Source organism: Streptomyces sp. NPDC001868 (assembly GCF_040297125.1).
In the GTDB taxonomy this organism is placed as follows: Bacteria; Actinomycetota; Actinomycetes; order Streptomycetales; family Streptomycetaceae; genus Streptomyces.
This window is the reverse complement of sequence record NZ_JBEOYO010000040.1, coordinates 1-56,729: the sequence shown is the minus strand read 5'-3', so window position 1 is coordinate 56,729 and position 56,729 is coordinate 1. Positions and strand designations below refer to the sequence as shown.

Here is a 56,729-nt window from a genome sequence, read left to right as displayed (position 1 = left end):
CTACGCGATACGGCGGCGGAACCGCCTCTTCTCCAGCCTCACACCGGTCTGAAATATGTCAACCGGCCACCTCGGATGGCGGCACTGACCGACCGGCGGAGAGTCGCGGGGGCGAACGCCCTGGTCGAGGCCTGGGAGGTATCCGAGCAGGACTGGCCGGGCTGGCGATTCCGTGGCTGTCCAGACCAACGGGCAGCAGCAGGGTGTTAGTCGATCGTGAGCCGGCGGAAGGCGTCGATCGTGTCCCGTACCGCCGGTGCCTGCGGCCACTCTGCCTGGAACTCGACGAACCGACAGTCGCCCAGCGGCCCGGCGGTGAGGTGAACGCCAGGAGAAACTGGGTCAAGTGCCCGAAAGTACGGTGAAGAAACCGGGGAAATCGAGCGTGTGTCCTTGCATTCACCGGGCACGAGGAGCGACGGAGGTTGATAACTATGGTTCCCCTGCTTCTCGTTCTTCTGTTGGCTCTGATCCTCTTCGGCGCGGGTTTCGCGCTGAAGGCACTGTGGTGGATCGCCGTCATCGTGCTGGTCGTCTGGCTGCTGGGTTTCGTCATGCGCTCCGCGGACACAGGCGGCCGCAGGGGCCGCTGGTATCGCTGGTAATCCGCCAAGCAGCAGCATGTCTGTGGGCTCCGGATACGTCCGGGGCCCACAGGCATGTCCCGGATCAGGACATCTCTTTCGGGCAAACGGTGCAACTACCGCCTTCCCGGGAGCCGGCCACATAGCCGGGGCCCGGTGAAGCAGTGGAACCTGCACCTCCAAACCACCGGACCCCAGCCACCCCGACATCCCGCACCGCGCGCTCGCCAGACGACAGGTCACCCGCAAGTCAGGGCGCAGCCGTGAGGACCCAGATCTGCCTACGGCCGTCGCCCTGCACCCAGGAAGGAACCGCGCGGGAACCGGAAGGTCACGGCCACCCTCCTCCCAGCGCCCATCGTCCGGGGGCGTGGCACGGGTTGCGGTCAGGAGCCGACGATGCGGCGCACGTTGTCAACAGAACCGCAGCCTGCCTTCAGCCGGCGCTCGCGCTCGTCCACAAATGCCCCGCCCAGCTCCTCGCGGCGCTCCATGGCCACGTTCTCGCGCGCTCCGTTGAGGATGGTGCGCTCCTCCTCGTCGGCGTGGTGGGTGACGGCCTGCACGAGTTCTTCCAGCTTCTCGTCCCACTCCTGCGAGCCGACCTCGTCGACTTCCAGGAGCGCCAGGAGTGCCTTGTTGCCCTCCTCGTGCTCCTCCTCGCCGTGTTCCACCTCTTCGTCGTCGATCTTCTTGTAGCGCTTGAGTGCGGGATAGACCTTCGCCTCTTCCGCCAGTGCGTGCGCGATCAGCAGATCGGAGAATTCCCGCAGAGCGGCAGCCCTGTCGGCTTCGACGCTTCGCATCAGGCGAAAGAGATCCTCCATCTTCCGGTGGTCCTGGAGAATGAGTTCAACGACGTCTCGTGTCTCTGCCATGGGAATAGGCATCACTTTCGTGTGGGGGACCTTGCCGAAATCCTGCTACCCCATCCACTGGTGTTCAGCAGGACGGCCTGACCGCACAACGAGAAGAACCCTCGGACACCGGCCTGCACAGCCTCACCGAGACAGCCGTTTCTCGTCCGGCCCGCGTAACACTGCGGCCAACCGCTCCTGATCAGTACCAAGGATGGCCCCCTCTTCAACACCTGCCCGGCCGGCGTGCTCACGTTCGGCTTCCTCGGCCTAGCGGGCGTTCACGCGCACGCCGGGGGCGCGGTAATCGTCGCGGTTGTCGAGGCTGCCAGCTCTAGAGGTTGTCCCGTAACCGGTGGGGCAGCCGGTGCGTCGGCTGGGCATGGGTGGGGTGATCTCAGCGGATGATCCGAAGTGGATCGAGCCGTTCTCCGGGCTGACTGAGGTGCAGTTCGCCAGGCTGGTGGCTCTGGTGCGGCGTCGTGGTGGTGACGTTCAGCGGGGCCGGCCCTGGCGGCTGCCGTTGGCCGACCGGGTGTTGCTGGTAGCCACGTACTGGCGGACCAACCTCACGTTACGGCAGGTGGCGCCGCTGTTCGGCGTCTCGAAGTCCGCAGCCGATCGCATCCTCGATCACCTGATGCCCCTGTTGGCCATCTCGCCAGCCCGCCGGCCGCGCAGGGACACCGTCTACATCGTCGACGGCACCCTGGTGCCCACGCGCGACCGCAGCGTCGCCGCGTCCAGCAAGAACTACCGGTACTCGACGAACCTGCAGGTCGTCATCGACGCCAATAGCCGCTTGGTCGTGGCGGTCGGCCTCCCGCCGCCCGGCAGCCGCAACGACTGCCGGGCATTCACGGAGTCCGGTGTCGACAGGACCTGCCGCGGCGCCCCAACCATCGCCGACGGCGGCTATCAGGGAACCGGCTGGAAGATCCTCCGTGCCTGCCGACTCAAGGGCAACGGCATTCACCAGACCATGCTCGGCATCGCCCGCTTGCACAACCTCGCATTGGCCGGTCTGCAGTTCAACATCGACCAGCCAATCGGTGACGCCGTGGCGATCGTCCGCCACGCAATGGCGGACCGGCTCGGCCTCACCCTCGCCGACGAGGATGCCCTCGACCAGCTCGATGACGCGGCCCGCGCACTTAGCTTGTCCTACCTTCCAAGCGTGGGTCAGAGCTGGTCATTCGTAAGATCGGCGGACCCAGGGGTTCTGGGTATGGCTGCGAGCTTGTCGCCGTTCGATGGCTCAAAGAACTTGGCCGCCCGGAGCCCTGCGACGACTCGACCGCTAATTGGGATACGCGACTCGATCGCTGTGTAGGACAACGTCGGCGGCCTTGACCATCCGTTCCGGTTGTGAGGGCTGGGACGTTTCCCGGTTGTGGGAGCGGAGGGGTGGATAGCGTGCCCAGGGTCACTGTTCATGTGAGCGTGCACCACGTGCACAGGGGGGAAGTCACACATGCGAAGCATGCGCAGAGCGCTGGGGCGGCTGTCCACGGCGTTACTGGCGGGGGCCCTGCTCGTCCTGGTCGGTACAGGAACCGCCCAGGCCACCACCACGGTCGAGATCCCGGCGGCCACCGACGGCGGTATCTCCGCGACCGTCAAGTTCTACGGCGCTGTGGTGCCCCAGCCCTACAACCCGGATCCCACCGCCTACTTCGGCGACCGCAAGTGCCAGCTCATCTACCACGACTACGACCCGACGCCAGGCTGCGGCGGCTTCAAGCTGAGCGTCACACTGCACAACGTACGCAACCAGCCCGGCTACATCGCGGGCCTGAGCAGCACTGGCGGCTACTTCCAGGCATACGCCGACACGGCCCGCAAGTTCGGCTGTCTGCGCGCGGACGGCACGTTCGACCACAGCACCAGTTTCGTGGTCCGTACCCAGCAGCAGCCCCTGTCGGCGACGTACTACGAGCCCGACAGCAACTACATCCTCTACGCGCACCGGAACTACTCCGGCGAGCACGGGCCGCATTTCTACGTCAACTTCGCGCCCGTGCAGGTGAATTGCCCCGACGGCACGACACCCGCCCAGTACGGCCTCAAGGTCACGAACGTCAGCGTCACCATCGACGACGCGAACGTCTTCGGCAACACGACCTGGAGTACGCCGGGGCCGTTCTACGCGTAACGGCACCCAGGACACATACGCGGACGAGGGCCCCGGCAGTGAGCCCGGGCCCTCGTTCCGTATGCGCCTCAGCTTGTTCCTTATGGTCCGACCTCGAACGATGCCCCGAACGTGATCGCTCGTACGGGGATCCCTGGGACGTGAACACGGCCTCCGTCTGATCCTGTGCTCCGACCAAACTGTGCACCGACGGGCCGGTGACCACACCGGTGGACCTCACCCTGACGGCCGAGCACCGACGCGGGCACGGCGCGATGTACGACGCGCTCAACTGCGGGAACGTGGATGTGCCCCGGTTGCGGCAGGTGCTGGCCGGGCTGCCGCAGCCCAAGGTCGCCTACGGGCGCCTGGTCCTGGCCGTCGACGTCACCCACTGGCTCCGCCCCGACGCGCAGACCAGCGCGGACCGCTTGTTCTGCCACGTCTACGGCCGCAGCGGACGCTCGTCGGACCAGTTCGTGCCCGGCTGGCCCTACTCGTTCGTCGCCGCGCTGGAGTCGGGCCGGACCTCGTGGTGCCAGATCCTGAAAGTGCTGCGGCTGGGGCCGGCCGACGATGTCGCCGAGGCCACCGCGGCCCAGGTCCGCCGGGTGGTCGAGGACCTGATCGGCATCGGGCGGTGGCAGCCGGGCGACCGCGACATCCTGGTCGTCTTCGACGCCGGCTACGACGCCCCGCGCATGGCCTATCTGCTGGAAGGACTGCCGGTGGAGGTCCTCGGGCGGATGCGCACTGAGCGCGTGATGCGCAAGCCCGTCCCGGTGCCGTGGATCTCACCGCCGCAGGGCGGGCGCCCGCCGAAGCACGGCAGGGAGTTCCGCTTCGCCGAATCGGAGACCTGGGGCGATCCGGATACCGCAACCGTGCAGGTCACCGACCGATACGGCACTGCTCGCGCGATGGCCTGGGACCGCATCCATCCCCTTCTGACCACCGCTCGGCATGGATCGACCACACCGACGAACTCCCCGTCATCGAAGGCACGTTGATCCGCCCGAAGCTCCGCACACCCGAGGCGGCGGACCGATGGACCTGGCTGGTCATCGCCGCCCACACCCAACTCCGCCTCGCCCGCCCGCTGGCCGCCGACCTCCGCCGCCCCTGGGAGAAGCCGGCCGAGCCCGGCCGACTCACCCCCGCCCGGGTCCGCCGATCTTACGAATGACCAGCTCTGACCCACGCTTGGAAGGTAGGACAAGCTGAGCGCGTGTTACTGAACCGAGTCCGTCGTCGATCAGGTAGCTGTTGTTCTGATCGGTGGCCGATCCTTGCTGGTGGACGCGTGCCGTGCCCAACTGCGCTGTTAGCGTTGCTGCTTGAGTGAGGGGGAAGACAGCACGTGACATCGACTGCGTTCTGTATCGGCGGGGATCTGAAAGTACGGCGGTTGGGGTTCGGGGCAATGCACTTGCCGACGGAACCGGGTCTGGGCCGCGAGACCTCTCTCGCGGTCACCCGGCGGGCCGTCGAGCTGGGTGTCACGCTGATCGACACCGCGTATCTCTATGGCGGGGGAGCCAATGAGGAACTCCTGGCTGAGGCTCTGCACCCCTACCCGGATGGACTGCTGATCACCACCAAGGTTGGCGTTGCTCGATCGGGCTCCTCAGGCGAGTGGAAGCTCGACGGGCGGCCTGTCGTGCTGCGGGAGCAGGTCGAGCAGGCGCTCCGCCGACTGCGTGTTGAGCGGATCGAGCTTCTTCAACTGCACCGCATCGACCCCGAGACGCCGCTCGCCGACCAGGTCGGTACGCTGCGGGATCTGCAGGCCGAGGGCAAGATCGGCCGGATCGGACTGTCCGAGGTCACCGTCGACGAACTCAACCAAGCACGGGAGATCGTCGACGTCGCGAGCGTGCAGAACCGGTACAACCTGCTCGACCGCGAGCATGAGCCGGTGCTCGCGGCCTGCGAAGCGGCAGGAATCGCGTTCCTGCCGTGGCGACCCGTCGCCTGGGGCAAGTCAGGGGCGAAGGCCGAGGTCGTCTCTGTGGCGACCGAGCTCGACGCAACCCCCACGCAGGTAGCGCTCGCCTGGCTCCTCGGCCACTCACCCGTCATCCTCCCGATCCCTGGCACCGCCCGGATCGATCACCTGGAGGAGAACCTCGGTGCGGAGCGTCTCGAAATGACCACGGTGCACCGCGATCGCCTCGACCGTCTGCCAGAAGTGGCATAGGGCTCCGCCTTTTCGGTCATGACCGAAGCCGGCAATCGACGAGATGTGCCTCCAGCGGCTTGTCGCCGCCGGATGGCCGGGGACTTCAGGACGCTTGAGCAACCCCGGAGCGAGGCCGCAGGCCGGTTGCCCGACGTCGTCACGGTGCTGGGTTCACCACTTCGGACGGCACCGTGCATTGGCGCTGTTCGATTGGCCGCCGGGGCCTTGGAACTACTCCTTCAGTTGGGGACGGAAGGTGCGGCGGTAGGTGTCGGGCGGGACGCCGACGCTGCGGTGGAAGTGGCGGCGCAGGGTGGTGGCGGTGCCCATGCCGGTGGTCGCGGCGATGGTGTCCACGGTGGCGTCGGTGGTCTCCAGTAGTTCCTGGGCGTGGCGAATGCGCTGGGTGTGGAGCCATTGCAGTGGCGTGGTGCCGGTGAGGTGCTTGAAGTGGCGGCCGAGGTGGCGTGAGCTCATGCGGGCCTGGCGGGCCAGGTCCTCCACGGTCAGGGGCTGGTCCAGCCGCTCGAGCGCCCAGGGGAAGAGCTCGCCCAGGGGGTGGTTGCCTGGGGCGGGGAGGGGGGTGGCTATGAACTGGGCCTGGCCGCCGTCGCGGTGGGGTGGGATGACCAGGCGTCGGGCGATCTTGTTGGCGTTGGCCGAGCCGTGGTCGAGGCGGACCAGGTGCAGGCACAGGTCCATGGCGGCGGCCTTGCCCGCGGAGGTGAGGACGTCGCCGTTGTCGACGTAGAGGACGTCCGGATCGACGGTGGCCGCCGGGTGGCGCCGGGCCAGTTCCCGCGTGTGGGCCCAGTGTGTGGTGGCGCGCCGGCCGTCGAGCAGTCCTGCCACGCCCAGGACAAAGGCGCCCGTGCACAGTGAAGCCACTCGGGCACCGGCCGCGTGGGCCGCACGCACCGCCTCAACCAGCTCGGCGGGCGGGTCGCGGTCGGTGTCGGCCCAGCCGGGGACGATCACTGTGTCCGCGTGCGCGAGGTGGTCGAGTCCGTGGTCAGGTTCCAGGCGGAAGCGGCCGACGTGCACCGGACCGCTTCCGCAGAGGGAGAAGTCGTACCAGGGGTCCACGATGTGGGTCAGGTCGGCTCCGAAGACCTCGACGGCCACGGACAGTTCGTAGTGGAGCATGCCGTCGGTGACGGCCAGCGCAACAGCAGGCATGTCCGAAACTGTACGGGGCATGTCGTTTCCGACGCTCGCGCGGGGTGCTGCCGGAGGGCCAGGATGTGGGTGTCAGGCCGCAGCGGATGGACCTCGCTGCGGGCGTTCGAGTACACGGGAGTAGCCTCATGGGGTCAGGTCAGCTGGTGACGGTGTTCGGCGCATACGGTCACACCGGGCGGTTCGTGGTCGCGGAGCTGGCCGCGCGTGGGTTCGTCCCGGTGCTGTCCGGGCGCAATGCGCAGACCTTGGAGGAGCTGGCCCAGGAGCACGGGCTGGAGGCCCGGGTGGCGTCGGTCGACGACCCGGCCTCCCTGGACCGGGCCCTGGCGGGAGCGGCGGCGGTCATCAACTGCGCCGGGCCCTTCGCCTCGACCACCGGCCCCGTGATCGAGGCAGCGCTCCGCGCGAAGATCCCCTACCTGGACGTGGCCGCCGAGCTTGAGGCCAACCTCGACACCTTCGCCCACTACCGCGAGCGGGCCCGGGACGCGGGAGCGGTGATCGTCCCGGCCATGGCCTTCTTCGGCGGCCTCGGCGACCTACTGGCCACCGCGGCGATGGGCGACTGGACCGCGGCCGACGAGGCACACATCGCCTATGCGCTCAGCAACTGGCACCCCACCGCCGGTACCCGGCTCTCGGGCGCGGTCTCCCGCGAGCGACGTGGCAACCACCGCCTGCGCTACAGCGGCGGACAGTGGGAGCACCGCACCGACGCCGCGCCCACCCTGGAGTGGACCTTCCCGGAACCGATGGGATCCCGGCCGGTCATCGGGGAGTTTACGATGGCGGACGTCGTCACCGTCCCCCAGCACCTCTCCATCCCCGACGTGACCACCTACATGACCGCCGAGGCGGCCCGAGACGTCGCCGCTCCCCAGACGCCGGCGCCGACCGCCACCGACGGGAGCGGGCGCTCGAACCAGACCTTCCTCGTCGACGTCGTCGTCCGCTCCGGCGGAACCGAACGCCGGGCCACGGCCAGCGGCCAGGACATCTACGCCGTTACCGCGCCCCTCGTCTCCGAGGCCCTCGAGCGCGTCCTGACCGGCCGCACCAAGACCGTGGGCGTCGTCTCCGCCGGCGAGATCTTTGACGCCCCCGACTTCCTGCACGCGCTCGACCCGCACATCACACTCGACCTGCACCCGCAGAAGCAGAACGCCTGACCCGAGCCATCCGCCCGGCCGTCGGGCTCGCGCCCTCAGCGAGCCGTGACGACATGGGCGTCGGCGTCCTCGTTCGATTACCTCACCTTCACGGGTGCTGCCCGAAGTCCTGAATGAAACGGCGGCGCAGCGCGGCGGCACCGGCCGACGCGCAACGAGCGCCGCCGCCCTGCCGCCATCCCCACTCCCCCCGGCCTTGGCAACGAGTCGTTATGACCCGGTGGGCCCCTGCCAACCAGACTGGTAGGGCAACTTCCGCTGTTCTGACCTTACTTGTGAACTTCGGCGGGTCCGAGATTCGCCGTCTTTCCAGGGGGTGTCGAGCGGCCATCATGGTCCGATGACCTCGCCGCCTTCGGTAACTCCGCATGCATTTCGAGAGGCCATCGCCGGGGCACTGTGGCAGGTGAAGGCGTATGAGCTCGCTGCCGCGTGCGAGTATCTGGGGCTTGATCCTCAGAAGCCTGATGAGGATCCGCACTCGAGCAAGGCTCCCCCAGCGGCCCAGTCGAGACTCCCTCCACCGGTACGGCGTTGACCCGCGCTGACAGCTCCCGATCCCCGAACCGGGCAGCGTCCAAGGCCAGCATCTGCCGCCGCACCCCCACCGTCGCGTCCCGGTGCAGATGCGCCGACGCCCGATGCACCGCCCCCGGCAACCGCGCCACGGGCCCCGAAGCCGCATCCCCAGCCTCAGCAGGCGCTGCCCCGGCCCCCTCAACATGCGAAGCATCAGACATGGCCGCATCCAACCAGCCCCACTGACTGCACCGGCGGGCACTGCTGGTATCTCGGCGGCGAGGCGGACGGCGCCGAGCAGGCCGCCCGCGCGGTGGCGGAACGGGCCCGGCACGGAGTCGATCTCATCAAGGTGATGGCCACCGGCGGCATGACCACGGCCGGCTCGGACCCCGGCAGCGCGCAGTACACCCTGGCCGAACTGCGGGCGATCACCCGTACCGCGCACGAACTCGGCCTGCGCGTCACGGCGCACGCCCACGGCACGGCGGGAATCACCGACGCGGTCACGGCCGGCGTGGACGGGATCGAACACTGCACCTTCATCACCGGCTCCGGGGTGCGCCCCGATCCGGGAACCATCGACGCCATGGCCGAGGCGGGCGTCTTCGTCGGCTGCACCGTCGTCGAACCGATGGACGGGATGCCCACCGAGGTGCTGACGATCCTCGAAGCCATGTGGGACAACATGGCCGCCATGCACGCACGTGGCGTGCGCGTCGTCTGCTGCACCGACGCCGGGGTCGGCCCGTTCAAACCGCACGACGTCCTGCCCCTGGACCTCGCCTGCTTCGCCTCGCGGGTCACCACGAACACCGCCGCGCTCGTCTCCGTGACCTCACTGGCGGCCGACTCCTGCGGGCTGGGGCACCGCAAGGGTCGGCTCGCGCCCGGGTACGACGCCGACCTGCTCGCCGTCGGCGGCAACCCGGCGCACGACATCACCGCGATACGGGACGTCCGAGCGGTGTACCGGGCGGGCCGTCGAGTGGACCGGTCGGAACCGGTCACCTGAACCAGGCGCACGGACAGCAACTTCCGGGGGTGTCCCGATCACGTTGGGCGACGTGTGCGCCGTTGTGCCGCCGCAGACCGTCTGCGGCTCTCTTGTCGGCCGTCAGGCGTTGGTGGGGAAACCGAGGTCGATGCCGTCATGGGTCGGGCCGGGCCATCGCTGGGTGACGGCCTTGCTGCGGGTGAAGAACTTCACGCCTTCCTCGCCGTAGGCATGGGTGTCGCCGAAAAGGGATGCCTTCCACCCGCCGAAGGAGTGGTAGGCGACCGGAACCGGGATCGGTACGTTGATGCCGACCATGCCGACTTCCACCTCGTTCTGGAAGCGGCGGGCGGCAGGGCCGCTGTTGGTGAAGACGGCGGTGCCGTTGCCGTAGGGGTTGGCGTTGACGAGTTCCAGGCCCTCGTCGTACGAGGCGACACGGACGACGGACAGGACCGGGCCGAAGATCTCGTCGTCGTAGACGGACATACCGGGCTTGACGTTGTCGAAGAGGGTGGGGCCGAGCCAGAAGCCGTCAGCGGTGTCGCCGCCGGTGACGGGGTGCTCGCGTCCGTCGACGGCGAGAGTGGCACCGTCCGCGAGGCCCGCGTCGAGGTAGGAGGTGACCTTGTCGCGGTGAGCGCCGGTGATCAGCGGACCCATCTCGGAGTTCGGCAGGCGCCCGGGGCCGACCGTCAGACGGGCCATCCGGTCCTTGATCTTCTCGAGCAGTTCGTCGCCGACCGGGTCGACGGCCACCAGGACGGAGACGGCCATGCAGCGCTCGCCCGCAGCACCGAAACCGGCGTTGACAGCGGCATCGGCGGCGACGTCGAGGTTGGCGTCGGGCAGCACCAGCATGTGGTTCTTGGCGCCACCGAGAGCCTGGACCCGCTTGCCGTACCGGGTGCCGGTCTCGTACACGTGACGGGCGACAGGCGTGGATCCGACGAAGGAGATCGCCTTGATGTCGGGGTGCTGCAGGAGCCGGTCGACAGCGGCCTTGTCGCCGTGCACGACGTTGAAGACGCCGTCGGGGAGCCCGGCCTCCTTCCACAGGGCGGCCAGGAAGTTCGCGGCCGTGGGGTCCTTCTCGGACGGTTTGAGGACGACGGTGTCACCGGCGGCGATGGCGAGGGGGAAGAACCACATCGGCACCATGGCGGGGAAGTTGAAGGGCGAGATGACGGCGACGGGGCCGAGCGGCTGGCGGACGGAGTAGACGTCGACTCCGGTGGACGCCTGCTCGGTGAAACCGCCCTTGAGAAGGTGCGGGATGCCACAGGCGTACTCCACGACCTCGATGCCGCGCGCCACTTCGCCGAGGGCGTCGGAATGCACCTTGCCGTGTTCGGCGACGATGATCGCGGCCAGTTCGTCGCGGCGGGCGTGCAGCAACTCGCGGAAGGCGAACAGGATCTGGGTGCGCTTGGCGAGGGATGTGCCGCGCCAGCCGGTGAAGGCGGCTCTCGCCACGCTGACGGCCTGGTCGACCTCGGCGACCGACGCGTAGTCCACCCGCCCCGTCACCGCGCCGGTCGCCGGGTCGTGGACGGCACCCTGTCGTTCCGCGGTGCCGGACCAGGGCCGGCCGGCTATCCAGTGCGTGATGTGGTTGGTCATGGCATGGGTTCCTTGGTGCAGGGGATGGCTGGTCGTGGGGCTGCCGAGTACCGGAGCGTGGCGGGCCGGTCGGCACGGGGGCGGGAAAGACGGCATGGCGGGCCGCGTGAGGTCACAGGGGCGTGAAGGACGGCATGCCGAGTCGTGTCAGGTCACATCGGGGTACTGGGATGTGGCGGCAGCGGGGTGAGCGGGAGGCAGGCAGGTGTCGGGGTGGGCGCTGGGTCAGTCCGGACGGCGGGTCTCCAGCGCCTGCTTCAGATCGTGCTCCAGCTCGGCGGACTCGGCGGGGGTGAGCTCCTTCAGCGGATGCCTGACGGATCCGCCGGCCATGCCGACCAGCTCGCACCACTTCTTCAGCGCCGCGTTCGGCATGTGCCCGTTCTCCAGCGGGCCGATGATCCACTTCCGGTAGACCTGCCGGACGGCCGACAGCGAATCGAAGACCTCCTTCGCCTGCTGGACGCGGCCCTCGCCGCAGAGGCGTATGTACTCCTCGATCGGCCGGTGGTGTGCCGACTGGTACAGGTAGCCTTCCGGGTCGCAGTAGAGAAGCACCTGGCCGTGTTCGAGCAGGTTCTCGAAGAAGTGTTCCTCCAGGGGGTCCGAAACGCGGACGCCGGTTCCTTTCGCGACGTCCCGCAGCTGGTTGTTGGAGTGGGGATCCGCCGTTGTCTTGAGGATTCTCACGTTCGGACGCTCGCACAGTGCGGCGAACGCCTTCAGGGACAGCGTGCTTTCGCGTGTGCCGGATCTACCCGGGTTGAAGATCACGTACGGCATGTCGACCGCTGCGAAGACCGCGTCGAAGTGATCGAGCACGTCCTGGTCCGCATCGGCGGCTGCGGGCACCTCCAGCACGGAGTAGGCGGCGCCGACCCGCTGGGCGTGGGCACTGAGGGCGATGGTCTCGTCGAGCGAGGGCGCCGAGGTGACGGGGGTGACGAGAAGACGGCCGGCGGCCTCGTCGACGATGACTTCGACGATGCGCCTGCGCTCGTCGTGGCTGAGGGCCCAGCCCTCGCCCATCAGACCGTTGCAGTAGACGCCGTCGAGCCCCGCGTCGATGCAGTGGTGCACATTGCGTCGCAGGCCGGATTCATCGACTTCCCCGGACGGGTGAAAGGGAGTCGGCAGGGCCCCCCAGAGTTCGATGCCGGTCCTTGAGCTGCACTTCACGCTCGGTCGCTCCTTCGCATGATGGGTTTCGCGGACACCGCTGACGCACCCGTGCCCTGGGTGGAGCGGTCGGCCGTACGGCTGGTGTCCGCGAGGGGAAAGGTCAGGTCGGACGAGTGCCGAACTCCCCTGGGGCCCCGCCCCCGGTCACGGGCCTCTGTGCGGGACATGGATGTCCGGCGTCCCGGGTGCGGGCAGATCGCTGCCACAGGGACGGCGCCCCAGGGGATTCGGTGTGGTCAGGCGTTCCGGCCGCGGGTCTCCGGGAGCCGGGTCAGCGTCACCAGCAGGAGCACGACGACGGCGGCCCCTGCCAGGTAGTAGCCGGGAGACGCGGCGACTCCCGTGGCGCCCACGAGGGCGGTTCCGACCAGCGGGGCTGTTCCGCCGAAGGCCGCGTAGGCGGTGTTGTAGCTGATGGCGGCCGAGGTGAAGCGGGTCTCCGTGTCGAAGATCTCCACGAAGAACGCGTAGCAGCCGCCGCCGTAGACGCACAACGGGACGACGAAGAGCAGCTGCCCCAGCCCGGCCAGCAGGAAGGATCCGCTGGTGACCAGCATGAAGCACGGGATGGAGAGCACGGCCAGCGCGGCCGAGCCGGCGATCAGCATCGGCTTGCGGCCGACCCTGTCGCCGATCACGCCGCCGATGGGCAGCAGCACCGTGTAGGCGGTCATGGCCGCCGCGTTGAGCAGCAGCGACTGTTCCCGGCTGAGACCGCCCGCGGTCTGGACGTAGGTGACGAAGTAGCCGGCCAGCGAGTAGAACCCCATGGCGGTCAGGCCGAGCACGAAGACGACCTGAAGCATCCGCACCTTGTTCTGGCGGAACGCCTGGCGGATCGGGGTGCGCTTGCGGCCCGCCGTCTCGGCCTTGATCCGCTGGAAGACCTCGCTCTCCTCGGTGCGCAGGCGGATCCACAGGCCGAAGAACGCCGCCGGGAGGGCGAGCAGGAACGGGATGCGCCACCCCCACGCCATGAACGCCTCGTCGCTCATCGACTTGCTGAGGACCAGGATCAGGGTGCCGGCGACGACGGAGGGCAGGGCGGTGGCGGCGAGGGTGATGTTCAGCCAGTAGCCGCGGCGGTGCACCGGGGCGTGCTCGAACACGAAGGTGGGTGCGCCCACGGACTCACCGCCGGCGGAGAAGCCCTGCACGAGTCGGCACAGCACCAGGAGGGTGGGAGCGAGCGCGCCGATGGAAGCGTACGTGGGAAGCGCTCCGATCGCCGCGGTGGCAATGCCGATGGACAGGAGGGTGAAGTACAGGACCTTGCGGCGGCCGATCCTGTCACCCAGGGCACCGAAGAACAGCCCGCCGAGTGGCCGCACCGCGAACGCGACACCGAAGGTGGCGAAAGTGACGAGCAGGCCGGCGAGGGCACTGTCACGGGGGAAGAACAGCTGGGAGAGCGTGACGGCCGACAGGCCGTAGAGCGTGAAGTCGTAGAACTCGACGAACTGGCCGACGCTGCCGCCGGCCAGGACCCGCCGTTGCATGCGGGTGATCCGCGTGGGCTTGGAGGATGTCGCCGTACTCGCCTCGGTCGTCGTCATGAGGTCCTCCGAAGATCGAAGCGGCAAGGCGCCGACATGGTGGTTCTGCTGCACATGGCGTCTCTCTTGAGTCGCACCCATTGAGGGGACGGGTGGGTGGCACACAGAGTCCAGCGCTCAGCAGGAATCAGGCAATGGATGCCTTGAAGGTGACGGATCTGGCCATATGATTGGCCGATGCTAGAGGATCTGGACCGCCGTATCGTCGGTGCCCTACAGGTCGAGGGGCGTGCGTCATGGCGCCGCATCGCCGAGGTGCTCGGCGAGGCGGAGCGCACGGTCAGCCGCCGCGGAACGCTCCTGCTGGAATCGGGAGTTGTCGTGGTCGCCGGATGGCACACACCCGGCGCGGCCTCGATCATCAGCGTGCACAGCACGCCGCAGACCCTGAAGATCACCGCCTCGGCCCTGGCCCGCAGGCCGGACACCACCTTCGCCTACACCCTCACCGGCCCCGTGGACTGCGTGACCGAGATCCGCACCGCACCCGGCGCGCTGCCCGCCCTCCTCTACGACGACCTGCCCGGGACACCGGGCCTGGTGGCCATGTCGACGCTGCCCGTCATGAAGTACTTCCGCACCGGGTTCCAGTGGCAGCCCGACCTGATCTCCGCCGAGGAGGTCGCCGCCCTACGGGAATTCCAGCCGCCCCCGCAGTCACCCGACGACCCCGCCACACCGTTGAGCAGCGACGACCGCGCCATCGTGCGGGCCCTGGCAACGGACGGGCGCATGTCCTACGACCGGCTGGGCCGGACCGTGGGAGTGTCGGAAGCCACCACCCGACGCCGGGTGGAGGCGCTGCGGCGGGCGGGCACTCTGACGATCCGGGCTGTCGTCGAGCCACAGCAGCTCGGCCTGCCGGTCGAAGCCGTGATGTGGATCAAGGCGTCGCCAGGCGACGTCGACGCGATCGGTGACGCGCTCCTGTCCCACTCCAGCGTGCGGTACGCCGCGGCCATCATGGGTGAATACCAGGTCATCGCCGACATCATCCTGCCCAGCAGGCAAGCCCTCCACGAGTTCGTCACGCGCTCCCCGGCGCTGGCCCGAGCGAGAGCCGTCGACACCACGCTCGTGATCACCGCGCTCAAACGCAGCGGCGTCCTGGCCGCAGACCTCCGCTCGGCCCGCGCTGCTTCTGACTGAGGTCACGGGGTGACCCGCGCGTGACGCGAGTTCGTTTCCTGATCATCCGCACCGGACATACCTGGGCGCCGGGCGCCCTGCGGTGTGGTGGGCCGGGGTCGCGACGGTAGGCAGCAGTTGCAGTGGTGAGGGTGGCGACCCGCCCGGTTGCCGCAGGCAGACGCCGTACCGGGCGGTGGGACGACACGGGTGACGCGCCGCACGGCCATGGCGTGCTCGCGAGTGCGACTCTCGGCGCGGGGCAGGCGGAAGTCCATGTGCTGGGCTACCCGCCGGACGAGATCGTCGGCACGTCCGCCGCCGGCCTGCTCGACAGAAAATTTCTCCTCGGAGGCCCTGCGCGAGATCCAGGCCGTGCGGAGGTGGAGTGGCCGGGCGCGGCTGCGGCAGCCGGTGGAGGCCCGTCTGCTTGCCCACCGCGGCAAGCACCTGCTTCTTCGCTTGGCTCACTGCGGGCCGGCACCGACTTCCGTGACGTGCAGATCGGTGTACTCCTCCAGGCCCCACGGACCGTTCTCCACGCCGACGCCGCTCCATTTGACACCGCCGAACGGCGCTTCCGGGGACGGCAGGCCACCCGAGTTGATCTTTACGCGGCCGGTCACGAGACGAGCCGCGACGGTGCGGGCCCTGTCGACGTCAGGTGACCAGACCGAGCCGGCCAAGCCGTACATCGTGGCATTGGCACGCTCGATCGCCTCGTCGAGGTCCTTGTAGGCGATGACGGGCAGGGCGGGTCCGAACTGCTCCTCGTCGACGATCCGGGTACCGTCCTGGACGTCGCCGATGACGGTCGGCTCGAAGAAGTACCCGTCACCCGGAAGGCGGCGCCCGCCGGCTGCGATGGCCGCACCCGCGGCTTTCGCGTCCTCGACCAGTTCCTCGACGTAGTCGCGTTGGAAGTCGGTCGTCAACGGCCCCAACTTGACATCGGGGTCGAGACCGGAGCCGACAGGGGTGGAGCGAGCCAGATCGGCCAGTGCGTCGAGGAGCCGACCGTACAGGCGCTCGGGAACGTAGACGCGTTTGGTCGCTTCACAGATCTGGCCCGAGTTGGCGAAGGCGGACATGAACAGCGGCGCGGCGATACGGTCGATGTCGGCGTCGTCGAGAACGATGGCCGCGTCATTGCCGCCGAGTTCGAGCGTGACGCGCTTGAGGTCCTGGGCGGCGGCGACGGCGACGGCCTTGCCGGTCGGGATCGAACCGGTGAAGGAGATCTTGCGGGGAATCGGGTGTGACACGAGCTGCCGGCCCAGAGGTTCGAGGCCGCTGACGACGTTGAGTACGCCCGGAGGCAGCGCGGCGGCGAGCACCTGGCCCAGCACCAGCGTGGTGAGGGGCGTGTACGGGGACGGCTTGAGGACCATGGTGGCACCCGCGGCCAGCGCCGGTGCGATCTTCCACGCCGCGAGCAGGATCGGGGCATTCCACGGAGTGAGCGCCGCGGCCACACCGACCGGGCGGCGGGACACCTCGATCGTTCGGTCCGGGAGCGTCCGGACCGTCTTCTCGGGCAGTTCCAGGTCCGCGTAGTAGTCGAGCCAGTCGGCGGAGATCATGATCTGTCCGACGGACCCCGCGACCGGCGCCCCCTGCTCCCTGGTCAGCAGCGGGCCGAGGTCCTGTGCGGAGCGCCGCATGAGATCGGCGGCCTCGTGCAGGGCCTTGCGTCGCGACTCGTGGTCCGCCGACCAGGGCCCCTGGGCGCGTTGGGCGGCCTGCATGGCGAGGTCGAGCTGAGCCGGCGAACACTGAGGCGCTGCCCCCATGGGAGCGCCGGTGGCGGGATCGATGACGTCGAACGTGCCGTCACCGGACACGGCCTCGCCGTTGATGGTCATAACTGAGTCGGTCACGGTCTGCCCCTGTTCGTAGGTACGGTCAGCGAGGTCCGTAGTCGGCCACCAGCTCCGTGTCGACGCCGATCGGGCCGATGGCGATGGCGCCTCCCGGCGTTCCGACGGCCGTCTCGCGACCCGGTAGCGGCTCGTTGAAGAACCGGGCGTTGTCGGCGGTGAAGGCGCGTTGGTCGCCGGTGAGCAGCCGGTCCAGGTCGATGGCTTCCTCGGGGCAGACCGGCTTGCAGGCGCCGCAGTCGATGCACTCCGCCGGGTTGATGTAGAGCTTTCGCTCGCCTTCGTAGATGCAGTCGACGGGACACTCCTCGGTGCATGCCTTGTCCATGACGTCGATGCATGCGGGACCGATCACATAGGTCATGTGGCCTCCTTGACCGAACCGTCCGGTATGTCGGTGGAGTGTCCCGGGAAGACGGTCTCCTCCGGGTTGACGTGGACCGCCGCGTGGTTGACCGCGGTCGCCGCCTCGCCGAAGCCGACGGCGAGCAGGCGTACCTTGCCGCCGTAGTCGGTGATGTCACCGGCCGCGAACAGGCCCGGCAGATTGGTCCGCATGGTGTCCTGGACACGTATGTAGCGGTTGTCGCTCAGCTCGAGTCCCCAGGTGCGCAGTGGCCCGAGGTTGGCCGTGAAGCCCAGGGCGGCGACCACGGCGTCCGCGTCTCTCTCGGTCGGTGTGGAGCCGGGGCCGGTGATCGTGACCCTCTCGACGCGACTGTCCCCGTGCACCTGCGTGACCTGGGCCTCGGGGATGACGTCGACCGTCGAGCGGGCCAGTTGGCTGACGGTGTGCGCGTGGGCTCGAAAGGTCGCGCGCCGATGGACGAGCGTCACGGTGCGCGCGATCGGTTCGAGGGCGAGGGCCCAGTCGCAGGCGCTGTCCCCTCCCCCGACCACGACGACGCGCTGGTCCCGGTGTTGTTCGAGGTCGGGCACGAAGTAGGAGACGCCGCGGCCGACGAGGTGCTGTCCGGCCGGGAGCGGGCGAGGCGTGAACGTCCCTATGCCGGCGGTGATGATGGCCGCGCGGGTATGGAACGTGGTGCCGGCGTCCGTGCTCACGCGGAGGGTGCCGTCGGCCCGGTGGGCCAGTTCCGTCGCGCGTTCGGCCAGCACGTACGTCGGCTCGAAGCGGGCGGCTTGTTCGACGAGGTTCTTGATGAGTGTCCGTCCCCGCACCGACGGGAAGCCGGCGATGTCGTGGATCGGCTTCTCCGGGTAGAGGGCGGTGACCTGTCCGCCCGGCTCGGGCAGGGAGTCGACGATCGCGACGCTGAGCCCGCGGAAACCGGCGTAGTACGCGGCGAACAGGCCGACCGGCCCCGCGCCGACGATGAGCAGGTCACGCTCGATCACTGTCACGGCGCACCTGGCCTAGGGAACGAGTACGGGCTTGACGACTCGCCCGCTGGTGGAGGCTTCGGCGGCTTCGTTGATCTCCCGCAACGGGAAGCGTTCGATCAGCTTGTCGAAGGGGAACACGCCGGACTGCCACCAGTCGATCATCTGAGGGATGAAGACGTCAGGGACGGCGTCGCCCTCCAGAACCCCGACCAGTCGGCGCCCGAAGACGATCTGCTGGGCGGGGAGTCGCAGTTCCTCTCCCGGGGCGGCCAGGGCGCATGTGCCGCCTTGCGCCAGCGCGTCGACAGCGGTGGCGATCACCGCTGCTCTGCCGGTGGTGTCGAAGGCGCAGTCCGCACCGGACGTGATCCGCTGGAGCTGATCGAGCAGCTCGGGAGCGGCACCGTCGAGGGCGTGCGTCGCGCCGACGTCCAGAGCCAGCTGCCGGCGCCCCTCGACCACGTCCACCGCGACCACCGCCGAGGCCCCGCAGATCCGGGCGGCCATCACCGCGGCGAGCCCGACCGCGCCCGCACCGAAGACCACGACCGACTGCCCCGGGAGCACTTGGAGGACGTTGACGATTGCCCCGGCGCCGGTCTGGAGCCCGCAGCCCAACGGTCCCAGAATCTCCAGCGGCAGTTCCGGGCTGACCTTGACGACGTTGTTCTGGCTCGCCACGCAGTGGTCCGCGAAGGACGACTGCCCGAAGAAGGTGTTGTTGACCGGCCGGCCCTCGGCGTCGGACAGTGTGGCGTGCTCGCGGGACAGGCCGGGGCCGGTGTTCCGGTCCATCCAGGTAGCACAGAAATAGGGCCTGCCGCTTCGGCAGTTGCCGCAGCCACCGCAGCTGTCGTAGCTGAGGACGACCGAGTCTCCGACAGCTACCCTGCTGACCTGTGAGCCGACCGCGGCCACCACACCGGAGCCCTCGTGTCCCAGCACGATCGGACGCAGTGGTCGGCCGGCGGGCCCGCGGACCGCCAGATCGGTGTGGCACATACCGGCGCCGGCGATCTTCACCAGCACGTCGAGTGGACCGAGCGAGGACAGTTCGAGCTTCTCCAGCGTGAACTTGTCGTCCGGGTCGCGAACTACCGCGGCTTCGACGTGCGAGGGCACGCCAATGTGAGCAGACACCATCGTCTCCCAACGAGTCTAACGAGCCATAGAACACAATACTAGAATGTTGCTCTATTGGGGAAGGGTTGGATCTCGGGCAGCACGGCGCTTGGCCAGTGCCGATGCTGCGAAGAAGTGGATTCGTGCTCTGACGCCGTCGGCGCCCGACGGCGACTAGTCGGCGTCGCCCATCTTGAGGATGAGGTCGGCGAAGTAGTTGATGACCGCGTTGGCGGTGCGACGGTCCTCGATGGACATCAGCTGCGTCGCGGCCCCGGTCAGCAGCCCGTACAGGGCGTATCCGGTCGCGTCGGGCATGGGTGGCTCACCGATGGTGATGCCGAGCGAGCCACGCAGGTAGCGTGCCCGCTGCTCGCGCGAGACAGCGACCTCGGGGGCAGGTCCCTCCAGGAGAATGGCTACGCGGTCGATGTCGCGCTGCTTCCAGGTGTCCAGGAGGTAGGCCTTGGCGCCTTCGACGTAGATGCGCAGCGGATCCGTCTCACCCGCGCCGACCGCCTTCTTGGTCGCCCGCTCGGACACCTCCCGGTGCCGGGCGAGCGACGCCTCGGCGAGCGCGCGGAAGACCTCTTTCTTGCCGCCGAACTGGTGGTAGATGCTGCCGACGCTGACCCCGGACGCGGTGACGATGTCATTGATGTTCGTGTCGTCGTAGCCCTTCTCGTTGAAGAGCCGACGAGCGGCGTCGAGCACGGCCTTCCTCGTCCCGGCCGACCGGCGCCATTCGCCCTTCCGCTCCCCGATCTGGTCGGCGAGCCCGTCGGACGCGCGAGAAGTCGATGCTGGGCTCACGGCGACGCGTGTCCTCCTTCACAGTGTGGTGATCGACTGCCACCACCTGGCCGAACCGATCGACGGCATTCTACTCCCGCGGGGTTCCCGCCCCGGGAAGTCAGCCGGTGACGAACAGGCCGTCGGACAGAATCCGCTCCCCTCGTTGGTTGTCGACGACAAACGGATGCTCGGTACCGTCACCCCACACCGAGACGACGAGTTCGTCGCCGGGGTAGGTCGGCGCGGAGAACCGGCCACGGAGACTGCGGAAGGCGGCCGGGTCACCGTCGGCGAGCTCGTTCAGCAGCAGCCGCCCGACGATCCCGTAGGAACACAGGCCGTGCAGGATCGGCCGGGAGAATCCCGCCGCACGGGCGTAGGCCGGATCGGAATGCAGCGGATTGGTATCACCGGTCAGCCGGTACAGCAGTGCCTGGTCCAGGCGCGTGGTGACCTCCAGCGTGCGGTCCGGCTTGGCCTCGGGTGGGGCGCTGCCGCCGCGCGGTCCCCGCTCGCCGCCCCAGCCGCCGTAGCCACGGAAGAACAGGGACTGGCGGGAGGCGACGTAGGCCTCGCCGGTCACCGCGTCGGCGGTGACGGCCTCCGTTTCGACCACGGCGGCCTTGCCCTTGTCCCAGACCGCGGTGACTCGCCCCGATGTGGTCACCTCCGCCGACGCCGGCAACTCCCGGTGCTGCTCGACCTGTTGGGTGCCGTGCAGCATCCGCGCGAGGTCCACGCCGTCGAGCTCCTCGATGAGGCCGCCGACGCCGACCCGGCAGCCCTCGATGACGCCGAAGGTCGGCAGTACCCGCTGGGTGACCCCGGCGGTGTTCTCCGTGGTGAACTGCAGTTCTCTCGCGGGATCGTCCCCTCCCGCGCCCACGGCCAGAGCGTAGAGACGGGTGTCCCGGCCGGTCCAACTTCCCTGTACGGCACGCAGTGCGCGGCCGACGATCCGGTCGTTGATCGGCATGGTCAGCTCGCCGGTGCCGGTTGCGGGATGCCGGGGATGAACCCGGGATCGTGCTGGTCGGGCCAGCCGCGCAGTGCGGCCGCCACCGATTCGACGGTCCAGTTCTCGTCGGCGGAGGCGGACTCGGCCGGCGTCCAGCCCGTGTAACGGTGGATCTGGCGTCCGAACACCCCGTACACCTGGGCGTTGGACGTGCACTCCGGGCTGAGCAGCCACGCGACGAGGGGCGAGACATGGGACGGTGCGAGCGCGTCGTCCGGCGCCGAATCCATGGGGTTGCCGCCGTTGAGGCTGCCCGTGGTCAGACGTGTTTTGGCCAGCGGCGAGATCGCGTTGACCCGGACTCCGTACCGGTCGAGCTCGCGGGAGGCGGAAATGGTCATCAGCGCGATGGCCGCCTTGGCGGCTCCGTAGTTGACCTGTCCGACGTTGCCGTGGAGTCCGGAGATCGCGGTCGTGGTGACCACGGAGGCGTCGACCTTCTCGCCTGCCTTGTGCCGGCCGCGCCAGTACTCGGCCGCGTGCCGCAGGAGGTAGAAGGTGCCGTACTGGTGGACCTTGATGATGTCGTCCCACTCGGCCTCGGACATGTTGACCAGCATGCGGTCACGCAGGAACCCCGCGTTGCACACGACGCCGTCGAGCCGGCCGAAGGTCGATATCGCGGTCTGCACGATCTGGGCCGCCGAGTCCCAGGTGGTCACCGAGTTGCCGTCGGCGACTGCCTGGCCGCCGAGTGCCTTGATCTCGTCGACGACGTCGTGTGCGGGTCCCTTGCCGTCCTCGTCGAGGTCGTTCACGACGACGGACGCTCCCTCGCGGGCGAGCAGGAGCGCGTGTTCCCGGCCGAGCCCTCGCCCGGATCCGGTCACGACGATGACACGGCCTGCGAAACTGCTTGACATGGATTTCCTCTCGTAGGGGTCGTCGGAGTCGCGGGGGACTCACTCGGCGTAGAGCTGGACGGGCAGGTACTTGATGCCGTGGAAGAAGTTGCTCTCGTTGAACACCGCCTCACCAGTGACGCGGTAGTCGGGGAACCGCTGCAGCAGCTCCTCGAACATGACCCGCAGCTGCAGGCGCGCCAGCGGGGCGCCGAGGCAGAAGTGCGGGCCGCCGCCGCCGAAGGCCAGGTGCTCGTTCGGCCGGCGGTGGATGTCGAACCGGTCCGGGTCGGGGAAGACGCTGGGGTCACGGTTGGCGGCGCTGTAGTAAATGAGGACCCAGTCGCCCTTGGCGATGCGCTTGCCACCGATCACCGTGTCCTGGGTCGCGGTCCTGCGGAAGTGAGTCACGACGGTTCCCCAGCGGAGCATCTCCTCGACGGCTGTCCTGATGAGCTTCGGGTTCTCGATCAGTTCGCGTCGCTGGTCGGGGTGTTCGGCCAGAGCCCGGACGCCGGCGGTGGTGGTGTTGCGGGTCGTTTCGTTGCCCGCGGTCGCGAGAATGAAGAACGACTCCCGCTGCTGCTGCCAGTTGAGCCGTTCTCCTTCGATCTCGGCGCCCATCAGCTTGGACACCAGATCCTCGGTGGGCGACTCGGCCCGCTGCTGCTGCATGCGTTCCAGGTAGGCGAACATCTCCGCCACGGCCGCGGTGGCCTTCGCCGAGTGTCCGGTGCCCTTCTCGAAGTCGATGGACAGGTCGTCGAGATCGGAGACCGCGTCGGTCCACTCCGTCAGGAGGTGCTGGTCGCTCCGGGGGACGCCGAGTATGTCGCCGATGACGCGGATCGGCGTTTTCGCCGAGACCTCGTGCACGAAGTTGAACGGGTCGCGACGTCCGGCCACCTCGTCCAGCACAGCGACGGTGGTCGCCCGGATGTAGGGCTCGGATTCGCGGACCAGTTTCGCGGTGAACGCGGCGCTCACCAGCCCTCGCATCCACGCGTGGTATGGATCGTCGGCGCCGAGCATCGCGAACGTGTCGAACTCACCCATGGGGAGCTCAATAGCATTCTCCGATATTCCGTTGGCCGAGGAGAACAACTCCGGGTGGCGCGAGACGTGGACGATGTCCTCGTGCCGTGTCAGGACCCAGAACGGGTGGGGGGCGAAGGGATTCTTCGGGTCGGCCTTGTGCCAGTGGACCGGGTCGTGTTCGCGCAGGTAGTGCAGTGCCGGATGCGGGTCGCTGGTCCAGAGGCGGATGTCGGTGACGTCGATCTCGTCGACATCGGTGAACTGGGTGGTAGCGGTCATCGCACGGTCTCCTCGGCTCGGTGCGTCGCGTAACTGCGAAGATTGACGGTGGGGTCGGCCAGCAGTTCGCGGTCGATCGGTTCGCCGCGAAGGCCGGAAGGACTCAGCAGGCGTCTCGCCGCCAGGTGGTCGGCGGCCGCGTCGATCGATTCGGCAGCGACAAGAACCCCCTCACGCAGGTGGAACGCGGTGAACGGGCCGGCGTCCGGATCGCCGCGGGTCACGACCTCGTCGCCCTCGCCGACCAGCCCGGCGATGGTCAGACGCCGACCGGCCTGCTCGCTCCAGAACCACGGCACGGCGGCGTAGTCGCGGGCCTGTCCGTCCGCGAGCCAGGCGCCGATCGTGCGGCCTTGATCGGTCGCGTTCTGTACGGATTCCAGCCGCACCGACGAACTCATGGCGGGGTCGACGACGCGCGCGCAGTCGCCTGCCGCGGCGATATGCGGATCGACGGTCACCAGGTCCGGCCCGACGATGACCCCGTCGGTCGTCGGCAGTCCCGCGTCCGCCGCCAGCGAGACGTTCGGTCGCACTCCGACGGCGACGACCACCAGGTCCGCGCGTACCAACTGGCCGCCCCTGATGACCACTCCGCCGATGTGGCCACCGCGCCGGGTCGCCCAGGAGCGCACGGAGTCGTTGAGCCTGATGTCCACGCCGTCCCGCTCGTGCGCTCCTTCGAGGACTGCCGCGACCACACTCGACACGCTGCGGCCGAGGACGCGGCCTCCGGCCTCGATCACGGTGACGTGCTTGCCCAGCGCCCGCATCGTCGAGGCGACTTCGAGGCCGAGGAATCCGGCGCCCACGACCACCACATGGGTCGCGTCAACCGCCATGGCCCGCAGTCTGTTCGCGTCCTGGAGGTGGCGCAGCGTCATGACGCCCGGCGGCGGGGCGGGGACCGGAAGTTCGCGTGGCGTGGCACCCGTCGCCAGGAGCAGACGGTCGTAGCGCAGCCGTTCGCCGTCGGCCAGCAGCACTTCGCCGGCCGTCCGGTCGATGGCGGTCACCGGCACTCCCGTACGGATGTCGACGGCCGCCTCTTCGTAGAAGCGTGGGGGACGCAGCGCCAGCTGTTGGTCGTCCCGGCCGTCGCGGAGGTGCTCTTTGGACAGTGGCGGCCGTTGGTAGGGCGGGTGGGGCTCGGCTCCGACGACGACCAGCCGACCGTCGTATCCACGCTCCCGGGTCGAGGCCGCGGCTTGGACACCGGCCAGACCGGCACCCACGATGACGACCGTCTCCATCATGCCGCCCCTTCCGATGTTCAGGCCGCGTGGCTCGTCGCTGGTCCCCGCACTGGGACCCGCCAGTTTTAGAATTGAATCCTAGAATCTCACTCTGGTCAACCGTGGCGGGCTCCGGTTGCGCCAAGCACTGCCGCCACCGCGTCGTGGGCCGGCCGACAGGGGTCGACCGGCCCACTTCAGGCCCGTTCGCCCGTTATCCCGGAAGCACCCGGACCGCCTGGGCCGGGCAGATCCGCGCGGCGTACTCGGCCGACTCCCGATGCTCTTCGGCCGGTTCCTGGTCCGTGACCACGACGACGCCGTACTCGTCGTGACCGAACAGCGCCGGCGCCACCGCCGAGCACTGTTGAGCCGCGATGCACCGATCGGCGTCACCCTCGACGCGGTAGCTGCTCATCGGACTCCCGCATACCTCTGCCGCATGCAGGACACCCCCTTCCTTCACGAGTGTTCTCAGCTGGCGGCACTAGAGCGATGTTCTAGTACTGGTCCGACCGTAGCAGGTCAGAGACCCCATGCACCCCTGTTGACTGCCCCACTTGGGCATGCCAGTATCAGAGCGCGATTCTAGAAACTGGCGCAGCCGCGCGACAGCCGTCGCGTTCGCCGATCGGCCCGGCCGCCAGTCGACCCAAGGTCACCATGGAGGGCGCCAATGCTGCCGCTCGAAGGACTCCGCACTCTCGACCTCACCGACGGGCTGGCCGGCCGCCTCGCCGGCGGACTACTGGCGGACTTCGGCGCCGACGTCGTCCGGTTCGAGGCGCCCGGCGACGGTGCCACGCCGCCCCCCGAGTTCGTCTTCGCCGACCATGCCAAGACCGTCGGGCACCTGACGCCGGACGGCACCCCACCCGCCGATGAGCTCGCCCGCGCCGACGTCTGTTTCGTGGACCGTCCGGACCAGGTACCGGCCGAAGCCCATGACCGCCTGATCGTGGTCGTCACCCCGCCCTGCACACCCGACGGGACACCGTGGGCGGGCGGTAGGGAGTCGGCGGAACTGCTCCACGCCTACTTCGGATTCGCCGCCGTCCAGGCCTCGTACTCCGGCCGGCCGGTCGACCACGTGTACCCGTACATCACCATCGCCCAGGGCGTGTGGGCGGCGACGTGCGCGACGGCCGCGCTCCTGGAACGCGAGACCTCCGGACGCGGCCAGACCGTGGAGGTGAACGGGGTCCACGCGGCGAACATCTTCCTCGGCTACCTCTACGGGCGCGACGAGGGCTCCGCGGACCAGTCCCGCGCGATCGGACCCGGCGGACTCAACCCGCTGTACACGCGTTACCGGACCGCGGACGGCCGGTGGGTGTTCGTCGGCGCCCTGGGACCGAAGTTCGCCCGGGCCACACTGGAGACGACCGGTTCGCTCCACCTCCTGGACGACGACCGCATCCGCGGACGGCTCGACGCCCTGTGGGACATCTCCAATCACGCCTGGGTTCGCGCGCACTTCGCCGAGTACTTCGCGTCGAAGCCGGCCGACGACTGGATCGCCATCCTGGAAGCGGCCGACATCCCCTGCACGATCGTGCAGAGCCGGGAGGAGTGGTTCTCCGGGCCGCAAGTGGCGGCCACGGGCATGGTCCGGGAGATCGATCATCCACAGCTGGGGCGCGTGCGGATGCCGGGCGTGCCGGTCACCTCACTGCGGGAGCGCCGCGCCGAACCGCCGAAGCCGACGCCCACGGACGGACGCGGTCCGCTCGACGGCGTCCGGGTCACCTCGCTCGGCACTTTCGTCGCCGGCCCCTATGCCGCGGCGCTGCTGGCCGAGTTGGGCGCCGACGTCGTCAAGGTGGAGCCGCCGGTCGGCGATCCATGGCGGATGACCGGGTTCGTCTTCAACCGCGGTACCCGCAGCCTCGCCGTGGACCTGTCCACGGCCGCGGGCCGCGCCACGCTCGACGACGTCGTGCGCCGCAGCGATGTCGTCATGAACAACTTCCGGCTCGGCGTCATGGAACGCCTCGGGTACGGCTTCGACCGGTTGGCCTCGCTGAACCCGAGGGCGATCAGCGTCGGCGTGACCGCCTACGGCGAGAGCGGGCCACTGGCCCCACGACCGGGCTACGACACCGTCCTGCAGGCGGCGGGCGGAATCATGACCGCGCAGGGCGGCACCGGCGAGCCGGTTGTCCTGTCCCTGCCCGTCAACGACCACACAACCGCCGTGGTGGGGGCGTTCACCGCGGTGCTGGGCCTGCTCGACCGGGCCCGGTTCGGCGTGGTGCGCCAGTTGTCGACGTCACTGGCCGCGACGTCCGTCTTCCTGCAGCTGACCGCGCTGACCGACTACGCGGGCCGGCCCGCGCCCGCCACGGGCGGCGACGACTTCACCGGGCCGGACGAGACGAACCGCATCCATCCGACCAGCGACGGCTTCGTCCGCGTCCAGGCCGATCCCGGCACCGTCGACATCGCCCCCGCGACGCTCGCCTCCTCGCTGGCCGGCCGGACGACCGACGAGGCGCTCGCCTGGTGCGCGTCGCACCACATCGCGGCGGTGAAGGTACGCACGGCCGGCGAAGTGAGCGCCGATCCCTACCTTCACGAGCACGGTCTGATGCGGCGTGCCGTCAGCGTGTCGGGGACGGTCTACACCCAGCCCGGCCGGTTCGCGGGATTCTCCCGCACCCCCCAGAGCCCGCACCCCGACGCCCCGGGCCTGGGCGAGCACACACATGAGCTGCTCACCGAGATCGGCTACGCCCCCGACAGGATCCGCGCGTTGGCCGGCGAGGGCGTCGTCGTCACCGGTGAACCGCTCGACCTCCAGTTCAGCCCTCTCTACCGCTGACCGACCCAGAGGACATCATGCCCAAACCCCTGCGCAAGGCCCTGCCCGAACCCACGCCCGAGACCCAGCCGTTCTGGGACGCCGCCGCACGGGGCGAACTGCGCATCCAACGCTGCGTCACCACCGGCAAATTCTTCTTCTACCCCCGGCCCTGTTCGCCCTACGTCTTCGACGGAGAGGTGGAGTGGGTCACCGTGTCCGGCGACGCCACGCTGTACTCGTACAACATCAACCACCGTCCGGCACCGGGTTTCCAGGACGACGCGCCCTACGCGATCGCCGTCGTCGAACTCGCCGAGGGCCCCCGGATGATGACGAACATCGTCGGCATCGAGAACACACCCGAGAACCTGGTCCTGGACATGCCGCTCAAGGTCAGGTTCCAGGAACGCGACGGAATTGCCGTACCCGTGTTCGCGCCGGCGGAGGTGGCCGCATGAAGCCCGGTTCGATCGCGATCGTGGGAGCCGCGGAAAGCGACCGCCTCGGCGTCCTGCCGGAGCACTCCGCCCTCCACCTCAACCTCGAGTCGGCGCGCAACGCCCTGCACGACGCCGGACTGACCCCGGCGGACATCGACGGGGTGGCCAGCACCGGATTCCACGCCGGCGAGGTCGCCGACGCACTCGGGATCCGCACCCGCTGGGTCGACACCACCAGCGTCGGCGGATGCTCCTACTTCCTGCACGTCCGCCACGCCGCCGCCGCCATCACCGCGGGCATGGCCTCGGCCGTGCTGATCACACACGGCGAGTCCGGCCGGTCCCGGGTGGGAGAGGGGCGTCTGCAGTTCGCCGCCAGCAGCTCGCTGGGGCAGTTCGAAATGCCGTACGGGACCGCCGGCTTCGTCACGATGTTCACCGTGCCCGCGCTGCGGTTCATGAAGGAGTTCGGTGTCACCGACGAGCAGTTGGCCTCTGTCGCGGTCGCGCAGCGCAAGTGGGCCCATCCCAACGAGCGGGCGTTCCGCCGGGACCTCATCACCGTCGAGGACGTCCTCGCCTCGAAGATGATCGCGTACCCCTTCCACCAGGCCGAGTGCTGCGTGGTGACGGACGGCGGCGGCGCCCTCATCGTGACCTCCGCCGAGCGAGCCGCCGACCTCAAGTCACGGCCGGTGTACATCCTCGGCACCGGCGAGAGCAGTGCGCACTCGGCCGTGTCGCAGATGGAGGACTTCACCTCGTCGCGGGCCTTCCGCGACGCGAGCGCCGACGCCTTCCGCGAGGCCGGCGTCGGACCGGCCGACATCGACCACCTGATGGTCTACGACGCGTTCGCCCACGTCCCCCTGTACGGACTGCAGGACCTGGGCTTCGTCAAACCCGGCGAGGCAGCCGCGTTCGTAGCCGAGGGCAACACCGAACCGGGCGGCCGCCTGCCCATGAACACCAACGGCGGCGGCCTTTCGTACACGCACACCGGCATGTACGGGATGTTCGCCATCCAGGAAGCGGTACGGCAGGTGCGTGGCACCGCGGCCGTGCCCGTTCCCGACGTCGAACTGAGCTTCGCCCATGGCGTCGGCGGTATGTTCTCGACCGCGGCGTCGCTGGTCCTGGCACCCAGCCGACCCTGACGCCTGCCGCCGCTGACGCGGTGCCGGTCTTCATCGACCGGCACCGCGTTCGGCTGTCGGGCCCTGGGTCGCCTTCCTCGCGTCCGTGCCCGGGGAGCGTCGGTCGGCCCTCGGGAACTACTGTGCGGGACGCTCGGCCGCCGACTCGGCGGCACGGACCCGATGGATCTCGGCGGATCGCCGTGCTCCCGGAAGAAGCGTCGCCGCTGCGAGTCCGACGACAGCGACCCAGAAGGCCACCAGGAAGAGGTTGTTGAAAGCTTCCTGGGCGGCGTCGGCCGGGACGTCTTCCGCCGTGACGCTGCCCACCTGGGCCACCAGCAGCGCACCGAAGACGGCCACGCCCGCCGTGGCCGCGAACTGGCCGGTGAGGTTGGAGACGGCGCTGCCCTGGGCGACGTACCGCTGGGGAAGGCTGTTCATCGAAGCCACACTGACCGGCATGTTGGCCAGCCCGATGCCGCAGCCCTGGAGCACCAGGATGACGGCGATCTGAAGCGACGGGGTGTCGACGCGAAGGGTCGCGAGCATCCACATACTGCTGACGACGGCAACGAGTCCGCAGACCACCGGGGTTCGCGCACCCACCCGGTCGGTCAGCCATCCTCCGAGCGGACCGGTCACCGCCACGCCTATGGCCGACGGAGCGAGGAGCAGTCCGACGTACTGCGCGTCGAAGCCGCGTACCGTCTGCAGCTCCACGGCCAGAAAGTTCAGACGGGCGTACTGCGCCACGTTGATGAACGCGGTCACCAGCACTGTGAGGTTGAAGGTCCGGTTGCCGAACATCCGGAAGTCGATGAGCGGATCGCTGACCTTGAACGACCGCACCACGAGCCACAGGGAAAACACGACCACAGCCGCGACAAGGGCCCAGAGAACCGGGGACGTGCCGCCCAGCGCGGGGGCCTGCCGGATCGCGAGCACGGCAAGGACCGTGACCGCGGAGGCCAGACACCAGCCGAGCGCGTCGAATCGGCGCTGCTGCCGATAGCCGGACTTCGACAGCAGCACCAGGGCGAGGACGAACGCCAGGACCGCCAGCACCACGAAGACCACGAAGATCGACCGCCAGCCGATGGCGGTGACCAGCCAGCCGCCCACCGCGGGCCCCGCGGCCGGCGCCCCCGCGATGCCGACACCCCAGATACCCATCGCGGTGCCCCGCTTGTTCGGCGGAAACGCCTCCAGGACGATCGTCATGCCGACGGGGATCAACGCTCCACCGCCCACGCCCTGAACGAAACGGCCCGCGACCAGGAGCGGCATGTCGGGTGCCGACACGCAGAGGACCGAGCCGGCACCGAAGGCCGCGACGCAGGCCAGGTACGTCTTCCGCCGGCCGAAACGGTCGGCCACCCACCCCGTGGCCGGCAGTGCGAAAACGACGCCGACGAGATACACCGTCGCGACCCAGTCGACGTCGACACCCCCGCCCGTGGCGTCCAGGTCTGCCGCGATGTCCGGCAACGCCACACTGATGACCGTGATGTTGAGGATCGCGCAGTAGCCACCGACCAGGACGACCCACAGCGCCACCCAGGCCGACCTGGCGGCACGTACCGGACTCACTTCTGACAAAGGACGCCCCTACTCTCGACCCCCCAGCACCGTCTTAATCTAGAACAAGATACTAGAATATCATTCTGAAAGGCGGCGAGGCCGGGAAAGGCCGGGCGCTCGTAGGGGGCTGAGTCGGCTGGAGCAAGCGGAGTGCCCGCTACGGGCGCAGGATGGACTTCCTACGGGCGCAGGACGAGCTTGCCGCCGGGGTGGCCGGCTTCGCTCAGCTCCTGCGCCTTGGCCGCGTCGGCAAGCGGGAAGCCCTGGGCGATGCGGACGCTCAGCCGGCCGTCGGCGGCGAGGCGGGCGTAGTCGGTCAGCTGGGGACCGAACGCGCCGTCAGCGGAAATGAACGCGACGCCCCGCCCAAGGGCGGTGTGGTCGGCGACGGTGACAATGCGGTCGGTGGCGCCGCCGCGCAGCTCGATGGAGACGTCCACCACGCCGTACCCGGTGACGTCGTAGACGGCGTCGACGCCCTGCGGGGCCGCCGCCCGGACCCGGTCGGCGAGACCGTCGCCATAGGTGACGGGGAGGGCGCCGAGGTAGCGCAAGTAGTCGTGGTTGGCCTCGGAGGCGGTGCCGATGACGATGGCCCCGCGGGCCACGGCTTGCTGGACGCCGACGGAGCCGACCACGCTGGAGGCACCGTGCACCAGCACCGTCTCGCCCTTGGCCACCCCGATGGTGTCCAGCGCGCGTTCCGAGGTCCTGGTGGCCACGGGCAGCGCGGCGGCCGTCTCCCAGGCGAGGCCGGCCGGCTTGGGCGCGAAGTCCTCGGCCAGGGCGTACTGGGCGTAGGAGCCGGTGATGGTATAGCCCAGCACCTCGTCCCCTACCGCGACGCCGGCTACCCCCTCGCCGACCTCGTCGACGATGCCGGCAGCCTCCGACCCGGGGGTGACGGGGAAGGACGCGGGCAGGAAATCCCGCATGTAGCCGCGACGGAGCTTGAAATCGACGGGGTTCACGCCGCCGGCCATGACCTTCAGCCGTATCTGTCCCGGGCCGGCGTGCGGCTCCTCGACCTCCACGAGCCGCAGAACCTCCGGGCCGCCGTACTCCTCGTACTGGATCGCCTTCATGTCCACCCCTTCCATGCCATGCGTGCGCCACCGTTCAGGCGGCTCGTGAACAACGCCTCCACCCTCGGAACGCCCGGCTCTCCTCCGGCTGCCCTTCGGATGGTTCGGCCCGACCGGGAGGGCCCGGATGCGCTCTCCCGCCCCCCCGCCTGTTACATCTAGAACGAGATACTAGAATACAACTCTGACAGAGTGGCGAGGCCGGGAAAGGCCGGACGCATGGACAGCGACTCCGTGACCGACGCCGAACGACGTACCTCTCCCGCCGCCCGAACGGCAGAGCCGGAATCCGCGCAGGGCTGCGGCCAGTCGCGGCGCCCTCCAATGCACGGGAAGCAGCTTCAGAGCCGCATGGGCGCGAAGCACACACCCTGCCAGCCCCCAAGCGCGTGGCCGGCCGCGATGCGGACCACGCCGCCCGCCACCCACACCCGTTCCACCCGCACCGCATCGAGGTGCGGAGACATGATCCGTACGAAGTCATCACAGCCGCCGGCAGTGCCGCCGTCCGTGACAAAGCGTCACCGGCCCACGGTGGCATACCCCCGCTTCGCGGAAATCTTGCCAGGGCCACTTCAGCTCATACGCCGACAACCTGGCGCGAGCGGGCGAGGGAAGAGTGCGCCGAGCCGGCCCCGTGGGCACGGCCGGGACATCGACGACATCGGGGCGCCCGGCCGCAGGTCAGGTCACGCGCCGGAGCCCGTCCCGGCCGCGGGCTCCGGCCCCGTCACTCGCAGCTCGCCACCTTGTGCCGCAAGGCCGTTTCGGCGCGTGGACCGTTCCGTCGTACGCGGACGCCGGGCCGCGCGTCTCGATCGCCGTCGGCCGACGGGCAGACCGTGCCGGGCCGACGACTCCCCCGGACGCACCGCCACTGTGCGACGTCCTGTCACGTCGTCCCGAGTCAGTCCAGGATCAGGCGGTCTCCTGGGTGCCTTCGTGTTCGATGCCCAGCTGCTCGATCGCCGAGGTCATGTGCGCGTGCAGGATCTCCTGGGCCGCTGTCGCGTCTCCGCGTGCGATCGCGTCGGCGATGGGCGCGTGGGAGGCAGCGGACATGGCTACATCACGGCGTTCGCCTGCGGCGCTCATGATGACGACGCGCATGGGTCCCTCGAGTTGCCGCCAGGTCTTCAGGAGTATCGAGTTGCCGGACAGTTCACACAGCAGGAGATGGAAGCCGAGATCGGCCTCGACCTTCGCGGTCAGACCCGCGCCTGATTCGAAGGCGTCGTGGAGCCTTTCCAGGGCCTCGCGCAGGACTTCGGCCGCTTCCTGCCTACGCGGTGACGCGATGATCTGCGCCACCGCGAGCCCCTCCAGCGCTTCCCGGACCTGGAAGAGTTCCCGCACTTCGGTGGGGGTGAGCTGGGAAACGCGCAGCATGCCGCGCGCTCCGGCGGTGACGAGCCCTTCCTGCTGGAGGTGGCGCAGCGCTTCGCGTACCGTGCCGCGGCTCACCGACAGGTGCTCGGCGATCTCCACTTCTCCGAGGTGGTCGCCCGGGCGGTACTGGCCGGTGGTGATGGCCGTCCGCAGGGCCACGAGCGCCTGCTCCCGGAGGGTTTTCGAGCGGGTGAGACTGGAAAGCGCCTGACCGGACACGGTCGAACCCTCCTTCGACATCACAGAGCGATCATCTTAGCCCGCACAGCGGCCATCTGTTGACAGTCAGCAGTCTGCATCGATTCCCGCCGTGCGGGTTGACACGTCCTGTCGCCGGGCTCAGCATCGACTCTCGACTGTTAACAGTCGACAGCCAAGAGTGGCAGCCCGGGACGGCTGGCCCGCCTACGATCAAGGAGGATCGGCATGGCTGAGTTCAAGGCGCCGCAGCAGGCGGCGCAGGGGTCGCCGGAGCGTCTTCGAGTCGCCGTCGGATGCGGGGTCGGCGCGACCATCGAGACCTACGACTTCATCGGCTTCGGAACAGCCGCGGCCCTCTACTTCGGCGATGTGTTCTTCCCCGACTCCGACCCCCTGTCGGCCACCCTGCTGTCCTTCGCGACGTTGGGAATCGGCTTCGCCGCACGCCCGCTGGGCGGCATCGTCGCCGGTCACCTCGGGGACCGGATCGGCCGTAAGCCCGTACTGGTCGGTTCCCTTCTGCTGATGGGCATCGCGACCGTGCTGATCGGGTGTCTGCCGACCTATCAGATGGTCGGGATCTGGGCGCCGATCCTGCTGGTCGTCGTCCGCGTGATCCAGGGGCTCGCCTTCGGAGCCGAGTGGGGCGGCGCCATCCTGATGACCTTCGAGCACGCCCCGCGGCAACGGCGCGGCCTGTACACGGGCATCACGCAGGCCGGATTCCCGGTGGGGCTGCTGCTCGCCAACCTCGCCTTTCTGCTGAGCCGCCACACCCTGGACGACAACTGGGCCTGGCGCGTGCCGTTCCTGTTCAGCGCCGTCCTGATCGCGGTGGGCATCTTCATCCGCCTCAAGATCGACGAGTCGCCCCAGTTCGAGGAGCTCAAGGAGTCCGGCGAACTCGTCAAGAACCCGCTGCTGGAAGTGATCCGGGAGGACTGGCGCAACGTGCTGCGGGCGTTCTGTCTGCGGATCACGGAGACCGCCGGGTACGCCGTCTCGGTCACCTTCGTCCTGTCCTACCTGGACGACGACGAAGCGCCCGACGTCTCGGGCACCACCAGCCTCACCGCCCTGGTGACCGCAGCGGCCCTCGGTATCGCCGCCACCACGCTCTGGGCCCGTCTGTCGGACCGGGTCGGCCGCCGCCCGGTCTACCTCTTCGGCTGTGCGGTCAGCGTCGTATGGGGCATCCCCCTGTTCCTGCTCGTCAACACCGAAGCCGCGGCGCTCATCCTGATCGCCTTCGTGATCAGCTACGCCGTCTGCCAGAACTCGCTGGCCGGTGTGCAAGGAGCCTGGTTCTGCGAGCTGTTCGCCACCAAGACCCGCACCGCCGGAACCTCCCTGGCCTACCAGCTCTCCGCCGTGGTCTCCGGGTTCACTCCCCTGATCGCCACCGCGCTCTACTCCGCCACCGGATGGATCGGTCCCGCGGTTCTCTTCAGCTGCTACGGGGTGCTGGGCCTCGTGGCGACGCTGCTGACGCGCGAGACGTGGGGCGAGCACGAGCGCCGGGAAGCCGGCCGAGCCGTCACCGCATCCGCCGAACCCGCCCTGCCCGCCTCCCACTGACAGACACCGCCCACCGGCCAAGAGATGAGGATCAACGTGATGTCCACCCAGGCACCTGAGACAAGGGTGTCGTTCGCCCGGCGCGTCAGCGCCCTGAAGGACTCCGCCCACCGCATCCGCATGCACGCGCTGGACATGGGAGAGACCCAGGGCCAGGGCTACATCGGACAGGCGCTGGGCGTGGCCGACATCCTCGCCGTCGTCTACAAGGACGTCCTCAACCACCGCCCCGACGAGCCGGAATGGCCGCAGCGCGACCGGTTCCTGCTGTCGATAGGCCACTACGCCATCGCCCTGTACGCGGCACTCGCCGAGGCCGGCGTGCTCGACGCCGGCGAACTCGCCACCTACGGCAGCGACGACTCGCGCCTGCCCATGTCGGGCATGGCCTCCTACACCCCGGGCATGGAGATCTCCGGCGGCTCCCTGGGCCACGGCCTGGGTGTCGCCACCGGCATGGCGCTCGGCCTGCGCCACCAGGGCAGCGACGCGCATGTCTACAACCTGCTCTCCGACGGCGAGTTGGACGAGGGCTCCACCTGGGAGGCGGCGCTCGCCTGCGCCCACCACGGCCTGGACAACGTCACCGCCCTCGTCGACGTCAACGCCCTGCAGGCGGACGGCCCCACCAAGGGCGTGCTTCGCACCGAGCCGGTCACGGCCAAGTGGGAGGCGTTCGGCTGGCACGCGATCCGGGTCGACGGCAATGACGTCGAGGCGCTCGTAGCGGCCTTCGACAGCCTGCGCGAGCACCGCGGATCGCCGGCCGTGCTCATCTGCGACACCCGGATCGGATGCGGCGTACCGATGCTGGAGACGCGGGAGAAGGCGCACTTCATGCGCGTCGAAGAGCACGAATGGCAGCTCGCCCGCGACCAGCTGACGCAGCGTCATCGAGCGGGATCCGGCTCCGACCGCGCCAACACCCAGGGAAAGTGACCCGTTCGATGAACACCTCCACCCCGAGCCAGGCCCCGACGCGCAAGCTCACCACCTCCGCGATGATCGCCTCGATCGCCGAAGAGGGGCAGCGCACCACCAAGGCACCGTTCGGTCACGCGCTGGCCCGGCTCGCCGACGAACGCCCCGACGTGGTCGGGCTCTCGGCGGACCTGGCCAAGTACACCGACATGCATGTCTTCCGCGAGGCCCACCCCGACCGCTTCTTCCAGATGGGCATGGCGGAACAGGTGATGCTGGGCGCGGCCGCGGGGCTGGCCGAGGTGGGCCTGACCCCGTTCGCCTCCACCTACTCCGTCTTCGCCACCCGCCGCGCCTACGACTTCCTCTGCCTGGACATCGCCGAGCCGCAGCTGAACGTCAACGTCGTCGGCGCCCTTCCCGGCCTGACCACCGGCTACGGCCCCAGCCACCAGGCGACCGAGGACCTGGCCATCCTGCGTGGCATGCCCGGTCTGACGATCGTGGACCCCGCGGACTCGGTCGACATCGAACAGGCCGTCCCAGCACTGGCGGCCCACCCGGGCCCCACCTACATGCGGCTGCTGCGTGGAGCCGTGCCCACCGTCCTGGACGAGTACGACTACCGCTTCCGACTCGGCAAGGCGGCGGAGCTGCGTGGCGGACGCGACGTGCTGTTCATCTCCACCGGCCTGATGACCGTCCGTGCCCTGACCGCGGCCCAGGAACTCGCCCACGACCACGTGGACGTCGCCGTCCTCCACGTACCGACGATCAAACCGTTCGACCGCGAAACGGTACTGCGGGAGACCTCCAAGGGACGCCTCGTGGTGACCCTCGAGAACCACAGCGTAGTCGGAGGCCTCGCCGAGTCCGTGGCGTCCTGCCTGGCCTTCGCCCAGCAGACGGCCCACATCGTCCCGATCGGCCTCCCGGACGAGTTCCTCGCCGCGGGCGCACTGCCCACCCTCCACGACCGCTACGGCCTCTCCGTCGCCGCGATCAAGGAACGCGTCCGCCGCGAACTCTGATCCGTGTTCCTCCCTCTTCCCTCTGCTCAGGAGAACCGCATGTCCAGCGAGCACACCCCCCGTACGGCCGTCGTCACCGGTGCGGGCTCCCGTCGCGGCATCGGACGTGCCACCGCGCACGCTCTGGCCGCCGCCGGCTACCACATCGCCGTCCTCGACCTGGACAAGGAGGCCGCCGAGGACACCGCCCGGGAAGTCGCCGCCCGGCACGGGGTGCAAACCCTGGGACTTGCCGCAGACGTCACTGACGCCGACGCCGTCGACGCGGCGATCGGGGCGGTCGAAGCAGCCCTCCCGCCGATCGGTGTCCTCGTGAACAACGCGGGGATCACGTCCCCGACCCGCTTCCTCGACGTCACGCCCCCCGAGTGGGACAAGATCTTCGAGGTCAACGTCCGTGGGAGCTTCCTGGTCACCCACCGCGTGGCCGCCGGCATGGCCGAGCGCGGCTTCGGCCGCATCGTCTTCCTGTCGTCCGTCTCCGCCGAACGCGGCGGTGGCGTGTTCGGCGGAGTGGCCTACTCGGCCGCCAAGGCCGCCCTCCTCGGTTTCGCCCGCGCCCTCGCCCGCGAACTCGGCCCGTCCGGAGTCACCGTCAACTCCGTCGCCCCGGGCCTGATCGACACCGACATCACGCAGGGCAAGCTGGACGAGGAGCGCAAGGCGGCCATGATCGCGGACGTTCCCGTACGCCGCATCGGCGGTGTCGAGGACGTGGCCGACGTCATCGGCTTCCTCGCACGGCCCGAGTCGGGCTATCTCACCGGCGCGACGTACGACGTCAACGGCGGATCCCACATCCACTGAGGAAACCTCGGGCACCCCTGCCGACGGCACCCTCCCTCTGCGCGAACCAGTTCGGAGGGTGCCGACCGCTCGGCTCGTCACCGGAGAACCAAGTCGTGCTTCATGCGCCGGCCGAGCACGGGACGGTCCCGGCGCCGATTCACCTGTCAGGCTGCCGGCCGTACCAGGCCGGACTCGTAGGCGTAGGTAACCGCCTGGACGCGGGAGTGGGCCTGGATCTTGGCGAGGATGTGGGTGACGTGAGACTTGACGGTGGTCACGGCGATGGACAACCGGGCGGCGATCTCGGCGTTGGACGAGCCCGAGGCGACAGCGAGGAGGACGTCGCGTTCGCGTCCGGTGAAGGTGTCGGGCCCGATGTGCTGCTCAACGGGGTGGGGGGTGCGCTGTAGGCGGACGGCGTCGATGAGTGCACGGGTCAGGCCGGGGGTGAGGACGGCGTCTCCGGCGGCGACGACGCGGATGGCGGCGGTGAGTTGGTCCGGGCCGGCGTTGTCGAGGAGGAATCCGCCCGCTCCGGCGCGCAGGGCGGCGTGAGCGTGTCCCTCGCGGCTGGTTGGCGCCAGGACCAGGACGCGGGGCGGGAGCCGGTCTGTTCTGGCTGAGTCGGGGGCGTCGGCGATCAGGCGTACGGGTCGGGTGATGCGTCGGATGGTCTCGATGCCGTCGGTGTCGGGAGAAGGGGTGGCCATCAGGACGACGTCGGGACGGAGTGCGGCGCTCAGGCGGACCGCCTCGGCTCCCCTGGCTGTTTCGCCGACGACGGTCAGGTCTGGCTCGGCGGTCAGGAGCATACGGAGGCCGAGTCGCTGCAGGGACTGGTCGTTGACGATGAGTATGGAGGCCATGCCGGTCGTTCTCCTTGCCGGGTGCGGGGGATGCGACGTGATCGACGAGGGTGCTTGGGGCGCCGGGCCGAGACGGCCCGCCGGGTTTGCGGCGGACCGTCTCGGAGGGTGGCAGCGGTCGCGAGCCCGGTCGGGGTCCTACATGTGGACGACGGGTGCGGCGTCGGGGTCCTGGGTGGGTACGCCGCGGCGGTACAGAACGACGCTGACGACCAGGCCGACGGCGAAGAAGACGGCCGACCACCAGTAGGCGGTGGAGTAACCCTCCAGGCCGGCCTGGGCCTGAACGGCCGGATCCGCTGGGTTCCTGCCGTCGAGGTAGTCGGTAACGGAGCTGGAGAAGAGGGTGTTGAGCAGGGCGGTGCCGAGGGAGCCGCCGATCTGCTGCATGGTGTTGACGGCGGCGGAGGCGACGCCGGCGTCCTCGGCGGCAACGCCCGCGGTGGCCAGGCTCATGGCCGGGGCCATCACCAGGCCGAGGCCGAGGCCCGCCACGACCAGTGGGGGCATGATGTCGGTGGCGTAGCTGCTGTTCAGGTCGAGGGCGGTGAGCCAGACCATGCCTGCGGCGGCGAGACCCATACCCAGCGGCACGATCGCTTTGGGGCCTATGCGGGGGATCAGCGCGGTGGTGGCCAGGGTGGAGGCGACCATGAGGCCGGCGACCATGGGCAGGAAGGCCAGGCCGGTCTTGACGGGCGTGTAGCCCAGGCTCTGCTGGAGGTAGTAGGTCAGGAACAGGAAGACGCCGAACATGCCCGCGCCGACGATCAGAACGGAGATGAAGGAGGCGCCGCGGTTGCGGTCGAGCAGGACCCGCAGCGGCAGCAGCGGGTGAGCGGCGCGCGTCTGCCACCAGGTGAAGACGGCGAGCAGGACGGCTCCGGCGAGGAGGAAGCCCCAGGTCTGCGGGGAGCTCCAGTCGTGGCTCTCGGCATTGGAGAAGCCGTAGACCAGGCAGAACAGGCCGCCGCCGACCAGGATGGCACCGGGGATGTCGAGGCTGGCGGACTTGTCGCGGGTGGTGCGCTGCAGCAGGAGCACGCCGCCGACGAAGGCGACCGCAGCGAAGGCGAGGTTGACGTACAGGGTCCAGCGCCAGTCGAGGTACTCGGTCAACACGCCACCCAGCAGCAGCCCGATGGCTCCGCCGGCGCCGGCGATGGCGCCGAACACGCCGAAGGCCTTGGCGCGTTCCTTGGCATCGGTGAAGGTCGTGGTCAGCAGGGACAGGGCGGCCGGGGCGAGCAGGGCACCGAACACGCCCTGCCCGGCGCGGGCGACGACGAGCATCTCGAAGCTGGTGGCGGCGCCGCCCATGGCGGAGGCGCCGGCGAAGCCGACCAGCCCGACCAGGAAGGTCATCTTGCGGCCGAAGAGGTCGGCGATGCGCCCGCCGAGCAGCAGCAGACTGCCGAAGGCGAGCGCGTACGCGGTGACCACCCACTGCCGGTCACCGTCGGAGAAGCCCAAGTCCTTCTGGGCCGACGGCAGAGCGATGTTCACGATCGTCGCGTCCAGCACCACCATGAGCTGGGCCACGCCGATGACGACGAGGATCCACCAGCGGTGGCGAGGTGGCGCGTCGGCGGACGGGAGGGCGGACACGGTGGCCGCGTCCGTCGTGTCGGCGGGGGTTCGAGGCATGACGAAGACTCCAGAGCCGGGTGATGGGATAGGGCGGTCGGGCGTGCGGGGGGCAGGATGTTCTTGCGGCCTTAGTCGTTGTGCAGCGGCCGTGGACGGCTACTGTCCGCCGGTGAGCTCGACGTAGGTGGTGCCGGTGACCGGGCGGTGGTCGTAGGTGCCGGTGACGGCGGCACTGCCTTCGTAGCGAGGCCCGGGGACCAGCAGTTCCTGGTCCTCCGCGTAGACCTTGACGTTGAGCTCGGCGTGCTCGCCCGGGATGGTGACCTTCCAGCGGGTGGGGTACTTCTTGCCGGTGGTCGGGCTGGTCCAGAGGGTGGAGGTGTCGGGCGTGAGGGTCGCCTCGGCGACGGTCTGGGTGCCGTCGGGCTTCAGGACGGTCGCCCAGGTGTTCTCCCTGCTCGCCTTTGTCTTCCAGAGGCTGACCTTGTCGCCGTTGGACAGGTTGAGGTTCATCCAGGACCACGAGGCCTCGCCCGCGGCGATGTCGGGGTGGGGTCCCCACTGGTGGTCCAGCCAGGCCTGTCCGCGGACCTTCTCGGTGCGGCCGTTGAGGGTCAGCGCGCCGGAGGTGTCCATGGTGGGGAACGCGTACTCGTAGTTCGGGTACTTCGCGTCGCCGAGCATGGGGAAGTATCCGGTCCCCATGTTGTAGAGGACATTGCCCTGCGGGCGGAACGTGACGTCGATGGTTCCCTCGGGGACCATGGCGCGCAGCTTCTGCTCCTTCGCGTCACCGGTCCAGGTGATGTTGTCGGTGTGGATGTCCACGCCCTGCTTGTCGGACAAGCCGGTTCGGGGCGGGAGAGCGATCTCCGACCTGGTGTACCAGCCGGTGTCTTCGTCGGTGATCGACACGGTTGAGAAGGTGCGCCCCTGCTTGGCGTCGCCGGAATTCAGGTGGTTGGCCATGAATCCGTACCGGTGGCCCCCGGCGGTCACGTGCGCGGTGACGTACCAGGACTCGTTGAGCCGGTCCGGGTTGGCGGTGAGGTCCGCGGCCGGGTCGACGGCGACCGGGAGGCTGGTCTGCCTCAGCCCCTGGCCGGAGACGGTGCTGTGCGCAGAACCCGGGCCGACGGAGGCGGTGGTCGCGGTGGCCGATCCTCCCGCGGCCAGGGTGAGCGAGGCGATGAGTGCGGCGGCGACAGCGGTCCCGCCGGCGGCGGTCTTGCGCATGATGACTCCTTGTGGAGGTGCCCTGCTCGGGGTGCGCGTGCGGTGCAGGCAGTGTACGAAACTGTTTCGTACTCTCGCTGGATAGGGTGACGGGTGGGAGAAACGCTGTCGTACGGGAGGGGGGTGCGTGACGAATGCCCGGTCGAGCCGCGCCGCGACTCGACCGCCAAACTGGAGAGACCATCTCCAGTTGCGGATCCACCCTAGCAGCAAAACTGGAGAAGTCATCTCCACATGCGGGATACAGTGGATCCATGAGCCGCAGGATCAAGCCCACACCGCCGCCCCCGGAGCCACACCCGAGCCCCTTGCGGGCCGACGCGGAACGCAACCGGCTGCGCATCCTCACCGCGGCCCGGGAAGCCTTCGCCCAACGAGGACTCGATGTCACGATCGACGACATCGCGCGTCAGGCAGGCGTCGGCGTCGGCACCGCCTACCGCCGCTTCGCCAACCGCGAGGAACTCGTCGAAGCCGTCTTCGAAGAGGTCGCGGAGCATTTGATCGCACTGGCCGAAGAGGCACTCACCCACGAGGACCCCTGGGACGGATTGGTCCAGTTCTTCCTGACCACGGCCGAGAACTTCGCCAAAGATCGTGGGCTGAGGGAAGCCCTGCTGGAGGGCTTGCACGGCAAGGTCCGGGTGGCCGCCGCGCGGGATCGTCTCATCCCCGCGGTCAGTGCCGTCATCGCACGCGCCCAGCAGGCCGGCCGGCTCCGCGACGACTTCGAAGCCACGGACTTCCCCCTCATCCAGTTGATGCTCGGAGCCGTCACCGAGCACAGCCGAAGCGTCGCCCCCGACGTGTGGAGGCGCTACTTCGTCCTCTTCCTGGACGGCCTGCGCCACGACCGGGACCATCCCACTCCCCTGCCGCACCGCGCACTCGACAAGCACGAGTTCGACCAGACCATGGCGTAGGGCCCGAACGAAAACCGCTCAAGGGTGCTTGCGATCAAGCCCAGCCGCAGCCCGCCGGAAACGCCATCCAGCGGCAGGCCTTCCCAGTGCTCCGGCTCGATGAGGCACTGGTACACGGCCGTCATCCGCTCCTGAAACCTGCTCTGCTCCCGCGGGTGACGTCGAAGGGACGGCGCTTACGACACCGGACGGTCATCGTCGGCGGCGGGCACGATCCGCAGTTCCTTTGTGCCTCACTCGGGTGGGCTCGGGCGGGCGAGCCCCAGGTCGTAGGCGAGGATGACGGCCTGGATGCGGTCGCGGGCGGCGAGCTTCGCCAGGACACGGCCGACATAGGTCTTCACGGTGGACTCCGACAGCACCAGACGTTCGGCGATCTCACCGTTGGTCCAGCCCTGGCCGATGGCGACGAAGATCTCGCGTTCGCGTTCGGTCAGCGAGCGGACCCTGGGATCGTCGTCCGGTGTCCGGGTGGGCGAGGCATGGGGCAGGTGCTGGGCGTAGGTGTCCAGCAGTCGGCGGGTGAGCGCCGGGGCGATGACGGCGTCGCCCCCCGCGACCGCGCGGATCCCGGCGAGGAGTTCATCGGGTTGGGCGTCCTTGAGGAGAAAGCCGCTGGCTCCCGCGCGCAGGGCCGCGTGCGCGTACTCGTCCAGGTCGAAGGTGGTCAGGACGAGGACACGGGAGCGGTCGCCGGAGGCGATGATGCGGCGGGTGGCCTCGATGCCGTCGATGCCGGGCATCCGAACATCCATGAGGATCACGTCGGGACGGAGTTCGGCGGCCAGGCGGACGGCCTCGCCGCCGTGTTCCGCCTCACCGACGACCTCGGTGCCGGGGGAACTCTCCAGGAGCATGCGGAAGCCGAAGCGCTGCAGCGGCTGGTCGTCCACGATGAGCACCGTGGTCACTCCGCACCGCCCGCGTGGGCAGGACGAGGAAGACCGGTGATCGGGGTGAGGTCGAGGACGGTCCGCACCGCCCAGCCCCCGCCGGGAGCAGGTCCCGCGGTGACGGTCCCGTTGTACAGGGCGGCACGTTCTCTCATACCGGTGAGACCTTGTCCTTGGTCACGGGGTTGCTCCGGCCGGACGGCTCCCTGAACCGGGCCGGTGTCATGGACGTCGATGCGCAGTTCCATGTCCCGGGCGGTCACGGTCAGGTCGATCCGCGTGTCGCGGCCCGCGTGTTTGAGGGTGTTGGTGAGCGCTTCCTGGACGATACGGTAGACGGTCAGCTGGACACCGCGGTCGAGATTGTCCAACTCGCCGCTGGTGCGGTAGACGACCTGTGGACCGGCGGCGCGGATACGGGCGCACAGGGCGTCGATGTCCGCGAGGCGCGGCTGCGGGCTGAGCTGGGCGGTGTCGGCCGTGTGCTGATCACGCAGGACGCCGAGCGTGCGGCGCAGTTCGCCCAGCGCCTGACGTCCGGTGTCGCCGATCATGAGAAGGGCCTGTTTGCCGCGTTCGGGGGTGAGGTCGGCCGCCCGTGCGCCGCCGTCCGCGAGGGTGATGATGACGGAGAGGTTGTGGCCGACGATGTCGTGCATCTCGCGGGCGACGCGGGTGCGTTCGGCGGCGGCAGCCAGTTGGCTGCGCTGGTCGCGTTCAATCTCCAGGCGGGCCGCACGGTCGTGCAGGGCCGCCAGCTGGGCGCGTCGAACGCGTACGACGAGGCCCAGCGCGACCGCGGCGACGACGGTGGTGCCCAGGAAGAACATCCCGTCCACGATCGACACCTCGCCCCTCAGCCGCACGGCGACCAGCCCCATGGCGAGGGCCGGCGCGGCGGAGGCCACGGGCAGATGGCGCGGTCGCCCGTGCAGCGCGAGGTTGTAGAGGGCGATCAGCACGGCCATCCCGGCGCGCAGCCAGACCCCCAGAGCGCACACGACGAGGAACACCGCGGCGATCATGGCGAAGGTCATGGCGGGCCTTCTGCGCCGCCACAGCAGGGGCAGCAGCAGGCCCGCCTGCAGCGCGACCGTCCCCGGCCAGGGCAGGCGGGTGATGTCGACGTCGAATTCCTCCGGCTGCGCCGGGGAGATCAGGTCGGGCACGCACAGCAGGGGAATCAGGACGACGACCACACCGACGTCCACCAGCCACGGACGGTTCCGATCGATCTCCCGGAAACGCTGCCCGATACAGGACGCCCGCCTGACCAACGGGTGGTCCCACCTGGCCTCTATTCCTCCCGGTGACGGGTGGGAGGCCGTCCCGGGCAGGGCGGCGTCTTCGGTGCTCATGGGGTGTCCCCTGTCCCTCGTGGCTCAGAACGGCCGGGCGGTGCGGTGCCGGCCCGGCCGGCACCGCACCGCCCGAGCGCAAGGGCCGCGTCACGCATCCGTGCGCACCAGACGGTACGCGGCGCCCGCCAGTGCGAGCGCACTCCAGCCGAGCAGGACCACAAGCCCGGCGGTGGGTGACAGGCTCGCCGCGTCGTGGGTCAGCGTGTAGAGCGACTCCCCCGCGTTGCTGGGCAGGTACTTGGTGACGTCGTCCTCCCACGAGTTGGGCAGCAGCGAGGTCAGACTGGGCACCAGCATCAATATGCCGACCACGGCGGCGATACCGCCCGCCACGGAGCGGAACAGCGCACCCAGCGCGGTGCCGATCACAGCGACCAGCCCGAGGTACAGGCCGCCCCCCAGCAGGCTGCGCACGACTCCCGAGTCGGAGAGCGAGAGTTCCGCCGCGGTGCCGGCCACCAGTTCGTTCCCGATCAGGAACGCGACCGAGGCGCCGATGGTGCCGAGGACGAAAGCGACCAGTCCGAACACCGCCGACTTCGACCACAGCACCGGCAGCCGGCGCGGGACAGCGGCGAGCGTGGAGCGGATCATGCCGGTGGAGTACTCACCGGCGGTGACCATCACGCCCAGAATGCCGAACGCCATCTGCGCGACGGAGATACCGAACAGGGACAGGCCCAGCGCGTCGGCGTTGCTCAGGTCCCCGCCCGGCCCGCCGTCGTCGAGGCCGCTGCCGGACCCGTACTGCGCGGAGGCGATGACACCGAACGAGATCAGCAGCACCAGGCCCACGGCCAGGGTGATCCAGGTGGAACGAAGGGTCCACAGTTTGGCCCACTCCGAGCGCAGCACCCGAAATCCGGTGACCTTGTACCGCGGACGTGCCCGCTGTGTGGCCTCGGGCGAGGAAGGGTTCGCGCTCTGGGTCTCGGTCATCGTGGTCATGCCGCCCTCCCGGGGGTGTCGACGGTGGAGGCGCCGTGGTACTCGACGGCGTCGTGGGTCAGTTCCATGAACGCCTGCTCCAGGGAGACGGTCCTGGAGCTGAGCTCGAACAGGGGGATGCCGTGCTCGGCGGCCTTGAGGCCGATGTCACGCGCGGACAGGCCGGTGACGTGCAGGTGCTCGGAGCCGACCTCGCCGGTGATCTCGACACCGGGGCCGGAGAGGACCTCCCGCAGACGAGCCGGCTGGTCGCAGGCCACGGTCACGGCGTCCCCGCCGTACTGGCGCACCAGCTCCTGCACCGTGGTGTCGGCCAGCAGACGTCCGCGTCCGACGATGATCAGGTGATCGGCGACCAGCGCCATCTCGCTCATGAGGTGGGAGGAGACGAAGACGGTCCGGCCCTCCTCGGCAAGCCCGGTGAGCAGGTTGCGGATCCACAGCACACCGTCGGGGTCCAGCCCGTTGACCGGCTCGTCGAGCATGACGGTGGCCGGATCGCCCAGCAACGCCGCGGCGATGCCCAGCCGTTGCCCCATGCCGAGGGAGAAGGCACCGGCGCGCTTCTTGGCCACCGCCCGCAGCCCGGTCATCTCGATGACCTCCTCCACCCGGCGGCGCGGAATGCCGTGGGTGTGGGCCTGCACCATCAGGTGGTCGAACGCGGACCGGCCCGGATGGATCGACTTGGCCTCCAAAAGCGCGCCGATCTCCTGCAACGGGGCGGAATGCCGGTCATAGCGCTTTCCGTTGACCGTCACACCGCCGTCGGACGGCGCGTCCAGACCGACGATCATGCGCATGGTGGTGGACTTGCCGGCCCCGTTCGGGCCGAGGAATCCGGTGACGGTGCCGGGCTTGACGACGAAGTCCAGGTGGTCGACCGCCGTCTTCTCGCCGTACCGCTTCGTCAGTTGCTGCGCCTCGATCATGGTCATTACCTCGCATCTGGCTACTGGCCCCTGGAGGGCTTCGTTCACCAGAAACGCTAGGAGTCCGGGGACCGCGAATCTGGGTACCCAGGGGAGCAATGACGTGGACCCGGTGGTACCGCGGTACCACCCTCGGCGGCACCTCCGTACCGGCCCGCGTTCAGCCCGCGCGCACCACCTGTCGTACCGCGAAGGCAGGGGCCGGCCGGACCCGCCGATAAGACGTGCGGTGCGGCTGGATACCGCCGGATGCCCGGTGGTCGGACACCTGCGGCGGGTCCGGCCATGCCTGCGTCAGGGGTGGCGGTCGGCTTCACCCGTCGCTTTCTGGACGGTGAGCGGCCGTACCCGTGAACCGTCGCTGACGGCGCCAACGGTGGGGGGTCCCTCCGGGGTAGTAGATGCTGGCTCCCGGACCGAGCACGTGGAGGCGGGGCCCGTCCGCGGTCTGCAGGTCGATCTCGATCTCGCCGGCCACGACGTAGTACACGCACCTGCTGTCCCGGCGTCACCGTCAGCCCGGCGAGCGCGTCACCCTCGATGCGGAGCCTGCGCATGCGGGCGGCGATCGGCTCGGCGGCCGTGACGGTTCCGCGCAGCGTCAGCAGGTCGAGGACGGGATCCAGCAGGGCGGGCATGGCGGGCTCCGGGCGGGAGAAGGACAACGGGGAGACGAGGGAGGGGAGTTCTGACGCGATCGGGTGGAGCGGTCGCCGCTGTCACCGCACCGAGTTCAGTGGCATGACCCTGCGGTACGTCGGCACCGCGATCGCCGCGACCGCGACGTGCATCAGGAGCAGTGCCACCACACCGGTCACCTCGCCGTCGCCGAACTGGAAGAAGTCCGGAACGAAGGAGACCACGACGACCGAGGGGACGAGCCGGCGGAGCAGCCGTTCGGGATCGCGGGAAAACCTGCGGACGACGGCCCATCCGACGGTTCCTCCCAGCACTCCCAGCGTGGTCAGGAAGATGTACGACGCCGGCTCCAGCGGGTCGAAGTCATCCGGTGCACCCAGCGCGTGCGCCAGCACCGCGATCAGCGCGTTCGCCAAAGAGGACAGCAGGATGGCGATGACCACACCTCCCGCCACCACGAGCGGACCTCGACGTGTGGGAAGCGTCGCAGAGACAGGGGACATGACAACTCCAGTTCGTGAGAAGGACATTGGTCAGCTCTTGGGGTGACTGGTGGCAGCCACCTGGTGAAGGAGACGGCCGGCGTCGACGCCGGTACGCCTGTCGACCGCGCGCCGCCGTGTCGCAGCCACGAGGTAGGTGACGGCGGCGGCGAAGACCAGCAGTGCGGTCCAGTCGTTCAGGCGCAGGCCGAGGATGTGGTGGGCCTCGTCCACGCGCAGGTACTCGATCCAGAAGCGGCCTACGGTGTACGCGGCGGCGTACAGCGCGAACGCCCGACCCCGGTCGAGGTGGAAGCGGTGGTCGGCCCACAGGACCAGGGCGACCACGCCGAGACCCCACAACGACTCGTACAGGAACGCGGGATGATAAGTGGCCAGGTCCGGGGTGGCCTCCGGCCGGTGTGCGGGGTCGATCTCCAGGGCCCAGGGGAGAGTGGTGGCCCGCCCGTAGAGCTCCTGGTTGAACCAGTTGCCCCAGCGGCCGACGGCCTGCCCCAGCGCGATGCCGGGAGCGACGGCGTCGGCGAACGCTGACAGGGCAACTCCCTTGCGGCGGCAGCCGATCCAGGCTCCCACGGCGCCGCCGGCGATGGCGCCCCAGATGCCGATGCCTCCGTCCCAGAGGAACAGGGCCTTGACGGGATCGCCGCCCTTGCCGAAGTACGGCTCGCTGGACGTGATCACGTGGTAGATCCGGGCACCGATCACACCGAACGGGACCGCCCACAGGGCGATGTCCGTCACCACGGTCTTCTCCCCGCCGCGTGCGGCCCAGCGACGGCCACCCAGCCAGACCGCGGCGGCGATGCCGAGGATCAGCATCAGCGAATAGCCGCGCAGCGGCAGCGGACCCAGGTGGATCTCGCCGATGGACGGGCTGGGAAGGAAGGCCAGGGGCACGGGTGGTTCCTCACAAGGGGGCGGTGGAGCAGCAGGCCGTCGGCCGCGGGGCGATCGTCGCCGTCCGCGCCCCTCCCGCACATCGACCGATCGACGCGCCCCTCGTCCACCGATCGGTGGACCCGCCCTCACTGGTCGGCTGATTCGCCCGCCACGAGGATGCGCCTACTCTGAGCGTCATGGCACTGCAACAGGCGTGGGAGTGGGAACGGTGGAAGGCCATGGGGCAGCACGCCTTCTTCGCCACCGTGCTCGCCCTGTCCATGCCGGGCGCGCTGGCCGGGGCGGACATGACGGCCGGCGCGGCGCTGTCACGGATCGGCCCGACGATGGGCCTCGCCCTTTGGTACGCGTACTGGATCGCGCTGCGCGGCGGCACAGATCGCCCGCCGCTTTGCTACCTCGTCGGGGCCTTGACCGGGTGGGCGTTCATGGCCGTCGTGGACCCCGCGTTCCTCCCGGTCGCCGTGGCGGTACTGAGCCCGTACTGGCTGCGGCGGGCCTGGTGGTCGGCCGGCGGGGTGCTGGTGCTGGGCGCCGCCTGGTCGTTGCAGAGCCTCACCACGGACGGCTCCGTCGACGTGCGGGAGCTCACCGGCTGCGTCCTCGGCACCGCGGTGGCGGTCACCATCACCTGCTACGTCGCCACCCTCGACCACGAGAGCCACAAGCGGCAGCGGCTCCTGGACGAACTCACCGCCACCCAGGCGGAACGCGCGGCAGCGGAACGTCAGGCGGGCACCCTGGCCGAGCGCCAGCGCCTGGCCCGAGAGGTCCACGACACCCTCACCCAGGGGTTCGCGTCCATCGCCATGCTGCTGGACGCCGCACGCGACGACGTGCCGCCCGACTCCCCCGCGGCCCGCCGCGTCGAGCAGGCCATGCGAACGGCCCGGGACAACCTCGCCGAGAGCCGCCGCCTCGTGCAGGCCCTGCGCCCCGCGCCGCTGGACCGCACGCACCTGGCGGACGCGGTCCGTGAACTCACCGCCCGGCTGGTGGAGGAGACCGGCATCGAGGCCTACACGGTCGTCACCGGCCTGCCCGCGGCCCTGCCCCCCGCTACCGAGGGCGAGTTGTTGCGCGTCGTGCAGGAGGCACTGACCAACGCCCGGCGCCACGCCCACGCCGTGAGTGTGGCGGTCACGCTCTCCTACCTCGGCAATGTCCTGGCGATCGACATCCAGGACGACGGCACCGGTTTCGCACCCGCTGCCCGGCACACCGGCATCGGGCTGAACACCATGCGGGAGCGCATCGCCTCCCTGGACGGCACGTTCGCGGTGGAAAGCGCCCCGGGCGAGGGTACGACCGTCGCCGTCACGGTGCCGCTCCCCGTCGAGCCTCCGCCCTCCGAACCCTCAGCCGCCGTGTCGGGCACCGAACGTATGGCCACGGCGTCATGAGGACTTCGACCGGTCCCACGATCCGGGTCCTCCTCGCCGACGACCATCCCGTGGTCCGCGACGGGCTTGCCGCCATGCTCTCCACCCAGCCCGACCTCACGGTCGTAGGCGAAGCCTCCACCGGAGCCGAGGCACTGCACCAGACCGCCGCGGTCGCACCCGACGTGGTGCTGATGGACCTGCAGATGCCCGTCATGGACGGCACCGCCGCGACCGCCGCCATCCGCGCCGCCCACCCCGAGGTGCGCGTACTCGTTCTGACCACCTACGACACGGACGCCGACATCACCGCCGCCGTCGACGCCGGCGCGGTCGGCTACCTGCTCAAGGACACCGGACGACACGAGCTGTGCGAGGCCGTCCGTAGCGCCGCCCGGGGAGGTGCGGCACTGTCGCCCTCGGTGGCCGCCAAGGTCCTCGCGCATATGCGCGGCGACCGGGGCGCCGGCCTGTCCGGCAGGGAACTCGAAGTCCTGTCCGCCGTGGCCCGGGGACAGAGCAACAAACAGATCGCCCGTGCCCTGCGCCTGTCCGAGGCCACGGTCAAGACCCATCTGCTGCACATCTACGCCAAGCTCGACGTCGGCGACCGGACCGCCGCTGTCACCGCCGCACTGGGCCGGGGAATCATCCGCATGGACTGAAGCCCGGCGAAGTCGTCGTGCTGGTCGCCGTTGTCACTCGATCAGGACCGCACTGCCGGCGAGCGGATGTGCGTACCGGTTCATGGTCGCGGTTTGTCGTTCAGCCGTACGGTGACGAGGACGCGGCCCTTGTCGCCTCGCCGGGCGACGGCATGGCCTTCTCGATCCGCCCCTTCCAGCTGGAGCGATATCGGGCCCCCGTCCCCCGTGAAGTTGCGCCACCAGTTCTTGGCGTCAGGGAAGGCCACGGCGATCGTGACGATGTCGCCTTCGCGCCGGTAGGCCACCGGGGTGCTGAACGTTCGTCCCGACCGCCGCCCCGTGTACGTGACGACGGTGAGATGGCGACGGACCCACCTCCCCCAGCGATCCGGCGAACGGAGTCTCACGACCCAGGCGTTGAAACCGCCGACCGCTCGACGCCTCAGTCCCCCACTGTTCCGCATGATGCCTCCTGTGCTCGGTTCCCGATCGTGAGCCTGGTGGCCGACCGGAGCTTGACGGACCGGGACGCTCAGCGCCCCGCGTTCCAGACGACCGGCGCCTTGTGGATCCACGTGCCCTGCTCGACGGTGTCCAGCAGGAAGCCGGCGAGGTCGCCGCGGTTGATCCGCGTGCCCGGCTTGTCGGTCCCGGCCTCGGCGGCCCGCACCGGGGTGACGACGGGCTTGTCGACGAGGAAGACAGCCCGGACGAGGGTCCAGTCGGCGTCGGAGGCGCGCACGACCTCGTCCACACCGTCGTGGTCGTCGAAGGTGACCTTGAGGTTGGAGAGCTTGACGAGGGCCTTGAAGGCCGGGTTGACCGAGGCCCGGCCGTCTCCGGTGTTCTGCGTGGAGGTGACGACGATCCGGCGGATGTTCTGCTCGCCCATCACGGTCAGGGTGTTGCGGGTGGCGTCGGCCATGAACGTGGGCGGGCTGACGGACTTGGCCCAGGGGCTGTCGGACGCACGGGAGTTGTTGAGCGCGCTGATCACCGCCTCGCTGCCCTGGGCGGCCTTGCGGATGTCGTCGATGTTCGAGGGCGTGCCCGGAATCAACTCGACGCCGGGCGGAGCCTGGACGGCGGCGGGGTTGCGCACCAGCGCGCGGACCCGGTGGCCGCGTGCGGCGGCCTGGGTGAGCACATGGAGGCCGGTGCGGCCACTGCCGCCGAGGATGAGCAGGTTGGTCATGACACTCACCTGAGGAGGGGTCGGACGATGGACGGGGCTTGGGCGTTCGCGAGACGAGAGCGGTCGCGCTGCGGCCTGGCGGAGGAGGTCGATGCGCACAAGTGCCTTGTCCGCCTTGCCTCGTGGAGGCGGGTTTCAGGGGCCGGTGGAGGGCTCGGGTTCCGGGGTGGGGCTGTCCGGCGAGGGGGCCGGGAGGGGTTCGTCGGGCGGGTCGACGGAGAGGTGGGGCATCCTGCGGTCCAGCCAGGCCGGGAGCCACCAGTTGGCCTTGCCGAACAGGTGCATGGATGCCGGGACCAGGACGGTGCGCAGGACGAAGGCGTCCAGGGCGACCGCGGCGGACAGGCCGATACCGAACTCGGCGATCGTGCGCTGGCCGCCGAAGACGAAGGCGATGAAGACGCAGACCATGATGGCGGAGGCGGCGGTGATGACCCGCGCGGTCTCCACCTGGCCGACGCGCACCGCTCGGGCGTTGTCCTTGGTGTGCACCCACTCCTCGTGCATCCGGCTGACCAGGAACACCTGGTAGTCCATGGACAGGCCGAACAGGATGGAGATCATCATCACGGGGAGGAAGGCCTCCACCGGACCGGCCCTGCCGAGCCCCAGGGCTTCCGAGCCCCAGCCCCACTGGAACACCGCGATCAGGATGCCGAACGAGGCTCCGGCGGCCAGCAGGTTCATCACCGCCGCGACGGCCGGGATCAGCAGGCTGCGGAAGGCGAGCATGAGCAGCAGCCCGCCGAGGATGACGATCACCGCGATGAACAGCGGCAGCTTGCCGGTGAGCACGGTCGCGAAGTCGTCGAATATCGCGGTCGGTCCGCCGACGTGGACCTTCAGGGCGGTGCCCTTCTCGGCTGCGGGGATCACCTCGTCCCGGAGGCGGTCGATCAGGTCGGAGGTCTCCTCGTCCTGGGGGGAGGTGGTGGGGACGACCTGGACGATGCCCACCGTGGAGCCGGGCCGGATGGGCATCGCGTTGACGCTCGCCACCCCTTCGACGTTCTCCAGCCGGGCGGACAGTTCCGTCAGGGCGGCCCTGTCCGCGGCCGAGGGGGCCTCGGCGACCAGCTGCAGCGGCCCGTTGAAGCCGGGGCCGAATCCGTCGGCCAGCAGGTCGTAGGCCTTGCGGGTGGTGGTGGACGCCGGGTTGTTGCCCGCGTCGGACGACCCCAGGCGCAGGGAGAACACGGGAAGGGTGAGGGTGACCATCACCACCAGTGCGACCAGGGACAGCATTCGGGGGCGCCGCTCGACCAGAGCGGCCCAGCGGACCCAGGGGCCGGACGTGGCGTTCTCGGGCAGTGGCTCGCCCGCGGCCAGCCGGCGCCGTGCCCGCCGCCCGAGAACGCGGGTGCCGAGCAGTCCCAGCAGGGCCGGAAGCAGGGTGACCGCGGCGAGCACGGTCAGCGCCACCGTCAGCGCCGAGGCCACGGCGACTCCGTTGAGGAATTCGGTCTGGAGGACGAACATGCCGAGCAGGGCGATGCAGACGGTGCCGCCCGCGAACAGGACGGCACGCCCCGAGGTGTTCACCGCTCTGACCAGGGAGTCCTGGACGTCGAGGCCGGACTGCAGGCCCTTGCGGTGCCGGGTGACGATGAACAGGGCGTAGTCGATGCCCACACCGAGGCCGATGAGGGCGGACAGGGTCGGGGCGATCTCACCGATGGTCATCGCATGGCTGAGCAGGCCGGTGGCGAGGATGGCGGTGCCGACCCCGGCCACCGCGGTCAGGATCGGCAACAGCATGGCGAACAGCGAGCCGAAGGCGAAGAAGAGCACCACGGCGGCTGCCAGCACGCCGACGATCTCACTGCTGGCCGGCGGGGTCTGCTCGGTGCTCTCGATCGCCTGGCCGCCCAGTTCGACCTGCAGGCCGTCGGTTCTGGCCGCCTCAGCGGTGTCGATCACCCGTTGGATGTCCGCATCGTCGAGTTCCTGCTGAAGCTTGGCGAAGTTCACCTGGGCGTAGGCGGTACGGCCGTCCTTGCTGATCTGGGCCGCGCCCTGCTGGCTGTAGGGGCTGGTGACACCGCTGATCTCGGGCAGCTTGGCGATCTTGTCCAGGGTGTCGGTCATCCGCTCCTTCGTCGCGCTGTCGCGCACGGAGCCGGAGTCGACATGCCAGACCACGGTGTCCGTGTCGCCGGCCTGAGCGGGGAAGGACGACCTCAGCAGGTTCAGGGCCTTGGTGGACTCGGTGTTCGGCAGTGAAAAGCTGTTGTTGTAGGCGCTTCCGGCGCTCTGCGATGCGGCGACGAGTCCGACGAGCAGGCCTAGCCAGAGCAGCACGACGACGAGCCGGTGTTGGTAGCACCAGCGGGCGAGAGTAGACAATGGAGCTCCACAGGTGGGTAGTTCGGCAGGTGCCGACACACGGAACGGGCCGACTCGCGCCCGCCGGGGACGCCCCTACTCCGTGCGGGGGTCGTGACGCTCCCGCCAGGAGCCGGGCCCGTTCATCGCGCGGGAGACAGCGAGGTCAGTGGGTGGCGCTCGTCGACAGGTCGGCGAGACGCCGGGGCTCTTCCCCTGTCAGGGGCCGACCTGTGGCATCGATCGCGAATACCTCCACGGCGGTTTCCTCACACCGGCAGCGTGCTGGTTTCGCCGCCGTCGGCGAAGAGGATCGCGCCGTTGCCGGTGCTGCCCTGCAGCGGGGTGCTGGCACTCATCGCGTTCTCACTTCCTGTCCGCGCAGGTTGTGCGTATGGCCAGAAACTATGCACCACAGATGTTCTGCTGACAAGACGATCTGGTGGGCTGTGCGAGTGAGGTAGATTTGGCCAGGTGAGCGCATCCCCTTCCTCTGCCAACGGATCCGGGCTCGAGTCGGAGCTGGGGTGGGCTCTCCGCATGATCTCCTCGAGCTTCGTTCGAATGGCCACCAGTTGCGTGGAGGACCTGCCCGGCGGGCACCGGGCCTACCTCGTCCTGGTCGCCTTGGCCTCTGGTGAGCCCCCGTCCCAACTCGCGCTCGCACAGCAGGTGAACCTCGACCGCACCGTCATGACCTACCTGCTCGACGATCTCGAAGCCCATCGGCTGATCACACGCAGGCCCGACCCCCGCGACCGGCGGGCACGCCAAGTCCTGATCACCGAGGAGGGACGCGCCCACCTCGCACGCGCCCAACACAGCCTCTCCCTCGCCGAGGCACGCCTGCTCGCCGACCTCGACGCGGACGACGCCCGCCAACTCCGCCATCTCCTCATGCGGGTGGCCCAGACGGCTCAGCGCGAGGCGCTCGCCCCCGAGGGCGACTGCTGAGCCGACCCGAGTCCGTGCGCTGAGATCGCCAGGCCGACTTCGGCCATGCGGCGACCTCGCCCGACGCGTTCCGGTGGCGTGGCGTCGCACGAGGTCACGATCACCTGGTGCGCCGAACTCGTGATCCGTGCGCGAAGAGCCGCCTCTGGATGTGGCCGACCGCGCGCCCCACGGCGTCGGCCACGTCCCGACCCGTGCCGTCGGCATGCGACTGATCGGTGCCGCGACGCCGACGGCCGGCTGCCCGAACAGGTCGAGGATCGGCATCCCCACCGCGGCGACGCCCGGAGTGCTCTGGTCCTCGATGTAGGCGAAGCCCTGGCGTCGGGTCCGGGCGATGAGCTCGTCGAGGCCTTGTTCGGTGTTCCCCCAGTCGCGTTCGAGCGGCCCCACGACGTCGCTCAGCACGTCGTCGCGTTCCGCTTGCTCGATGGCCGCGAGGATGGCGAGACCGGCGGCGCCCACAGCGAGCGGGCGGCGGCTGCCATGCGCAGGGCGCCGAGCTCCTTTCGACACCTGACCCGTGCCGTGCCGGTGACCGGGATCGCGTCGACGCTCCAGGCCGCGCTCGAGAACTGGACCGAGGTGGAGGAGCCGCTGCGGAAGCTGAGCGGGGCCCTCGACGGGGACGGCGTGAGCGGCGCTCTGCGCGTGTCCGACCTGGAGATGGCGAGTCCGCTTCCCCGGAGTCACCAGTTCCCACCGTTTCCTCAAGGCCCGGGACGAGATGGTGATCCCCGACGAGGAACTCGGTCTCGACTACGAGGCCGAGCTCGCGGTCGTGCTCGACGACGTTCCCATGGGCACCACCGTCGAGGAGGCGGGGGCCCACATCAAGCTGTTCGTCCTGCTCAACGACTACACGCTGCGGACCCTGACGCAGACCGAGCTGCCCACGAGGGCGGCCAGGTCCGCAAGGTCATCGCCTCCTACGTGGGTGCCCGAGGTCGCGGCGGGCAAGAAGACCGAGGTCTTCGACGGAGTCGAGCACGTGCTCGATCGTCCGCAAGTGCACCCTCCCCCTGACCGGTGTCGGCGTCGTGGACCGTGTCATCACCGACCTCGCCTTCGACGTCGTCGAGGGAAACCTCGTGCTGGCCAGGGCCGCCCCCGGGGTGACGGTCGACGAGCTCCATGCCGTCACCGAGGCCGAGTTCGCCGTCGGCTCCGCGTACGAGGCGGCGGCATGACTCTCGCCCAGACCTTCGGAACCGACATCGTCACCTCCGGCTGGGGGCACACGCGCTTCGGCTCATCGCGCGACCAGTCCCTCGAAGACCTCGTCGCCGCGGCCGCCCGCGACGCGATCGCCGCGGGGATCGACGCCGGGGATGTCGACGAGATCTGGTTCGGCCAGTTCAACTCGGCCTCTGACCGCTCGCCTTCGCCTCGGCACTGTGCTTAGTTCGAACTATTCTGCTTGTTTCCAGCCGACAGCACCTGTGATCTCGCTCGGCGAGAACCGGTATGCCGGAAAGGCCGCGGAGACGGCAACGCACCCGCCGATTTCCCCCTGTCACATGCACGCATTCACCACCCGCGGCCTTCCTTGTTCCACGCGGTCAGCCGAGTCCGCCGGCCCCCACCTGGACGGCGGGATTCGATCACCGGGGGCGGGCTCTCTCGGCGCGGACGAACAGGAAACGCTCGTCGCACTGCTGGAGAAGCTCACCGCCCACTCACTGCGGTTCGAGGTCGGGCAACGGACGTGAAGTTTCCCCGTGATGCTGGACACTCGATGCTTACGCTGTGAGGGCGTGTCCTTGTTCGTGTCGCTGCCTGATCTCCAGCGGGGTGAGGTAG

At 69.4% G+C, this 56,729-nt stretch carries 51 protein-coding genes and 6 pseudogenes; 23 read left to right on the top strand and 34 right to left on the bottom strand.

Going from position 1 to position 56,729, the window contains the following annotated elements; translation table 11 throughout:
- Nucleotides 1-434 precede the first annotated feature (434 nt).
- Entirely contained in the window at nt 435-605 is a 171-nt protein-coding gene (locus ABT147_RS33980; protein ID WP_045563097.1) for a DUF5670 family protein, read from the top strand.
- Between the two features lie 365 nt (nt 606-970).
- On the opposite strand, the gene ABT147_RS33975 is transcribed toward ABT147_RS33980, so the two are convergent.
- The gene (locus ABT147_RS33975; RefSeq protein WP_351413430.1) at nt 971-1,462 is read right to left on the bottom strand and encodes a hemerythrin domain-containing protein; all 492 of its coding nucleotides are present in this window, start codon (nt 1,460-1,462) and stop codon (nt 971-973) included.
- 361 nt (nt 1,463-1,823) lie between these two features.
- On the opposite strand from ABT147_RS33975, the pseudogene ABT147_RS33970 reads away from it, so the two are divergent.
- The 4 genes and pseudogenes from ABT147_RS33970 to ABT147_RS33955 all read left to right on the top strand — a co-directional run.
- Nucleotides 1,824-2,465: pseudogene (locus ABT147_RS33970) on the top strand (transposase family protein); the annotation flags it as partial.
- Nucleotides 2,466-2,924: 459 nt separating this feature from the next.
- Entirely contained in the window at nt 2,925-3,596 is a 672-nt protein-coding gene (locus ABT147_RS33965) for a hypothetical protein (protein WP_351413428.1), read from the top strand.
- Between the two features lie 167 nt (nt 3,597-3,763).
- Nucleotides 3,764-4,755, top strand: a pseudogene (locus ABT147_RS33960) (transposase); the annotation flags it as partial.
- Nucleotides 4,756-4,935: 180 nt separating this feature from the next.
- Complete coding sequence (locus tag ABT147_RS33955; protein WP_351413426.1) at nt 4,936-5,775, top strand: aldo/keto reductase; 840 nt, start codon at nt 4,936-4,938, stop codon at nt 5,773-5,775.
- Between the two features lie 213 nt (nt 5,776-5,988).
- Here the strand turns inward: ABT147_RS33955 and ABT147_RS33950 are convergent, their stop codons facing one another.
- A complete protein-coding gene (locus tag ABT147_RS33950) occupies nt 5,989-6,936 on the bottom strand; it encodes a helix-turn-helix domain-containing protein (protein WP_351413424.1) in 948 nt (315 codons plus the stop codon).
- A 128-nt stretch (nt 6,937-7,064) separates the two neighbouring features.
- Between ABT147_RS33950 and ABT147_RS33945 the strand changes: the two genes are divergently transcribed.
- Together ABT147_RS33945 and ABT147_RS33940 are read left to right on the top strand one after the other, a co-directional pair.
- A complete protein-coding gene (locus ABT147_RS33945) occupies nt 7,065-8,108 on the top strand; it encodes a saccharopine dehydrogenase family protein (RefSeq protein ID WP_351413422.1) in 1,044 nt (347 codons plus the stop codon).
- A gap of 544 nt (nt 8,109-8,652) precedes the next feature.
- The gene (locus ABT147_RS33940) at nt 8,653-9,642 is read left to right on the top strand and encodes an amidohydrolase family protein (RefSeq protein ID WP_351413483.1); all 990 of its coding nucleotides are present in this window, start codon (nt 8,653-8,655) and stop codon (nt 9,640-9,642) included.
- Nucleotides 9,643-9,744: 102 nt separating this feature from the next.
- Here ABT147_RS33940 and ABT147_RS33935 read toward each other — a convergent pair whose 3' ends face one another.
- The 3 genes from ABT147_RS33935 to ABT147_RS33925 form a co-directional block, all read right to left on the bottom strand.
- Nucleotides 9,745-11,247, bottom strand: coding sequence for a CoA-acylating methylmalonate-semialdehyde dehydrogenase (locus ABT147_RS33935; RefSeq protein ID WP_351413419.1), 1,503 nt, complete (start codon nt 11,245-11,247; stop codon nt 9,745-9,747).
- A gap of 225 nt (nt 11,248-11,472) precedes the next feature.
- Nucleotides 11,473-12,426 (bottom strand): dihydrodipicolinate synthase family protein, encoded by a 954-nt coding sequence (locus ABT147_RS33930; protein ID WP_351413417.1) that lies wholly within the window; start codon nt 12,424-12,426, stop codon nt 11,473-11,475.
- A gap of 239 nt (nt 12,427-12,665) precedes the next feature.
- Nucleotides 12,666-13,985, bottom strand: coding sequence for an MFS transporter (locus ABT147_RS33925; RefSeq protein WP_351413415.1), 1,320 nt, complete (start codon nt 13,983-13,985; stop codon nt 12,666-12,668).
- Between the two features lie 177 nt (nt 13,986-14,162).
- Between ABT147_RS33925 and ABT147_RS33920 the strand changes: the two genes are divergently transcribed.
- A complete protein-coding gene (locus tag ABT147_RS33920) occupies nt 14,163-15,134 on the top strand; it encodes an Lrp/AsnC family transcriptional regulator (protein ID WP_351413413.1) in 972 nt (323 codons plus the stop codon).
- Nucleotides 15,135-15,580: 446 nt separating this feature from the next.
- Here the strand turns inward: ABT147_RS33920 and ABT147_RS33915 are convergent, their stop codons facing one another.
- From ABT147_RS33915 to ABT147_RS33870, 10 genes are all read right to left on the bottom strand, one after another.
- Nucleotides 15,581-16,993 (bottom strand): aldehyde dehydrogenase family protein, encoded by a 1,413-nt coding sequence (locus tag ABT147_RS33915; RefSeq protein WP_351413411.1) that lies wholly within the window; start codon nt 16,991-16,993, stop codon nt 15,581-15,583.
- Between the two features lie 25 nt (nt 16,994-17,018).
- Nucleotides 17,019-17,357: a ferredoxin gene (fdxA, locus tag ABT147_RS33910; protein WP_351413409.1), complete on the bottom strand. Its 339-nt coding sequence runs from the start codon at nt 17,355-17,357 to the stop codon at nt 17,019-17,021.
- Nucleotides 17,354-18,358, bottom strand: coding sequence for an NAD(P)/FAD-dependent oxidoreductase (locus ABT147_RS33905; protein WP_351413406.1), 1,005 nt, complete (start codon nt 18,356-18,358; stop codon nt 17,354-17,356). The genes fdxA and ABT147_RS33905 overlap by 4 nt, the downstream gene beginning before the upstream one ends.
- 12 nt (nt 18,359-18,370) lie before the next feature.
- On the bottom strand, nt 18,371-19,462 hold the full coding sequence (locus ABT147_RS33900) for an NAD(P)-dependent alcohol dehydrogenase (protein WP_351413404.1): 1,092 nt from the start codon (nt 19,460-19,462) through the stop codon (nt 18,371-18,373).
- A 174-nt stretch (nt 19,463-19,636) separates the two neighbouring features.
- On the bottom strand, nt 19,637-20,275 hold the full coding sequence (locus ABT147_RS33895) for a TetR/AcrR family transcriptional regulator (RefSeq protein WP_351413402.1): 639 nt from the start codon (nt 20,273-20,275) through the stop codon (nt 19,637-19,639).
- A 100-nt stretch (nt 20,276-20,375) separates the two neighbouring features.
- A complete protein-coding gene (locus ABT147_RS33890; RefSeq protein WP_351413400.1) occupies nt 20,376-21,233 on the bottom strand; it encodes a MaoC/PaaZ C-terminal domain-containing protein in 858 nt (285 codons plus the stop codon).
- A gap of 2 nt (nt 21,234-21,235) precedes the next feature.
- Nucleotides 21,236-22,138: an SDR family NAD(P)-dependent oxidoreductase gene (locus ABT147_RS33885; protein WP_351413398.1), complete on the bottom strand. Its 903-nt coding sequence runs from the start codon at nt 22,136-22,138 to the stop codon at nt 21,236-21,238.
- Nucleotides 22,139-22,177: 39 nt separating this feature from the next.
- Complete coding sequence (locus ABT147_RS33880; RefSeq protein WP_351413396.1) at nt 22,178-23,434, bottom strand: cytochrome P450; 1,257 nt, start codon at nt 23,432-23,434, stop codon at nt 22,178-22,180.
- Complete coding sequence (locus tag ABT147_RS33875) at nt 23,431-24,690, bottom strand: NAD(P)/FAD-dependent oxidoreductase (RefSeq protein WP_351413394.1); 1,260 nt, start codon at nt 24,688-24,690, stop codon at nt 23,431-23,433. The genes ABT147_RS33880 and ABT147_RS33875 overlap by 4 nt, the downstream gene beginning before the upstream one ends.
- Nucleotides 24,691-24,883: 193 nt before the next feature.
- The gene (locus ABT147_RS33870) at nt 24,884-25,087 is read right to left on the bottom strand and encodes a ferredoxin (protein WP_351413391.1); all 204 of its coding nucleotides are present in this window, start codon (nt 25,085-25,087) and stop codon (nt 24,884-24,886) included.
- A 258-nt stretch (nt 25,088-25,345) separates the two neighbouring features.
- On the opposite strand from ABT147_RS33870, the gene ABT147_RS33865 reads away from it, so the two are divergent.
- From ABT147_RS33865 to ABT147_RS33855, 3 genes are read left to right on the top strand one after another with little or no spacing between them, the layout of a single operon-like run.
- Entirely contained in the window at nt 25,346-27,493 is a 2,148-nt protein-coding gene (locus ABT147_RS33865; protein ID WP_351413389.1) for a CoA transferase, read from the top strand.
- A 17-nt stretch (nt 27,494-27,510) separates the two neighbouring features.
- The gene (locus tag ABT147_RS33860) at nt 27,511-27,933 is read left to right on the top strand and encodes a Zn-ribbon domain-containing OB-fold protein (RefSeq protein WP_351413387.1); all 423 of its coding nucleotides are present in this window, start codon (nt 27,511-27,513) and stop codon (nt 27,931-27,933) included.
- Nucleotides 27,930-29,072 carry a thiolase C-terminal domain-containing protein gene (locus ABT147_RS33855; protein WP_351413384.1) on the top strand — a complete coding sequence of 381 codons (1,143 nt, stop codon included), beginning with the start codon at nt 27,930-27,932 and terminating at the stop codon, nt 29,070-29,072. The genes ABT147_RS33860 and ABT147_RS33855 overlap by 4 nt, the downstream gene beginning before the upstream one ends.
- A 117-nt stretch (nt 29,073-29,189) precedes the next feature.
- On the opposite strand, the gene ABT147_RS33850 is transcribed toward ABT147_RS33855, so the two are convergent.
- The 4 genes from ABT147_RS33850 to ABT147_RS33835 all read right to left on the bottom strand — a co-directional run bounded on the left by ABT147_RS33850 (nt 29,190) and on the right by ABT147_RS33835 (nt 33,328).
- Nucleotides 29,190-30,644 carry a DHA2 family efflux MFS transporter permease subunit gene (locus tag ABT147_RS33850; protein WP_351413382.1) on the bottom strand — a complete coding sequence of 485 codons (1,455 nt, stop codon included), beginning with the start codon at nt 30,642-30,644 and terminating at the stop codon, nt 29,190-29,192.
- Between the two features lie 170 nt (nt 30,645-30,814).
- Nucleotides 30,815-31,720: an NADP-dependent oxidoreductase gene (locus ABT147_RS33845; RefSeq protein WP_351413380.1), complete on the bottom strand. Its 906-nt coding sequence runs from the start codon at nt 31,718-31,720 to the stop codon at nt 30,815-30,817.
- A 341-nt stretch (nt 31,721-32,061) separates the two neighbouring features.
- Nucleotides 32,062-32,187: a hypothetical protein gene (locus ABT147_RS33840; protein ID WP_351413378.1), complete on the bottom strand. Its 126-nt coding sequence runs from the start codon at nt 32,185-32,187 to the stop codon at nt 32,062-32,064.
- A gap of 451 nt (nt 32,188-32,638) precedes the next feature.
- A complete protein-coding gene (locus ABT147_RS33835; protein ID WP_351413375.1) occupies nt 32,639-33,328 on the bottom strand; it encodes a GntR family transcriptional regulator in 690 nt (229 codons plus the stop codon).
- 207 nt (nt 33,329-33,535) lie between these two features.
- Here ABT147_RS33835 and ABT147_RS33830 point away from each other — a divergent pair, with 207 nt between their 5' ends.
- The 4 genes from ABT147_RS33830 to ABT147_RS33815 are packed head-to-tail and all read left to right on the top strand — an operon-like array spanning nt 33,536 to nt 37,647.
- Nucleotides 33,536-34,888, top strand: coding sequence for an MFS transporter (locus ABT147_RS33830; protein WP_351413374.1), 1,353 nt, complete (start codon nt 33,536-33,538; stop codon nt 34,886-34,888).
- A gap of 39 nt (nt 34,889-34,927) precedes the next feature.
- Complete coding sequence (locus ABT147_RS33825; protein WP_351413372.1) at nt 34,928-35,827, top strand: transketolase; 900 nt, start codon at nt 34,928-34,930, stop codon at nt 35,825-35,827.
- Nucleotides 35,828-35,835: 8 nt separating this feature from the next.
- Complete coding sequence (locus tag ABT147_RS33820) at nt 35,836-36,840, top strand: transketolase family protein (RefSeq protein ID WP_351413370.1); 1,005 nt, start codon at nt 35,836-35,838, stop codon at nt 36,838-36,840.
- Nucleotides 36,841-36,879: 39 nt separating this feature from the next.
- Complete coding sequence (locus ABT147_RS33815; protein ID WP_351413367.1) at nt 36,880-37,647, top strand: SDR family NAD(P)-dependent oxidoreductase; 768 nt, start codon at nt 36,880-36,882, stop codon at nt 37,645-37,647.
- Between the two features lie 146 nt (nt 37,648-37,793).
- Here ABT147_RS33815 and ABT147_RS33810 read toward each other — a convergent pair whose 3' ends face one another.
- From ABT147_RS33810 to ABT147_RS33800, 3 genes are all read right to left on the bottom strand, one after another.
- Nucleotides 37,794-38,495 (bottom strand): LuxR C-terminal-related transcriptional regulator, encoded by a 702-nt coding sequence (locus ABT147_RS33810; RefSeq protein ID WP_351413365.1) that lies wholly within the window; start codon nt 38,493-38,495, stop codon nt 37,794-37,796.
- 138 nt (nt 38,496-38,633) lie between these two features.
- Nucleotides 38,634-40,142, bottom strand: coding sequence for an MFS transporter (locus ABT147_RS33805; protein ID WP_351413363.1), 1,509 nt, complete (start codon nt 40,140-40,142; stop codon nt 38,634-38,636).
- A gap of 99 nt (nt 40,143-40,241) precedes the next feature.
- Nucleotides 40,242-41,321 carry a lipocalin-like domain-containing protein gene (locus ABT147_RS33800; protein WP_351413360.1) on the bottom strand — a complete coding sequence of 360 codons (1,080 nt, stop codon included), beginning with the start codon at nt 41,319-41,321 and terminating at the stop codon, nt 40,242-40,244.
- A 254-nt stretch (nt 41,322-41,575) separates the two neighbouring features.
- On the opposite strand from ABT147_RS33800, the gene ABT147_RS33795 reads away from it, so the two are divergent.
- Nucleotides 41,576-42,244, top strand: coding sequence for a TetR/AcrR family transcriptional regulator (locus ABT147_RS33795; protein ID WP_351413358.1), 669 nt, complete (start codon nt 41,576-41,578; stop codon nt 42,242-42,244).
- A gap of 233 nt (nt 42,245-42,477) precedes the next feature.
- On the opposite strand, the gene ABT147_RS33790 is transcribed toward ABT147_RS33795, so the two are convergent.
- From ABT147_RS33790 to lgt, 8 genes and pseudogenes are all read right to left on the bottom strand, one after another.
- The gene (locus tag ABT147_RS33790; RefSeq protein ID WP_351413356.1) at nt 42,478-43,155 is read right to left on the bottom strand and encodes a response regulator; all 678 of its coding nucleotides are present in this window, start codon (nt 43,153-43,155) and stop codon (nt 42,478-42,480) included.
- The gene (locus tag ABT147_RS33785; protein WP_351413353.1) at nt 43,152-44,495 is read right to left on the bottom strand and encodes a sensor histidine kinase; all 1,344 of its coding nucleotides are present in this window, start codon (nt 44,493-44,495) and stop codon (nt 43,152-43,154) included. The genes ABT147_RS33790 and ABT147_RS33785 overlap by 4 nt, the downstream gene beginning before the upstream one ends.
- A gap of 90 nt (nt 44,496-44,585) precedes the next feature.
- A complete protein-coding gene (locus ABT147_RS33780; protein WP_351413351.1) occupies nt 44,586-45,446 on the bottom strand; it encodes an ABC transporter permease in 861 nt (286 codons plus the stop codon).
- Nucleotides 45,443-46,378 carry an ATP-binding cassette domain-containing protein gene (locus ABT147_RS33775; protein WP_351413349.1) on the bottom strand — a complete coding sequence of 312 codons (936 nt, stop codon included), beginning with the start codon at nt 46,376-46,378 and terminating at the stop codon, nt 45,443-45,445. Before ABT147_RS33775 ends, ABT147_RS33780 begins: the two co-directional genes overlap by 4 nt.
- Before the next feature lie 313 nt (nt 46,379-46,691).
- On the bottom strand, nt 46,692-46,856 hold the full coding sequence (locus tag ABT147_RS33770; protein WP_351413480.1) for a cupin domain-containing protein: 165 nt from the start codon (nt 46,854-46,856) through the stop codon (nt 46,692-46,694).
- A 4-nt stretch (nt 46,857-46,860) separates the two neighbouring features.
- Nucleotides 46,861-47,016: pseudogene (locus tag ABT147_RS33765) on the bottom strand (siderophore-interacting protein); the annotation flags it as partial.
- 81 nt (nt 47,017-47,097) lie between these two features.
- Nucleotides 47,098-47,472: a DUF6069 family protein gene (locus ABT147_RS33760; RefSeq protein WP_351413347.1), complete on the bottom strand. Its 375-nt coding sequence runs from the start codon at nt 47,470-47,472 to the stop codon at nt 47,098-47,100.
- Between the two features lie 78 nt (nt 47,473-47,550).
- Nucleotides 47,551-48,420, bottom strand: coding sequence for a prolipoprotein diacylglyceryl transferase (lgt, locus tag ABT147_RS33755; RefSeq protein ID WP_351413345.1), 870 nt, complete (start codon nt 48,418-48,420; stop codon nt 47,551-47,553).
- 179 nt (nt 48,421-48,599) lie between these two features.
- Here lgt and ABT147_RS33750 point away from each other — a divergent pair, with 179 nt between their 5' ends.
- Together ABT147_RS33750 and ABT147_RS33745 are read left to right on the top strand one after the other, a co-directional pair.
- Entirely contained in the window at nt 48,600-49,826 is a 1,227-nt protein-coding gene (locus ABT147_RS33750) for a sensor histidine kinase (RefSeq protein WP_351413343.1), read from the top strand.
- On the top strand, nt 49,823-50,470 hold the full coding sequence (locus ABT147_RS33745) for a response regulator (protein ID WP_351413341.1): 648 nt from the start codon (nt 49,823-49,825) through the stop codon (nt 50,468-50,470). The genes ABT147_RS33750 and ABT147_RS33745 overlap by 4 nt, the downstream gene beginning before the upstream one ends.
- Nucleotides 50,471-50,550: 80 nt before the next feature.
- Here the strand turns inward: ABT147_RS33745 and ABT147_RS33740 are convergent, their stop codons facing one another.
- The 3 genes from ABT147_RS33740 to ABT147_RS33730 form a co-directional block, all read right to left on the bottom strand.
- Nucleotides 50,551-50,757: a hypothetical protein gene (locus ABT147_RS33740; protein WP_351413338.1), complete on the bottom strand. Its 207-nt coding sequence runs from the start codon at nt 50,755-50,757 to the stop codon at nt 50,551-50,553.
- Nucleotides 50,758-50,984: 227 nt separating this feature from the next.
- Nucleotides 50,985-51,647 carry an NAD(P)-dependent oxidoreductase gene (locus ABT147_RS33735; protein ID WP_351413336.1) on the bottom strand — a complete coding sequence of 221 codons (663 nt, stop codon included), beginning with the start codon at nt 51,645-51,647 and terminating at the stop codon, nt 50,985-50,987.
- Nucleotides 51,648-51,782: 135 nt separating this feature from the next.
- Entirely contained in the window at nt 51,783-53,993 is a 2,211-nt protein-coding gene (locus ABT147_RS33730) for an MMPL family transporter (RefSeq protein WP_351413334.1), read from the bottom strand.
- Between the two features lie 543 nt (nt 53,994-54,536).
- On the opposite strand from ABT147_RS33730, the gene ABT147_RS33725 reads away from it, so the two are divergent.
- Nucleotides 54,537-54,926 (top strand): MarR family transcriptional regulator, encoded by a 390-nt coding sequence (locus ABT147_RS33725; protein ID WP_351413331.1) that lies wholly within the window; start codon nt 54,537-54,539, stop codon nt 54,924-54,926.
- A gap of 207 nt (nt 54,927-55,133) precedes the next feature.
- Here the strand turns inward: ABT147_RS33725 and ABT147_RS33720 are convergent.
- Nucleotides 55,134-55,442: pseudogene (locus ABT147_RS33720) on the bottom strand (IclR family transcriptional regulator domain-containing protein); the annotation flags it as partial.
- Between ABT147_RS33720 and ABT147_RS33715 the strand changes: the two are divergent.
- The 4 genes and pseudogenes from ABT147_RS33715 to ABT147_RS33700 all read left to right on the top strand — a co-directional run.
- Nucleotides 55,413-55,601: pseudogene (locus tag ABT147_RS33715) on the top strand (hypothetical protein); the annotation flags it as partial. The pseudogenes ABT147_RS33720 and ABT147_RS33715 sit on opposite strands and share 30 nt — an antisense overlap.
- Before the next feature lie 43 nt (nt 55,602-55,644).
- Nucleotides 55,645-55,821 (top strand): annotated as a pseudogene (locus ABT147_RS33710) (fumarylacetoacetate hydrolase family protein); the annotation flags it as partial.
- Between the two features lie 145 nt (nt 55,822-55,966).
- On the top strand, nt 55,967-56,116 hold the full coding sequence (locus ABT147_RS33705) for a hypothetical protein (RefSeq protein ID WP_351413329.1): 150 nt from the start codon (nt 55,967-55,969) through the stop codon (nt 56,114-56,116).
- Nucleotides 56,113-56,331 carry a hypothetical protein gene (locus ABT147_RS33700; protein WP_351413326.1) on the top strand — a complete coding sequence of 73 codons (219 nt, stop codon included), beginning with the start codon at nt 56,113-56,115 and terminating at the stop codon, nt 56,329-56,331. The genes ABT147_RS33705 and ABT147_RS33700 overlap by 4 nt, the downstream gene beginning before the upstream one ends.
- The last annotated feature ends 398 nt before the right edge of the window (nt 56,332-56,729 follow it).

Bases quoted from the DNA above. Each gene is read 5' to 3' on its own strand.
- ABT147_RS33820 (WP_351413370.1), top strand. From the start codon at position 35,836: ATGAACACCTCCACCCCGAGCCAGGCCCCGACGCGCAAGCTCACCACC.
- ABT147_RS33885 (WP_351413398.1), bottom strand. From the start codon at position 22,138: ATGTCAAGCAGTTTCGCAGGCCGTGTCATCGTCGTGACCGGATCCGGG.
- ABT147_RS33870 (WP_351413391.1), bottom strand. From the start codon at position 25,087: ATGAGCAGCTACCGCGTCGAGGGTGACGCCGATCGGTGCATCGCGGCT.
- ABT147_RS33795 (WP_351413358.1), top strand. From the start codon at position 41,576: ATGAGCCGCAGGATCAAGCCCACACCGCCGCCCCCGGAGCCACACCCG.
- ABT147_RS33775 (WP_351413349.1), bottom strand. From the start codon at position 46,378: ATGATCGAGGCGCAGCAACTGACGAAGCGGTACGGCGAGAAGACGGCG.
- ABT147_RS33890 (WP_351413400.1), bottom strand. From the start codon at position 21,233: ATGCCGATCAACGACCGGATCGTCGGCCGCGCACTGCGTGCCGTACAG.
- ABT147_RS33815 (WP_351413367.1), top strand. From the start codon at position 36,880: ATGTCCAGCGAGCACACCCCCCGTACGGCCGTCGTCACCGGTGCGGGC.
- ABT147_RS33810 (WP_351413365.1), bottom strand. From the start codon at position 38,495: ATGGCCTCCATACTCATCGTCAACGACCAGTCCCTGCAGCGACTCGGC.
- ABT147_RS33950 (WP_351413424.1), bottom strand. From the start codon at position 6,936: ATGCCTGCTGTTGCGCTGGCCGTCACCGACGGCATGCTCCACTACGAA.
- ABT147_RS33750 (WP_351413343.1), top strand. From the start codon at position 48,600: ATGGCACTGCAACAGGCGTGGGAGTGGGAACGGTGGAAGGCCATGGGG.
- ABT147_RS33700 (WP_351413326.1), top strand. From the start codon at position 56,113: ATGACTCTCGCCCAGACCTTCGGAACCGACATCGTCACCTCCGGCTGG.
- ABT147_RS33825 (WP_351413372.1), top strand. From the start codon at position 34,928: ATGTCCACCCAGGCACCTGAGACAAGGGTGTCGTTCGCCCGGCGCGTC.
- ABT147_RS33800 (WP_351413360.1), bottom strand. From the start codon at position 41,321: ATGCGCAAGACCGCCGCCGGCGGGACCGCTGTCGCCGCCGCACTCATC.
- ABT147_RS33725 (WP_351413331.1), top strand. From the start codon at position 54,537: ATGGCCACCAGTTGCGTGGAGGACCTGCCCGGCGGGCACCGGGCCTAC.
- ABT147_RS33840 (WP_351413378.1), bottom strand. From the start codon at position 32,187: ATGTCTCCGCACCTCGATGCGGTGCGGGTGGAACGGGTGTGGGTGGCG.
- ABT147_RS33805 (WP_351413363.1), bottom strand. From the start codon at position 40,142: ATGCCTCGAACCCCCGCCGACACGACGGACGCGGCCACCGTGTCCGCC.
- ABT147_RS33880 (WP_351413396.1), bottom strand. From the start codon at position 23,434: ATGACCGCTACCACCCAGTTCACCGATGTCGACGAGATCGACGTCACC.
- ABT147_RS33920 (WP_351413413.1), top strand. From the start codon at position 14,163: ATGCTAGAGGATCTGGACCGCCGTATCGTCGGTGCCCTACAGGTCGAG.
- ABT147_RS33945 (WP_351413422.1), top strand. From the start codon at position 7,065: ATGGGGTCAGGTCAGCTGGTGACGGTGTTCGGCGCATACGGTCACACC.
- ABT147_RS33925 (WP_351413415.1), bottom strand. From the start codon at position 13,985: ATGACGACGACCGAGGCGAGTACGGCGACATCCTCCAAGCCCACGCGG.
- ABT147_RS33980 (WP_045563097.1), top strand. From the start codon at position 435: ATGGTTCCCCTGCTTCTCGTTCTTCTGTTGGCTCTGATCCTCTTCGGC.
- ABT147_RS33865 (WP_351413389.1), top strand. From the start codon at position 25,346: ATGCTGCCGCTCGAAGGACTCCGCACTCTCGACCTCACCGACGGGCTG.
- ABT147_RS33855 (WP_351413384.1), top strand. From the start codon at position 27,930: ATGAAGCCCGGTTCGATCGCGATCGTGGGAGCCGCGGAAAGCGACCGC.
- ABT147_RS33830 (WP_351413374.1), top strand. From the start codon at position 33,536: ATGGCTGAGTTCAAGGCGCCGCAGCAGGCGGCGCAGGGGTCGCCGGAG.
- ABT147_RS33785 (WP_351413353.1), bottom strand. From the start codon at position 44,495: ATGAGCACCGAAGACGCCGCCCTGCCCGGGACGGCCTCCCACCCGTCA.
- ABT147_RS33845 (WP_351413380.1), bottom strand. From the start codon at position 31,720: ATGAAGGCGATCCAGTACGAGGAGTACGGCGGCCCGGAGGTTCTGCGG.
- ABT147_RS33975 (WP_351413430.1), bottom strand. From the start codon at position 1,462: ATGGCAGAGACACGAGACGTCGTTGAACTCATTCTCCAGGACCACCGG.
- ABT147_RS33735 (WP_351413336.1), bottom strand. From the start codon at position 51,647: ATGACCAACCTGCTCATCCTCGGCGGCAGTGGCCGCACCGGCCTCCAT.
- ABT147_RS33860 (WP_351413387.1), top strand. From the start codon at position 27,511: ATGCCCAAACCCCTGCGCAAGGCCCTGCCCGAACCCACGCCCGAGACC.
- ABT147_RS33935 (WP_351413419.1), bottom strand. From the start codon at position 11,247: ATGACCAACCACATCACGCACTGGATAGCCGGCCGGCCCTGGTCCGGC.
- ABT147_RS33875 (WP_351413394.1), bottom strand. From the start codon at position 24,690: ATGATGGAGACGGTCGTCATCGTGGGTGCCGGTCTGGCCGGTGTCCAA.
- ABT147_RS33780 (WP_351413351.1), bottom strand. From the start codon at position 45,446: ATGACCACGATGACCGAGACCCAGAGCGCGAACCCTTCCTCGCCCGAG.
- fdxA (WP_351413409.1), bottom strand. From the start codon at position 17,357: ATGACCTATGTGATCGGTCCCGCATGCATCGACGTCATGGACAAGGCA.
- ABT147_RS33965 (WP_351413428.1), top strand. From the start codon at position 2,925: ATGCGCAGAGCGCTGGGGCGGCTGTCCACGGCGTTACTGGCGGGGGCC.
- ABT147_RS33745 (WP_351413341.1), top strand. From the start codon at position 49,823: ATGAGGACTTCGACCGGTCCCACGATCCGGGTCCTCCTCGCCGACGAC.